This is a genomic window from Roseibium album (assembly GCF_965233825.1).
GTDB lineage: Bacteria > Pseudomonadota > Alphaproteobacteria > Rhizobiales > Stappiaceae > Roseibium > Roseibium album.
Genome location: NZ_OZ247583.1, coordinates 5,207,971 through 5,263,683, shown reverse-complemented (window position 1 = coordinate 5,263,683; position 55,713 = coordinate 5,207,971). Strand labels below are relative to the sequence as shown.

The window sequence follows — 55,713 nt, the reverse complement described above, 5'->3', positions numbered from 1 at the left end:
TTTTTCGGTACCATTCGGTTCCAAACTGAACAGAGCTGCCCACCCCGTGCCGGTGAAATGAACATATGGTTAGGAACCAATCGGTACAAAACACAAGCGCGTGAGGTTCTGGTGAGCCTTTCGTGAAGAGGTGCCGAGGACAAAGAATGGCAAGACCACGTGAATTCGACCCTGAAGAAGCGATGGACAAGGCCATGGGCCTTTTCTGGGATGTTGGTTATGAGGAAGCGTCACTGACAGAACTTCTTGCCGCGATGGAAATCACCAAAGGATCCTTTTACAAGGCCTTTCAGGACAAACAGTCGGTCTATCTGGCATCGCTCGACCGATACAACAGCAAGGTCATCAGCGGAACAGTGTCCTATCTGGGCGATAGCGGACAGGGAACCGGCCGGGAAAGGATACTCGGCCTGTTCGCCATGGTTGCGGATGCGGTGAAAAGGGACGGTGACCGGCTCGGCTGTTTTCTCTGTAACGCACTGATTGACAAGGCAGCCGAAGGAGGCGAGGCCGAAAGCAAGCTGCAAGCCATGGTTCACCGGCTGGAAAACGCTTTCTTCCAGGCAGTGACAGATGACGGGTCCGCTGGTGAGAAAGAGGCGCGAGAAACGGCGCGTGGCATCCTGTCCGCCTATTTCGGTCTCAGGGTTCTCGGACGTGCCGGTCTTTCCAGTGAGATGGCAATGGATTGCATCCGGCAGGTGGAGTGGCTCCTCTACCGGGTGAAGACGTGAACGCGCTTCACGAACGGACCCTCCCGACCTGAAGAAGAAAGGTTTGACCGGTCTGCGCACAAACTGCCCCTTGGAGCCAACCGGATGGATCAGCGCAGCCGGACGGATACTCGTCGCTCACCAGGAGAAGGTGACAACTGGAAGAGCTTACTGTTTCTCCGGGCAACGCGACAGCCGACACAGGTGTCTGAATCCCCGCGTTGACAAACTGCAATCGCGATAGACCGGCCAGGGCCTGCCTAATCACCGAGAGTGACGTCTCCGACGAGTTTCGTAATGCGCCGATTTCCCGGGAGCGCTTCCGTTATGGCAGTGCCGGCACCGGAAAGATCCTGATACCTGCCGGATCCGCTCAGGATTTGCCAGGTATTGCCGTTCGGTTCGGTATCGAAGCGCAGTATGAACGTATCCTCGCCATCGCCATGCATGCAGATGCCGTTTCCCGCAAGTCCCTTAGAGCCCCAAAATCCTGCGCCGTGGCATTCGACGGCCATTGATTCAATAGGCCCTTCGGTCACTTGGCTGACCCCTTGGAATTTTACCATCCAGTAGCCTGAGGACTCGTCAACAGGCCACAATTGGGTCTCGGTGACGTATGTGTTCGTTGCTTCGAACTTTTCTGCTGCTGATGCCGCCATTGGGACCAGAGCAAAAACAAAGGCAATGAGTTTCTTCATGATATCGATCTCCGCATGCTCGCCCGGTTTACCAGTGAACCGAACTTCAACGCAGACAAGATCCCGGTTTCCCGCCGCCTTCGTCCTGAATATTCGTTTTCAGCTTCCTGAAATCACCTGAAATCCGCTATGACTGGTTGAGTATTTCCACATTTCCGGGGACGCATGGACGATTCTCAGCGCTCATTCCTGATGCTCGGGTCTGTGCGATTTGACCGCGGGGCGCGCCGTTTGATTGATGCGCAAGGCCAGGACCTGCCGCTGAGACCTCAGTCTCTGGCGGTCCTGGGTGTCCTTGCCAACAACAAAGGCGAGACAGTATCCAAAAATGATTTAATCGCGTCAGCCTGGGGTGCGACACATGTTACAGACGACAGCCTGATCCAGTGTATTGCCGATATCCGCCGAGCGATCGGGGACGAAGGCCACTCAATCATTCAAACGGTACCGCGTGTCGGATACAAACTGGTGCCAACACAACCGGAGCCTGAAACCGCATCTCGCGTGAATTCACGTTGGCTTCTGCCAGCCGCCGCCCTCGCGGTGCTGGTCGTGATAGCGCTTGTCGCGACATGGATGGCGCTGTTACGACCCTCTGGGATGCCTTCACGCCCGTCGATTGCGGTCTTGCCGTTTGAGCATATCAGTGATGACCAATCTCAGGCCTTTTTTACGGATGGAGTGTCGAAGTCGATCACGACAAGCCTGTCCAGATTCGAAGGGCTTTTTGTTGTCTCCAGCTATTCGGCCTTCCAGTACCGTTCCAGCAAAAAGATACTGAAAGAAATCGCGAGCGACCTCGGCGTGCGCTATCTGCTCACCGGGGATGTGCAACCAGTCCAGGAACAGCTGTTGATCACGGCACAACTTACAGACACCACGGATGGCAAGGTGGTCTGGGCTGAGGAATACACCTTGTCGCGCTCGAATGTGCTGGCGGTGCAGAATGAATTGAGTTCGCGTATTGCCACGACGCTTGTCCAACGGGTCGAATTGGCCACATCGCAATGGGCCAGGTCTGTGACACCTGAGGACTTGACGGCATACGAGCTGGTATTGCGGTCCGAGCCACCGCCTGTTGATCGAGATGGGCTGAACGCGGCAAATGAATTACTTGATCGCGCCATTGCCCTGAGCCCGGATTTCACACTTGCCCATTCGCTTAAGGCAAAAAATGACTTGCTGCTGTGGCGGCATTCGCTTGCTGAAGACCTGGATGAGGCGTTGCGGCAGGCTCGAGCCTCTGCCGCCCGCGCGATCGCCCTGGATAATAGCAGCTACCAGGCCTACCATGCTTTGAGCCAGATCGATCTCTATGCGGATCAAGATCACACACAGGCCCTGGCCAATCTTGCGAAGGGGCTGGAGATCAACCCGAACGATGCTGACATGATGGTGCGCATGGCGACACTGCTTGGCTTCATGAACCGCGACAAGGAGGCGTTGGATTGGATCGAAAGGGCGGTGCGTCAAAACCCGTACCATCCGGTTTGGTATCACTGGAACGCGGCCTTTGTCCTTGAAGTTGCCGGTGAACACGAAAAGGCAATCGTGGCGAGCAAGAAGGCTCTGGCGGTTTATCAGACCAGCGCGTCGATCCGGCGTATCCTGATCGCTGCACATGGTCATTTGGGCCAATGGGAAGAGGCGCAACGGTACGCTGATGAAATACTGAAGGAATTCCCGGACTTCAGGCTGTCTTCACACATGCGAAACTCACCCTTCATGGATCCGGTGGAGAAATCGGAATATTGGGAGCTGTTTCGAAAAGCGGGTTTGCCAGATTAGAAGTCCGGCCCACCCGGGTCTGACTTTCTCACAGAAAATGCAGCGTCCCGAAACTGGACTCTGACAGGTAAATGCGGGCGGCCTGGCTTCCGGGTGGTGAAATTCACCAGTCAGTCTGCCAAGACTGCAGCGCCGTTGCCTCGAAATTGGAGCGACAATCACCTTCAAGAAACCGGTTTTGTTTTGGCTACCGGATGAGGGCTTACTGCAACCTTCTTGCGGTCTCCTTCAGCAGCCTGACGGCAGCTTCCTCAATAACCGGATAAGCAGGCCTCGTATCTCTCTTGCCCCTGGGAAGCGACGGTACATGCACGAATATGCTCGGAATGGCGGACCCGATGGAGTCCCACAGCGTTGCGTTGCAAAGATAGGTCCCGGCATCCCTCGACAATTCGGCAGGGGCACCGGCGGCACGGGCCGCATCGCGAAGGGCGCGGGCAGGCAAGGTGGACGATCTGGCCCACTCGCTTTCATTCATGAGCTCTGGCCTGCACGGAGACTGACCTGCCGCATCAGGCCGCACGCGTGTCGCACGATTGACTGCGCGGGTTTCGATATTCATGGTTCGGCGCGTTCCGTCGACACCGAAATGCACGATGGCGTCCGGTCCGATGTCATTGCGCAATTCCGCAGTGACTTGGTGCCGTGCCGCCCAGGTTGTCGGCAGGACGTGAAAGACGAACTCGACACCGGCCTGATGTCCTCCAAGTCTCAGGGGAAGACGCTTCATAAGACGTTGGGTCGGATTGACCGGAGCACCTGGAAACGGTGAAAAACCGGTCACAAGAACCGTCTTGCGGGCGTTCTTCATTCTTTCAGTCCCATGAGTTCTGCCAGTTCATCGACCGCCAATGAAACAGCCGTTGTTCCGTCCCGCACGCACTCTTCCAGGACATTCAGACGCTCGGCGGTTTTCTGGTTGGTTCTGAGTGCTGCCGTCATGCGTTGCTGCAACAGATCCCACATCCAGGCGACTTGCTGACGGCTGCGTTTTTCTTGCCATTCACCGCTGGCCTGCATGCGTTCCCTGTAGAGCCCGGTCTGTGCCCACAGCGTATCAAGACCCTCGTTCGAGAGGCCCGAGATCGTGATGACCGGAGGAATCCAGTTTGGCGATTTCGGCGCCAGAATGTGGAGAGCCGCCCGGTAGTCGGAGGCGGCAGAGCGCGCGCGCAGGGCACCATCTCCGTCCGCCTTGTTGACAGCGATCATGTCGGCAATTTCCAGAACACCCTTCTTGATGCCCTGCAGTTCGTCGCCGGCGCCGGGCAGCATCAAGACCAGAAAGAAATCGACCATGTCGGCGACCGTCGTTTCCGACTGGCCGATACCCACCGTTTCCACCAGGATGACATCGAAGCCGGCCGCCTCGCACAGGAGCATGGTCTCGCGTGTTTTCGCGGCAACGCCGCCAAGAGTTCCGGCGGACGGTGAGGGGCGGATATAGGCGCCCGGGTCGGTCGCGAGCCGTGCCATTCGGGTCTTGTCGCCAAGGATCGAGCCGCCTGTGCGCGTCGACGAGGGGTCGACTGCCAGGACAGCCACCTTGTGCCCGGCGGCCGTCAGGTTGGAGCCTAGCGTGTCGATGGTCGTCGACTTGCCGACGCCCGGTACACCCGTGATGCCGATCCGAAACGCCTTTCCCGTCAACGGCAGCAGGTCCTGAATGAGCTGGTGCGCCAGGTGACGATGCTCGGCCCTTTTCGATTCCACCAATGTGATCGCACGCGCCAACGCGGCGCGTTTGCCCGATTTCAGCTCCTCGGCGAGCAATTGAGGATCAAGTGTTCTTGGCTGTGCAGTCATGTCAAAGGCTTAAACCAGGATTCGGCAAAGGTCACGGTGCCTTTTGGGTCAAGGGCGGCTGAGCACTGAAAGTGCCGACATCGGCAGGTTTACTCCGCGCGGACCGGTCTCCTCCGATTTGAACAATTTCCTCGATGTTTTGAAATGGAGTTCCAGGCCGAATGAGACCATGTCGCGTTTACGCGAAACAGTGTGGTGTCTCAATTGTTGAGGACGTTCCGAAGCAAGGTTTACGAGGCGACCGGAAGCCGGTAGATGGTGGCATGCAAGGGCGCCGTTCGACTGTGGGACCACTTTCAGCGAACCGAATAATCCGGAGCTAGATTGCGATGGAACGTAAAAACAAGGGGTGAGCGATGTTTGGTTTCGGGCGATATGTCAAGGAACGCTTCCGCGCGCATCTCAAGTCGCTTTTCGGGACTCCGGAAGAATTGTCCTACTCACCAAGCAAGCTTGACAGGAAAGTACTCAAGTACATTTCCCACGATGGTGGCTACTTTATTGAATTGGGTGCCAATGACGGCGTTTCTCAATCCAACACCATGTTGCTTGAAGAAAAGTATGGATGGCGCGGATTGTTGATTGAAGCGATACCGCACAAGTATTTTGAATGCAGAAAAAACAGGTCGGAAACAAATGATTTCTGTTTTGCGGCAGTCGTGGATGAAAATTTCTCGGGCAAATTTGTGGAACTGAGCTACGGCAACCTCATGACTATTCCCGAAACAAGTCATTTGAACAAACAGGACCACATTGCCGTGGGTTCACGGTTCCTCAGAAAGGGAGAGGAAACCATCGTTTTCGGCGCGCCGGCCCGCACGCTGACAAGCATCCTGGACGAGGTGGGTGCTCCCGGTTTGATCAACCTGTTTTCATTGGATGTGGAAGGCGGCGAACTGTCTGTACTCAAAGGTATAGATTTTGACAGGTATTCTTTTGAGTATATTCTGATTGAAACCTTCGATTTTGAGGAAATCAAAAGCTTCCTGCAAATCCATGATTATGAATACATAGAGAAATTTACCGATCACGACTACCTGTTTGGCTTGAAAAACAGGTCTCAAACGAATTGATTGCTTCAGTTTTCCTTGGCTGAATTTGACAGATGGCGAATGGTTCGATTCTCGAACTCAGCAATCTGTTCCCGTACTGAATTTAGCTCTTCGGCGTCCAGAGAATACGTTGAAGCTCAGCATTGCGCAGCTCCTTGGATGGGGGCAGGCGGTCGAAAGGCCCCTGGTAGCCGGGAATGGCATAAACGAGTTCGACATTCGGATGGCCGGTCGAGTCGCAGATTGCCATGCCGCGCCAAAGGTTCTTGCCGGCCCGGCATTTGGAGCGGTTTGTACCGATATCTGAAAACGTCATACCGATGCGTTCTCCGTTGGGACCCTGAAGGTGATGGGTCACGCCGTGAACGGATCTGATCTTGCCGTTTTGCCCCTTGAACACCTGCAGGACCTGGAAGCCGTCCGTGTTGAAGGCCGCGAGCGCCCATTCGGTCTTGTTTTCAACTGCCGTCTGAATACCTTCGGTGGTAAAGCCGGGCAGTGCGGATTCGATCGCCTTCGAACCGTAACGGGTCTGGGGCGTGATGCCACCGACATTGTCCTCGGTAATCTGAACGAGGGTGACGTTAGAAGTCTGGACCAGTCGACCCGTAGTCCCATCGAAGTCAGCTGAAGGTGAACAGGCTGATACGGCAATGGCGGCCATAACCGGTATGGCATTCAAAAAACGAAGACACATAGACAAGACACACATAAATTATTGAAGGCCGTGCTTTGCGCACGGTGCTTACAAGGGTTTAACGACTCAGGATTTTTTTGCAATTGCAAAGCCCGGTGCTGTGGAAAGTCGGCACCGGACCTTGAGGATCGTCAACAATGGCTCAGGTTTCGTCCTTCTTGATCCACTTTGGTGTGCTTGGAGGTTCGTAGCCCTTGAACAGGTCGATCAACGCTTCCGGCGTATCGGCGATCTGGACCATGTCGCGCATCACCTTTTTCGTGAATTGCTCGCCAGTCTGGTGGTCGAGAAATGCGATCAGGTGATCGTAATAGCCTTCGATATTCAGGAAGCCGCAAGGTTTTTGATGATAGCCGAGTTGTCCCCAGGTCCAGACCTCGAAAATCTCCTCAAGAGTTCCCGCGCCGCCGGGCAAGGCGATGAAACTGTCGGAAAGATCGGCCATCAAGGCCTTGCGCTCATGCATTGAGCCGACGAGGTGGAGCTCGTCGAGGCCTTCGTGACCGATTTCCTTGTTCTGCAAGGCCTTGGGCAGTACACCGACGACTTCACCACCTGCCGCAAGCGCGGCGTCGGCAACAGTACCCATCAATCCGACCTTGGCACCACCATAGACGAGCCGATAGCCGTTTTCGGCGATAACGCGACCGGTGTCCCTGGCCGCGTCGGCATAAATATCGCGCGCGCCGAAACTGGAACCACAAAAGACGCAGATGGATTTCATGTGTATTTCCTGTAAAAAACCATTGGGAGCGCGGGAGTGACCGGTCTCTAGTTCTTCGACAATTCATCCAGGACCCGCGCCCAGGAGCGAATGCCCTTGTGGAAGCTGGTCAGGTTGTATTTTTCGTTCGGCGAATGGATCTGGTCGTCTTCCAGCCCGTATCCGATCATCAGCGTGTCCATGCCAAGCATGCGCTTGAAATCACCAACGATTGGAATGGAGCCGCCCATTCCGGTAAGTGCAGCGTCCTTGCCCCACTCTTTCTTCAAGGCGATTTCGCCTTTCTCCAGAGCAGGCATCTTGAAGTCGAGCCTGAGGGCAGGGCTGCCTTCCTTGGCAATGAAATCGACCGAACAATCCGCGGGCACCTTGGAGCGGACATAGTCGCGGAAAGATGCCTGGATCTTGTCCGGATCCTGATCGCCAACGAGGCGGAATGTGAACTTGGCATGGGCTTGTGCGGGAATGACGGTTTTTGATCCTGCGCCCTGGTAGCCACCCCACATTCCGTTGACTTCGACAGTCGGGCGGGACCAGAGGTGTTCCAGCGGCTTGCGATCGTTTTCGCCGCGTGGGAATTTCAGGCCTACTTCTCCGAGAAACTCCTCGACGGAAAATCCGAGTCCATCCCACATGTTGCTGACATCTTCCGGCAGCTCAATCACACCGTCATAAAAACCCGGCAGCGTGACTTTTCCATTGTCGTCGTGAAGACCTGCGATAATCGCCGCGACGATGTGATTCGGGTTTTGAGCGGAACCGCCATACATGCCCGAATGAAGATCACGGCTTGCTGCCTTTACAATGATCTCATCTCCCACCATACCGCGCAGCATCACGGCAATGGCAGGCGTTTCTGCGTCCCACATGCCGGTATCGCAAACAAGTGCGAGATCGCAGGAGAGTTCCTCCTTGTGTGATTTGAGAAACGGTTCCAGGGAAGGAGAACCGGATTCTTCCTCACCCTCGAACAGGATCGTGACGTCAATCGGCAGATCTCCGGTCTCTTCGATATAGGCACGCGCGGCTTCGACAAATGTCATCAACTGCCCCTTGTCGTCCGAAGAGCCCCGGGCAACGATGACCTTGCTGCCATCTTCACGGGTCTTGATTTTCGGCTCGAACGGGTCCTGCTCCCAGAGTTCCAGCGGATCGACGGGCTGAACATCGTAATGGCCGTAAAACAATACGTGAGGTCCGGGTTTTCCCGACTTGCGGTGACCCACAACCATTGGATGACCTGCGGTATCCCTCACGGACGCTTCAAATCCGATCGAATTCAGCTCGAGGGCGAGCCAATCGGCTGCTTCACGGCACGGGGCGGCGAATTCGGGGTCGGTGGAAATGCTCTTGATCTTGAGAAGATCGAACAGGCGGTCGAGGCTGGATTCGAAGTTGGACTCAATGCGCGCCAAGACCTTGTCGATGGAACTCATGACGGATCCTTGAATTTGGAACAGATAGGTGAGGCCGGAACATAATTGGCCTGTCAGAATGCCCTAACAGGCCACAAGCGTGCGCGAAGCGCAATCGGTTTCAACCGTTTTTTGGAAGAAGCGTTTGAGAGGCGGGGAGTTGACCGCGGGCCGTCACGATGACTTCGGCACGGGTCGGTCCAATCAAGTTTTCAAGCCGCTCGGAAAGTTCGGATTGAAATTCGTCGATCTCCATTGCGAGAACAGGCTTTTCAGGGTCGATATAAACGGCAGCATAGTGCATGCGCCCGGCCTGCAGTACGGCTGCCCGTTGAAGCCGGAAGCCCTTTTCGCGCGCGAGATCGCGTGCCGCGCGCAAGACCTTGGCGTATGTGTCACCCGGCGCGCTGACCCCGGCCAGGTCCGCGAGTGTCTTGCGGAACGTTGCCATTGGTTGCCAGATAATCGCCAGTATCAAAACAAGCACGATGACCGCGTCTCCGATCGGTACATATGGACCGAGTGGCGTGTCTTCCAGAAAGGGCAGTGACAGAAGTGCAGCGCCCGCGCCAACACTGAGCGCACCGTCTATCATCGCGGCTTTGGATTCGGTTTTCAAAAGAGCGCTGCGCTTGCCTGTCGCTTTGTAGGCGCGGTGGTAATTGAATGCCAGCGCGAGGCAGATAATCACAATTCCGACCGAGTAGAAAACGATCGGTCCGAATACCAGTTCTGGTACCTCTCCGCCGGTGAAGAAAGTCCAGATCTTGAGGCCTGATACAACCGCTGCAAACACCAGAATACCAACAAGAATGAGGCTTCTGAAGGTGACGTAGAGTACTTCGTCGAAATCGTGGCCCCATGGGCGGCTGCGGGTTGGCGGCAATCCGACCCGGGCTCCGATGCGCGCGGCAGCAATGGCGGAAACGAAATTGACCGCTGAATAAAGCCCATCCACCATCATGGCGTCGGATCTTGAGAGCCAGGCTGTCAGGACACCGGCAAATGCCATGAACAGATTTGCCCACTTGCCGACGGTCAGGGCGTTGCGTTCGGTGTCCCGGTTGTCGGCCATGCGTCTCAGTTTCCGCGTTTCAGGGATCCCATCAGACCACGAACAAGCGCACGGCCCAAGGAGCTTCCGAGGCTTCTGGCAGCCGACTTCAGTCCAGCTTCCAGAACCGTATCCCGCTGGCTTCTGCGTCGCGAGCGTCTGTCGATGCTGTCTTTCTTCGGACGGTCGTCGCGGCCGAAATCCGGCAATTCAAAGCCGGACCGGGAGCGTCGGGGCTCGCCATGTTTGCGGGCGTGCTTTTCTTCCTTGTCGCGGCTGCGCTGCTCCTGGCGCTGCTCTTCCTCAGCGCGGCTCATCAGGATTTCATAGGCTGATTTTCTGTCCTTGGCCCGCTCGTAGACGCCGAACACCGCGCTTGATTGGATAAGGCTGCGCCGCTCCGCCTGGGTGATCGGCCCAAGCCGGGAAGATGGGGGACGGATCAGTGTCCGTTGCACGATCGAAGGAATTCCCTTTCCTTCAAGTGTCGAGACCAGGGCTTCACCGACGCCCAGTTCGGTTATGACGCGTTCGGTGTTGAGATCGGGGTTCGGCCTGAATGTTTCCGCCGCCGCTCTCACCGCTTTCTGATCGCGCGGCGTAAACGCGCGCAGTGCGTGCTGGATCCGGTTGCCGAGCTGCGCCAGAACAGTCTCGGGAATGTCGAGCGGGTTCTGGGTCACGAAGTAAACACCGACGCCCTTGGAACGGATCAGGCGCACGACCTGCTCAACTTTTTCGACAAGAGCTTTTGGCGCACCACTGAACAGCAGATGGGCTTCGTCAAAGAAGAAGACCAGTTTGGGTTTTTCCGGGTCACCGATTTCGGGCAGTTCCTCGAAGAGTTCCGACAGAAGCCACAAGAGAAAGACAGCGTAGAGCCTGGGCGATGTCATCAGCTTGTTTGCAGCGAGAACGTTGACGACACCGCGGCCATCCGGCCCGACCCGGATGAAGTCCCGGATATCAAGCGCCGGTTCGCCGAAGAAATTCTCGCCTCCCTGCCGCTCCAGAACGAGCAACCGGCGCTGGATTGCTCCAATCGATGCCTTGGAGACATTTCCATAGAGGGTAGACAATTCGGACGCACGTTCGGCCACATGAGCCAGCATGGCGCGCAGGTCCTTCAGATCAAGCAGCAACAGCCCTTCGTCGTCGGCCAGTTCGAAGAGGACGTTCAGAACGCCTTCCTGGGTATCGTTCAGCTCCAGAAGACGCGACAGAAGCAACGGTCCGATTTCAGAGACAGTGGTCCGGATCGGGTGTCCCTGTTCGCCGAGCAAATCCCAGAACACGGCGGGAAACGCCTCATAAGTGTAGGACTCCGAGATGCCGATGTCCCTGGCTCGTTTTTCAAGAAAGTCCTTGGATACCCCTTTTGCGGCGAGCCCTGACAGATCTCCCTTGATGTCGGCGCAGAACACCGGCACGCCAGCTTTTGAGAATCCTTCGGCGAGTATCTGAAGCGAAACGGTTTTACCGGTGCCGGTGGCGCCCGCGATCAAGCCGTGCCGGTTGGCAAGTTTCAGCGCCAGTGTTTCGTCCTTGGCGCTGGCGCCAATGTAAATGCTGTTCTTTGCCGTCACGGTATCCCCCGAATCCTTCACACTTTCCACAAATCTAGCAAAGGCCCTGAAAAAAAGCGCGCCCGTGATGCAGTGTCCGGTCGACGTCGATCGGCAATTGCATATATAGAAACGCCGGGCAGCGTGTCCGAACCTGGACCACAAGAATTCATCGCAAGCTGGAGAACAGTATGGAAGAGCTCGTCAGCCGTGTAATGTCGGCAGCCGGAATTGACAAAGACCTGGCGACAAACGCAGTCGGCATCATTCTGAATTTCCTCAATAAAGAGGGCCCCGAAGACAAGATGAAGCTCATATTTGACGCCTTGCCGGGCGCGGCGGAACTTGTGGCGGGCCGCCAGGAAACAGGATCGGGCGGTGGTCTGATGGGTGGTCTGGGCAACATGATGGGAGGCAAGATGGGCGCCATGGCAGCGCTCAGCGAGTTGAACGGTGCAGGCCTCGACATGGGCGGAATTCAAAGTGTTGTGAAAGAACTGGTTTCCTATGCTAAGGAAAAAGCAGGGGACGACGTTGTGGATGAAGTTATTTCACAAATTCCGGGGTTGAGCCAAGTCGTCTAACTGCCCCAGGGTTCGACCGCCGGTCTTATAGGGAGTTCAGTGCGCATGTCTTATTCGATCGATGAAATCGAGGGCATCGGCCCGACTTACGCAGCGAAACTGAGTGAATTGGGCATCAAGACGACGGAAGCATATCTTGAACGCGCAAAGGACCCGAGCGGACGCAAGGCGCTGGAAAAGGATACCGGAATCGACGGCAAGCGAATCCTGAAGTGGGCCAACATGGCCGATCTGATGCGGATCAGCGGTGTCGGTGAGGAATATTCCGAGCTGCTCGAAGCGGCTGGAGTCGATACCGTGAAGGAATTGAAACACCGCAATGCGGCCAACCTGGCCACCAAGATGAGCGAAGTGAACGAGGAAAAGAAACTTGTTCGTCAGGTTCCGAGTGAAAGCCAGGTGACGAAATGGGTCGAGCAGGCAAAAGAGCTGCCGGCGATGATGACCTACTGATCAGAAACGGCAAAGACCCGAATAGTGAAAGGCGCGTCAATGACGCGCCTTTTTGTAATTCATCGCGGTATGCCGCCTGCCGACGTTATGTTGTTCACATCGAGCAAGCGAAGCAATCAGACGCTGATCTGTCCGTATCGCAGCGCTTCGACAACCGTATGGGTCTTGTTCGACGCGTTCAGTTTCACGCTGGCATTTTGAAGATGGGCGTGGACGGTTCTTTGCGAAATATCCAGCACGTCGGCGATTTCGCCTGCTGTCTTGCCGTAGGCGGTCAATTCGAGAACCCTGCGTTCGCGGTTTGAGAGCGCGCCGGGCCGCTGGCCTGAAATGACGCCGAGTTCACGAAGCCGGGAGAACGCGGCAGCCGACAGAACTTCCAGATTTGCCAGATCGTACTTGTTCACCTGCAGTGACGGACCGCTTGCGAAAACGAACGCCTGGAACGGATAAAGTTCTGTTACCGGAACCACGACGATCTGACTGCCTTCACCTGCCGAGGCGAGGAGGTCGGAATGTTCCATGTCGCCGGCACTGATCGTCCAGACCCGGGCCCGGTTCGATCCGAGGCCAAGCATCAGGGCGCTGTCATTTGCCGATAATGACGTGCTTTCGATGCCGTCATTGCGCTGATCGGGCCAACGAAACCGCTGGACAAGGTTGTCAATCGGCCGGTTCGGCATCGGAAGGCCGGTGATCAGAATATGTGTCGCCCCCATGCGGCGTAGATTGGATTCCAGTATATCGAGAACATGGTGGGCTGCATTTGCCTCTGAGATAGCTCTCAGCTTGCTCTTCAATTCCGTTTGATCAAGCATTGTGCACATCCTTGGCGACTAAATTTGCCGCGCGCTTGCGATCGCAATGGAATTATCCACTCACGCCGCTGATGGGTTAAGTTCTGACTTTGTCCCGCCCGTTTTGGATAAAGATCAAAGCCCGGTGCCGCACATTTTTGTTGGGGGGGTATATTTCCCCATGCGTCGGCCTGATAACGCTACAATACAATTGATGATCGTACCAATAGGGAAAACTGGCAAAGTTTGCGAATTGCGCCAATAAATTGACAATATGCCTACATTTTTGCCGCTGCAGACCTGTTTTGCGTATTGTTTTTTTGTCTGGAGCTGAAATTGGCAATGCGCACAATTTGCGCTTTTGGTTCGATGGCAACGAATCATCACGGTTCATCGCGATCGCATGCGCGGCGATGTGAGGGTTTGCCGCAAGTCAAACATCCGATTTTCAGACCTAACCCTTTATGCTGAGTTGCCAAGCTTCCCGGGCGAGGACTAAAACTTGGCTCAAGGGAGACTATTGCAATGACGCTGAGTTTTACCGGACCGGATAGCTTCTACTCTGTCGACGAAGAGACGTGGTGGGCGTCCGTGGACAAGGCCTTGAAGGGCATGCCGAGACAGAAGCTTTTTGCTTCAACCGACGATGATCTCGAAATTGCGCCACTTTACGCGCGCCGCAGTGATACGCCTGTGCGCGATCTGCGGTCCGGTGCAGGAAACTGGACGGTCACTCAACGCGTGGATCTTCCGGATCCCGGCAAGGCCAACAAACAGATCCTGGAAGACCTTGAAGGAGGGGCGGACGGCATCGAGCTGGTTTTGGCTCGCGCAAATGCCGGTGGTGGCATCCGGGCATCAGATTTGAAGGATCTGGACAAGCTGCTCGGAGGTGTGCAGCTTGACCTGATCCGAACCAGGGTCAACGCCGGGCAGGGGAGTTGTGACGCAATTGCCCTTTTGTCCGCTTACATCGAAAAAACCGGCACCGATCCGGCATCCGTGGAGATTTCGTCGGCATTCGACCCGTTCACATCGGGTGCTCGTGATCTGTCGGTTTCCTTTGACGCCGATGCCGCGTTGCTGCAGACGGCTGACCTCGCCAACGCAGCTTCCAAACTCGAGAGCCGCCTTCGGTCGCTGAATTCAGACGGTCAGGCCTGGCACAACGCAGGAGCAACTCCGGCGCAGGAGCTCGGCCTCGTTCTGGCTTCGGCAACTGCGCAGCTGAGGTTGCTGGAGCAGACAACGGTCCCGCCGGAGCGTTGGTCGGATCAAATGTCCCTGACGCTGGTCGCAGATGCGGATCAGTTCGGGACAATTGCGAAGGCACGCGCCATCCGGGCGCTCTGGTCGTGTGTTCTGGAGGGGGCAGGGCTACCGCAAACGGCTGTGCAGCTGCACATGTCGAGTTCCTATAGAATGCTCACGGCACGCGATCCTTGGGTGAATCTTCTCAGAAACACCGTAGCCACCTTTGCCGCCGGAATAGGTGGCGCTGACAGCGTTTGCGTGTTGCCGCACACGCTGGCTGTTGGTCTGCCGGACGGTCTCGCACGGCGGCTTGCCCGGAACACACAGGCAATTCTTCTGGAAGAAAGCAATCTTGCGAAAGTCATCGACCCGGCAGCAGGCTCAGGCGCGATCGAGGACAGGACGGAAAAACTGTGTGCGGCAGCTTGGGGGTTCTTTCAGGAAATCGAAGCAAGCGGTGGACTTGCCGAGGCGTTGCATCGAGGACTTGTGCAGAAGCGAATAGCTTCATCAAAATCCGTATTGAGCAGAAACGTTGCGCGCAGAAAACGTCCCATCACCGGTGTGAGCGAATTTCCCAACCTTTCCGAAGCTCCCGTGCCTGTTCTTGAAGATGTTTCTGTCCACCACTGCGAAAAGAATGTTGCGTCCTTGTCCGAACTGCCGGAGGCCGGTACCGGTGCGCGAACGCTTGCTCTTAAAGCGGCAGCCCTGGCGGGCCTGTCCTTGCCCGGTTTGCTGGATCAGTCCGACCTTGAAACGTCCGGGCCTGGCGAAGCGCGTCTGGCCGAGCCGTTCGAGCAACTCCGGCTTGTAGCAGACCGATTTGAAGACAAGACCTCCAAAGCACCTGTCGTTTTCCTGGCAAGCCTCGGTGCGCTTGCGCAATTCACCGCCAGGGCGACATGGACGGCAAATGCTTTTGCTGCCGGTGGAATATCAACGGTCGCACCGGCAGAATACGCGTCTCAAGATGACATGATCGCCGCATTCAAGGACAGCGGCGCTTCCCTGGCCTGCCTTGTCTCATCTGACGGTATTTACGAAACCGAAGCGGGGCCGGCAGCGATGGCCCTTAAGGGCGCCGGTGCAAATCATGTTTATCTGGCCGGTCGTCCAGGGGAACGCGAATCTGAACTGAAGAATGCCGGAGTTGATGCATTTCTATTTGCAGGTTGCGACCTTCTTGAGCTGCTGAAGGACGCACACGCCCGGCTGGCCGGGGCTGCTGGCGTCGAAAACTCAGATCTGGAGGTTCGATCATGAGCAGGATCCCGAACTACTCGGAAAAGCCGTTCCAGAATGTCCTGGGGGAAGCTGACGCACAGTCGAAAGACAGTTGGCTGACACCCGAAGATATCCAGGTACCTCCGGTCTACCGCGCTGGGGATCTGGACGGGCTCACCCATCTCGATACCTGGCCCGGATTGCCGCCGTTCCTGCGCGGACCCTATCCGACCATGTATGTCCAGCAGCCATGGACCGTCCGTCAGTATGCGGGGTTCTCGACGGCCGAGGATTCCAACGCCTTCTACCGGCGCAATCTCGCGGCGGGACAAAAGGGCCTCTCTGTTGCCTTCGACCTGGCCACGCACCGTGGTTACGACAGTGATCACCCGCGTGTTGCCGGCGATGTCGGCATGGCCGGAGTGGCAATCGATTCAATCTACGACATGCGCACGCTCTTTTCCGGTATTCCGCTGGACAAGATGAGCGTGTCGATGACCATGAACGGCGCGGTTCTGCCTGTTCTGGCGCTCTATATCGTGGCTGCGGAAGAACAGGGTGTCGCGCAAAAGGACCTGTCCGGAACCATCCAGAACGACATTCTGAAGGAGTTCATGGTCCGCAACACCTATATCTATCCGCCGCAGCACTCGATGCGGATCATTTCCGATATCTTCAAGTTCACGTCGCAGAACATGCCGCGGTTCAATTCCATCTCGATTTCCGGCTATCACATGCAGGAAGCTGGCGCGACTGCCGATCTGGAGCTCGCCTACACCATCGCCGACGGCATCGAGTATGCCCGTGCCGGGGTCGCGGCCGGTATGGATATCGACCAGTTCGCACCACGCCTGTCGTTCTTCTGGGCGATCGGCATGAATTTCTTCATGGAAGTGGCCAAGCTGCGTGCGGCACGGCTGATCTGGGCTACGCTCATGCAGGAGAACTTCCAGCCGAAGAATCCCAAGTCCCTGTCCCTTCGAACCCATTCCCAGACCTCCGGCTGGTCGTTGACCGCGCAGGACGTTTTCAACAATGTCATCAGGACCTGCATCGAGGCGATGGCAGCGACGCAGGGGCACACGCAGTCCCTGCATACCAACGCGCTCGATGAGGCGCTGGCCCTGCCGACCGATTTTTCCGCCCGGATTGCACGCAATACCCAGCTGTTCCTTCAACAGGAGAGCGGCACCACCCAGGTCATCGATCCGTGGGGCGGGTCCTACTACGTCGAAAAACTGACGTCGGACCTGGCTGAAAAGGCCATGTCCCATATCCGCGAAGTCGAGGAACTCGGCGGTATGGCCAAGGCCATTGAGAAAGGCATTCCCAAACTCAGGATCGAGGAGGCGGCTGCCAAGACCCAGGCGCGGATTGACAGCGGCAACCAGACCGTTGTCGGTGTCAACAAATACAAGCCGGAGAGCGAAGAGGCGATCGACGTCCTGAAAGTCGATAACGCCCAGGTACGTGCCGCGCAGATCGACAAGCTGAACCGTTTGAGGCAAGAGCGAAACGAGAACGAAACACAGGCCGCGCTGGACGCCCTGACAAATTGCGCCCAGACTGGAGACGGGAATCTCCTGGACCTGTCGGTCAAGGCGGCGCGCGCCATGGCGACTGTCGGCGAGATCTCGCTTGCCATGGAAAAGGTATTCGACCGGCACAAGGCAGAAATCAAGTCGATTGCCGGGGTTTACAAACGAGAGGCGGGAGCCATGTCCGGCACAATGGAGAAGGTTCAGAAGCTGGTCGAGGCGTTTGAAGACAACGACGGCCGTCGACCGCGAATTCTTGTTGCCAAGATGGGTCAGGACGGTCATGACCGGGGCCAGAAGGTGATCGCGTCAGCCTTTGCCGATCTCGGCTTCGACGTCGATATCGGCCCACTGTTCCAGACACCGGAAGAGGCTGCCCGTCAGGCGGTCGAAAACGATGTTCACGTGGTCGGCGTTTCCTCATTGGCCGCAGGGCACCTGACCCTTGTTCCGGCGCTGAAGAAAGCACTTGCTGACGAGGGACGGGAGGACATCATGATTGTCGTCGGCGGTGTCGTTCCACCGCAGGACTACGACGAGCTCTACCGGTCAGGTGCTTCGGCGATCTTTCCGCCGGGAACGGTCATCGCCGAGGCAGCCGTCGGTCTGATCGGCAAGTTGAACGCGCAGTTGGGATATGGGCCGGCGGAGGCGGCAGAGTAATTCGGCCTGAGGAAATTCGCATTTTGAAACAGTGATGCTTCCTTGGGCTGTCTTCAGGTTTCCGGTTTCTCATAGATCAGGATATCGCCCGGCTGGCAGTCCAGCACTTCGCAGATCTTTTCGAGCGTGTCGAACCGGACACCCTTGACCTTGCCGGATTTCAAAAGGGAGACATTCTGCTCTGTGATACCGATGCGTTCCGCGAGTTCCTTGGACCGCATTTTCCGGCGGGCGAGCATGACATCCAATTCGATAATGATGGGCATGATGGGTTCCCGGTGCACCGTTGCTATATTATTTGTCTGTTTTCTTCTGCAAGCAGAGCGGCTTCGCTCATGATCCATCCGAACAGGAGCAGGAGAACCCCGAGACTCATGCTAAATATTTCACCGCCATCAACAGTTACGTCAATAATCCTTTCGCCTGCCGGATAGTCCAGGGTGACAATAAGCGAAGCGAGCGGATCACTGGCAAATTCGAATAGTGCGCAACATATCAGCCATGTTCCAAGCGAAACCACGGTTTTGAGCGGCCGTGCGGAAAAGAACTCCAAGGCCTGAAACTGCAAACAAAGACTACGCAGGGTCAAAAGCGCACCGAACGACAAGGTGAACATGCACAGGGCGACAATCGTCAGGGCACTGCGCTGGACGAGAGAAAGGTCAGCAAAGGCGCGTTCCGAATCTCCGATCGATATTGTTTGTTCGCCGGTGAGCGCGGCCACCTGGGGAAACAGAACGGAAAGCACAAGCAGTGCCGTGAGGATAATCAATACCGGAACACAGGCTGAAACGGCCCATTTCATGAGCCGGGCACCAAGCTGAATGCGCCGGAGGCGCCTGGATCTGGTTGATGTCACATGGTGGATCATCTGATGGTTCTCCTGCATCGCATCAGACAAATTGGCGGTTTTCGTCCGCAATAAGCGCCGCTTCACGCAGTATCCAGCCAAACAGGAGCATGAGCGCTCCAAAAATGAAACAGAAGATTTCTGCGCCATCCAGAGTGACTTCCACCGAACGTTCGCCAGGCGGCAAATCATAGGTCACAATTACCGAACCAATCGGATCGCTGATCAGATCGAAAGCTGCGAACACGATCAGCCAGACGCCAATCGATATGACATTGGCCAGCGTTTTCGGCGAAAAGAATTCCATCATCTGGAAACGCTTGAAGACCTGCCTGATGTTCCAGATTGACAATGCAAGCAGCGAGAGCGCGATGCAGAACAGCACTGCGACACCGATCCGCTGAATATGCGGAATTTCATCAATCGGCCGCTCAATATCCGCAACGTCGATCGTCTCTTCCGGGGAAATCAGAAGATCAAACGGCACGATGATTTCGACGAGAACGAGCCCGCCGAACAGCACCATGAAGGCAAGGATCACCGTTACGGTCCATTTCATGAATGCCGACAATCTTCGGATTCTCGTCAGTCGCTTTTCACGCTCTGCCCATTCAAGGTCGCTCATTGATCGCTCCGATTGGTATTCCAGCACGACGTGTCTATAGCGCCAGTCACTGAAATGCAAATATTTTGATATTGCTATTGACAAAAAAATTAATGCAGACATTTTTAAAATTATCGTTTTACAATAATAAATGAATGTTGTAACTCGAGCGAAAGTTCAAAAACTCAAGTGAGATCAACAATGGTAAGTTCTTTTGCTAATTATGATATATTCTCTTCTCCCCGATCCGGGCGCGCCAAGGTCTTGAGGAGGTTGCGGTGCCATTGGCTCCTTGAACCGGCAATACTCTGCGCTGTTTTGGCCGTGTTGGTTTCCGGGGCGCAGGCTGCCGACCTGGGGGACTACCAGGAACCTGGTTTCGAACCGCCAGCAGCGCCAAGCTCGATCTGGACAGGCCCCTATCTGGGTTTCGAGACCGGGGCTTCCCAAACGGTTACCGACGTCACGGCTGGCGGAAAATCCAAGGATCTTTCGCGGGTCGATGCAGCATTTGGCCTGTTCGGCGGCTACAACTGGCAAGTCTCCCGCATCGTACTGGGCGTCGAAGGCGGTGCCACCTATCTCGGCGGGCGGGAAAAGGGAACCCATCCAACACTGGGAACCGTTGAAACCGGTGCGAAATGGACTGCAAGCGCCAAGGCCAGGGCGGGTATTCCGCTCGGCAACTTCATGCCATATCTGAGCGCCGGTCTGGCTGCCACCGAACACAGCCTCAAGGCGAACGGCAAGGAACGGACTTCCGTCTCGGTCGGACCGGTCATCGGGGGTGGGTTGGAGGTTGCCTTCAGGGACAACTGGCGTCTGCGTGCCGATTACACGCTGACGGGTATCATCGACGACAAGGCGAACTACGGCGGCACAAGTGTTGAAAGAGCGTCGGGCAACCAACGCTTCATGATCGGCGTTTCAAGGGCATTCTAGCTATTCCGGATTGGAATGGAACGACATTGCCTCGGCTGCACTTCCGGACAGGGAAAGGCAGCCGTTTTTCCTTTCAAGACACTGCGACCCGGCTGTTAGCCGTACACCAGGATTGGTATCCGGTTGATCAGGTCGTGGCACAGCTTGCTGCGCGCAAGTCCGGCGACGTGCAATGCCGGGAAGGGCAGGGTGGACGTTAAAAAATGGTCATCGATACATCGGCTTCACCCGACCGCTCAGAAAGAATAGTGCCTTTCCCAGGCACGGTGCCTCGAAGTCTGGATGCGCGTTGGCAAGGTCGGGAACACCACACCAGAGCCCCGGATCGTCAGGATTATCGAGACCGAAAGAAAAAACCGTCAACCCAGAGCGGCAAGGCCCGTCAGGTCGGCAAGCACGGCTTTCGGTGCAAGGTCCGCATATTCGTCAGGCATACCCATCCTGTTCATCCAGACGGTACGGAAGCCAAACGCGGTTGCTCCTGCAATGTCCCAACGGTTCGAGGACTGAAATGAAACTTCTTCCGGATAAATTCGGAATTGAGTGGTGACCATTTCATAGACCTGCGGGTCGGTCTTGAAGGTCCTGAGATCGTCTACTGAAAAGATCTCGTCAAACAAATCCGTCAGTCCGGCAGCCTTTGCGGCAGCTTCCAGCATTGCGGGTGAACCGTTGGAGAGGATTGCGATCTTTGCGCCTGTTGCCTTCAGGTCCGTCAGGACCTGTGGCACTTCGGGATAGCAATCAAGTTCCCAATAGGCGTTCAGGAGATCGTCGCGCAGGGATTTGTCAGCGGAAGGGACAAGGGCGAATGCCGTATCCAGGCCCTGCTGGGTTAGTTCCCAGAAGTCCTTGTATTGACCCATCAGGGCGCGAACCCAAGAGTATTCAAGCTGTTTTTCACGCCAGATTGAAGAAAATCGCTGCGCATCGGGACCCAGCTTTGCCGCATGCTTGCGAACCGCAGCATGGACATCAAACAGGGTGCCGTAAGCATCAAACACGAACGCGGCATGCGCCATGACGGGAATTCCTTCGTCGGGGTTTCGGGACTGCGGAAGAAAACCGTGCAGCCACCGAAACGTCAAGCGCCGAGGGGTGCGACAAAAGTCGTATCTTTCGGACTATTGTGCCGGAGGCAAGGTAACGGCGCCGTCCGCTTCGATTTTCCAGAAGGGATTGTGAGCGATTTCAAGCAGGTGTCCGCCAGGAACCCCAACGTAGGACGAGTACCCGCCCCAGAAAGCCTTCTCCGGATGCTTGACCGGGTCTGCGCCCGCAGATACGGCCTTTTGAAAGATGGCATCCACTTCCTGTTCGGACCGTGCATTCCAGGCGAGCGTGATTGCTCCGGTCGTGTCTTTCGTGACATCTCGCCCGATTTCCTTTTCCAGCGCTTCACGGCTGTAGAGTGCGAACACGCCGCCAATTACCTGGAAAAAGACGACATCGGGCGACGGTGCGGCATTGACTTTCCAGCCAAGCCCTTCCTCGAAGAAACGACGAGCCTGAGCCACGTCGGGTACGGCAAGGGTTGTCATTGAAATGCGCTGTTCCATCGTTCGGTCCTCACTCATGAAAGGAACATATAGTGAACAAAATTGATTTCCTGTCAATTCCATTTCGCCTTGCGTCGAGCAGGCCGGCTGAAGTGTGACGCCCGGGAACGTTTCAAACAAACACGATGAGGCATTTTTTTTGGTGACAAGATTTTTTCAAATTCTGAAACAAGTCGAACAGAATTATCCCTGTCACCGTCAGATACCGAAAGAAAGGCGGCAACTTTCTCATTCCATCGGGTAAGCTGTTGACCTGGGCTGGTCACCGGTGTTGTGTCTTCGGCTGAAATGCCGATCCAAATACGCAAAGGGAAAAGCAATGAGCGGATTGAGTGATACGTGGACCTGGATCGATGGCACCTGGCACGAGGGCAATCCGCCGATCATGGGACCACGTACGCATGCGTCCTGGCTTGGCTCGAGTGTTTTTGACGGCGGACGTTTTTTTGAAGGAGTTATGCCGGACATCGATCTTCATTGTCAGCGTGTGAACGATTCTGCCGTCGCGCTGGGGATGAAACCCACCATGAAGGTCGGGGAAATGATCGAGCTGACGCGAGAGGGTTGCGCAAGGTTCGGCACCGATCAGCATATTTATGTCAAGCCCATGTACTGGGTCGAGGCCGATGGCCACGGGGTCATTACCGGCGACCCGGAAAGCACCCGGTTCTGCCTCTGCCTTTTCGATGCTCCGATGGCGCCGAAAGATGCGGCCATGAGCATTACTTTGTCGCCCTTCCGCCGCCCGACAATGGAATGCATGCCGGTGAATGCCAAGGCAGGTTGCCTTTATCCGAACAATGCAAGGGCGATGCTGGAGGCCAAGGGGCGCGGTTTCGACAATGCGGTCGTGCGCGACATGTTGGGGAACGTTGCCGAACTGACGTCCGCCAATGTCTTTCTGGCCAAGGACGGCAAGGTTCACACTCCTGCGCCCAACGGTACGTTTCTGGACGGCATCACGCGGCAGCGCATCATTCAGCTGCTGCGCTCATCCGGCTACGAGGTGTTCGAGCGCACAATGCATTATGACGAGTTTCTGGACGCGGACGAAATATTCTCGACCGGTAACTACAGCAAGGTAACTCCGGTAAAACGCATCGAGCAACGTGATCTGCAACCTGGCCCAGTAGCAGCGAAGGCCCGCGAACTCTACTGGGACTTTTCCCACGCCTGAGAACGTCCGCGCTACTCGCGAACAACGAGGGCCGCGGCTACCAGCAGCGCTGCCGCGGCGACGAGCGAGGGGGCCTCGAATGACCCTGTCACGGCATGAAGTTTGCCGGCCAGCCATGGCCCGATGACCTGACCAAGGCCGAATGCAGCCGTCAATATTGCGAGCATCTGACGTTCGGCGGCCGGGCCACCGGAGCTTGCCTGTCTGCGACCTTCAATGAGGCCGAGAGCTGTTATTCCCATGAATGTTCCGCCAAGCAGCGCGGATCCCAGGAGAAACAGAAACGGTTCAGCGCTGACAACGGTCAGGGCGACGCCACATGATTCCAGGACACATGCCAGCGCAAAGGCCTTTCGGCCTCCGGTTCTTGCCGAAACCTTGTTCCAGAACAGGATCGAAGGCGCGGCGAAGAGGCCGACAGTGAGCCAGACAAACGGTTCGCTCGACTGAAGGGCCGGTTCCGAGCGTGCAATAGCGGAAACGAATGTCGCGGTGATCACATAACCGAAACCGAACAAGCCGTAGGCGGCGATGAGCCGCAACAGACTGCTTGTCAGAAAGTTTGTCCTTGTTTCCGCTTTGCGAGTATCGATTTGGGTGGATGAACTTCTGTCGGTGGGGGCAGGGACGAGACGTGCAGCTGCTGCAAAGAAAAGGAGCGTTGCAATTCCGCTGGCAATCCAGAGCAGCCTCCAGTCCGCGGAGTAGGAGGCTACACCTGCAACAAGTATCGCGGAAAACGCGATGCCGCAGCCAACTCCGGCAAAGTGAAGAGCGGACAAGTCCCCGCGTCCCGCCGCGTTCAATCGCTCCAGGATGAGTGTCGTTGAAAACACGAGAACAAAGGCACTTGCAATGCCGCTGACGAAGCGGAGGACCAGAAAAGCGGCAAGCGCGGTGGTCAAGGCCATTGCAAGGCTTGTCAACGCGCTGACCAGAAGGCCACCCAGAAACCAGTGTCTTGGATTGCCTGGCAATGATCTTGCCGCACCCGCAAGAGCACCTGTGAGGTAGCCGAGAAAATTGGCGGATGCAATCAGGCCGGCATCGTCAGCTGGCAGTTGCAGTCCATCCTGCATAAAAGGAAGGATCGGTGTGTAGACAAAACGCCCGATTCCCATTGCTGCAGCCAGCGAAAGCAAGCCACCAAAAGCGAGGGGTACAAATGAACGGTCTGGTGTCGACATTTGGTCACTGGAAATCATTGGTGGAAAGGTGAAACGGACGGGGCCTGCAGACCGGGCCGCAGACATGCAATGATGCTACAGATACGGGAGCAGATAGACAAACACCGCTAAGACCAACTGATCAAGTCTCCGCAACATTCATCCAATCAAAGGTGTCGCCTCCGACGGAGCGAGACTTTTGGCCTGGACAGGTTTGGATTGTTTCTGTCTTTGAGCCTCTCACCGTCCGGACCTGCAGCTCACAAACAATTCTTGTCAAAAGCGAATTGAGCGCAGTTCATTGTGATCGGGATCTCGGGAAGGCAGCGCGAAGACGGTAAAACGGCACCTGGCCGAGACCGGTGACAACGCGCAAACCTTGAATTCAATGTGACCGGTATTGTTGTTCCAATGAAAAACAAACAATCCGGAACTCAGAATATGCCCTGTGCAACGATCATCAGAATTCCAGCACCGACAATGTAGCCGGCATCGATGGCCAAGGCAGGCGTCGACTTCCCGCAAAACGCACCGTTTGAAACGGTCAGCAGCGCGGCAGCCAGAATGGCCAGGATTGCGGTGATGAGGGCGTCAATTGTCGCAGTGACACCGACCACGGTGGCCAGCAGCAAAAGACCCAGTATCTGCAGCACCATTGCGCCCATTGGCGGTCTGCTGTCCGACTTGAGTTCAACACCGGAGCCTTCGGCCCACACCCTGGCAAACAGCAGGGGTGAATATACGAGCCAGCCGAACAAAAACGCCGCTATCGTGCCGACCACAACTGCGATCCAATTCACATTGTCAAATTCCATACTCGCCTCCCGCTTAGGACAGTGCCATCTGGCCGGTCGAACGATCCAGTCGCCTGTGAAGTAACGCGCACACCTTCATTCAACCGTATGGATGAATTATCAGCTTGCCGTTTAACAGTCAACTAATTGGTTTAGTTTGTGGCCCAAACGACCGTGCCTGGAGGCATGAATCCTTGACGTGACAAAAAAATAAGGAAAAAATTGTTTTATTTTCGAATTCCGAACTTGCCGATCTGGCTGGGGAATCCTATTTTGCGGCACGAAGCGGCTCGAAGGACCTCGTGTCCGGTCCGCCGGTCCCCGACTAAACCTGAGGAGTTTGTCATGTCTTTCGAATTGCCTGACCTGCCGTATGCATATGATGCCCTGGCACCTTACATGTCTTCCGAAACCCTGGAGTTTCACCACGACAAGCACCATCAGGCCTATGTCACAAAGGGCAACGAACTGCTCGCAGGCAGCGGACTTGAAGGCAAGTCTCTTGAGGAGATTGTCAAAGCAAGCTTCGGCAGCAATGCTCCGCTCTTCAACAACGCCGGGCAGCACTACAACCACATCCATTTCTGGAAATGGATGAAAAAGAATGGCGGCGGCACATCCTTGCCGGGTGCAATTGCTTCGGCAATCGACAGCGACCTTGGCGGATACGACAAGTTCCGCGCCGATTTCATCGCCGCCGGAATGGGCCAGTTCGGTTCAGGCTGGGCATGGCTCGCTGTCAAGGATGGCAAACTGGCAATCATGAAGACACCGAACGGCGAGAACCCGCTTGTTCATGGTGCGGTACCGGTTCTCGGCTGTGATGTGTGGGAGCATTCCTATTACATCGACTACAGGAACGCCCGCCCGAAATATCTGGAAGCGTTCGTCGACAACATGGTGAACTGGGACTATGTCCTGGAGCTTTATGAAGCTGCGACCAAGTAAGCCGGTCCTCTCATCATGAGTTGAAACCCCGGTCCCGTCAGGGCCGGGGTTTTTCGTTTCCAGGGGACTTCGGGCACACATTGTTACAATTTACAGGCGACATCACGGGAGCGTGATTTTATTCCGGAGCAATTCTTGGCTGTACTCCAACTCCTGCGCACCGTATCGGCGGTGTTTTGATCGAGAGGGAGAGGATCATGCGCATCGTAAGGAATGTTGCGGCCATTTTCATGTTGGCCGGTTTGGGATTTACAGGGTCTGTTCAGGCTGCTGATGATCCAATCGCAACGCGGCAAGCCATCATGTCATCTGTCGGCGCGGCAGCCGGCCTTGGTGGCGGCATGATGAAAGGCGAAGTCACGTTTTCGCCGGTTGCGGGGAAAGCCGCAATTGCCGCAATGAACGCCGCTGCTGCGTCTTTCGGCGACTTTTTCCCTGAAGGATCGGACCAGGGTGATACCGGCGCGTTGCCGGCCATCTGGGAAAACGCCGATGGCTTTGCTGCCGAACTTGCAAAATTCTCGGCTGCTGCCGGCAAGGCGATGGAAGCATCCGGCAAGGACGGTCCGGCGGATCTTGACGCGTTCAAGGCGGCGATGGGCCCCGTGTTCGGCACTTGCAAATCGTGCCACGAGACTTACCGTAAGAAGAACTGACCGGCGCATTACCGATATGCCGGTTTAGGCGGTTCCGGAGAGGTCCATGAAAAAGGCATTGATAGTCCTTGTCGTGCTCGCTGTCATTGCAGCGGGTGCCGGATGGGGCCTCTCCGCACCTACGCGGATGACCGAACAGCAGGCAGCTGCGCTGAAGACAGGTGACCCGGTGAAGGGGGAACTCGTATTCTGGGCTGGCGGTTGCGCTTCGTGTCATGCGGCAAAGGATGCAAAGGGCGAAGATCTGCTCAATCTTGGTGGCGGATTGCGGCTGGAAACTCCATTCGGTGTCTTCGTTGCACCGAACATCTCTTCCAGTGAGGCCGATGGCATCGGTGCCTGGTCCTTGACGGATTTCGCCAATGCCATGACACACGGAACATCGCCGGATGGGGCAAACTATTACCCGGCGTTTCCCTATTCGTCATATGCGCGGATGTCGGTCGAAGACCTTGGCGACCTTTACGCGTTTTTCAATACGCTGCCCTCGGTCGAGGGCAAGGCCCCGGGGCATGAACTCGGGTTCCCGTTCAACATTCGCCGCGGTCTTGGTCTCTGGAAACGCCTCTTTCTGAATCCGGAGCCTGTGATAGCTGCACCGGTTTCCGGCAACGAGGTTGATCAGGCGCTGTGGGACAGGGGGCGATATCTGGTGGAAGGTCCCGGACACTGCGGGGAGTGCCACACAGCACGTGATATTGCCGGCGGGCTGATTCTCTCGCATTGGCTCGGCGGTGCACCGGCACCGACAGGTGAAGGCCGGATACCCGACATTACACCTGTTGAAGGTAAGTTCGGCAGTTGGAGCGCGGCGGACATTGCTTACTATCTGGAGAGCGGGTTCACGCCGGAATATGATTCTGTCGGTGGGGAGATGGTCAAGGTCCAGGAAAACATGGCCCGGCTTCCTGCAAGTGACCGGGAAGCGATTGCGGCTTATCTCAAGGCGATTCCGGTCGTCGCTCCGACAGCAAATTGACAGCTGAATTGTCCCGGATTATCGAGGTCCGATGACATTCGATAATAGCGTCACCATCACATCTGTTGAAACGGGTCCAGACCTTGAGGCTGTAAAGGTCCTGTTCCGGGCCTATGTCGACTGGCTGGACATCGACTTGTCCTATCAGGGTTTCGAAGAAGAGCTTGCGGGGATGCCGGGCAAGTATGCACCGCCGAAGGGTGCGCTCTTTGTCGCGAAGGATTCGGGGAGCAATGTCTTGGGATGCGTCGGTCTAAGAGCCTTCGATGAAGATGGCAGATGCGAGATGAAGCGGCTTTACGTTTTGCCGGCCGGTCGCGGCAAGGGTGTCGGCGCAACTCTCGTTTCCCAAATTCTGGAAACCGCGGTTGAAGCCGGCTATCGCGAGATGCTGCTCGATACGCTGCCGACGATGACCGGTGCGATAAAGCTCTACAAAGCTGCCGGCTTCGAGGAAATACCCGCCTATTACAAGACGCCGATCCGCGAGACTGTGTTCTTTCGAAAAGCCCTCTAGGGTCTGAAAGGCTTGCGACTGGCGGCTGCTGTCAACGACAGGACGCCGTTCGCTGCCTCATAGTCCGAAGATGGCCTCCATTTCGACACGCAAATCCGGAGAAAACAGGCCTGCGACCATCACCAGCGAACTGGCAGGCACGTTTTTGCCATATGCTTCCGTTAGGGCATGGCGAATGCCGGGAATGTCGGATGGATCGGTAACAAACACGGTGACCTTGACAAGGTCCGAGAGTGTTTTGCCGTACTGCCCTGCGAGAAAACTCAGCTGCGAAAGAGTTGCGTGCGTCTGCTCCTCTGCCGATGCTGCCTGAGCCTGCGTTCCAAACGCGGTGAAACCAGACGTGAAGATTGTGTTTTCATGACGAACCGCGTGTGTATAGGGACCGACGGGCATTCCCAGGTCTTCGAAGTTTTGGCGTGAAATGGTCATTGATGCTCCAAGGTATCAGGGCAGGTACTTTGCGAAGATGCCGGTAATTTTCTGAACGACCGGGCTGAGAAAGAAGGCGGCAATGGCTGCGGCCGGCCACGCCAGACGAAATGCCTCCATCCATTGGCCCAGGAAGGCGTCGCTCCAGCCAAGATTGAGAAAAGTCACCCAGCAGGACATCACGAAAGACAGGCCGAACGACATGAAAAAAGTGGAAATCAGCCTGTGTTTCATGGCTGTCTCAGCTTGAAATCGCACCTGAGGTCTCGCCGATTTCGGTGAGTTCCTCGATATAGTTCACCTCGGTCAGGTCCTGCGCGAGATAGGCTTTCGTGTGATCAGCCTCGAAATGATCGGCAAGCGCCTGTTTGTCCGTCCAGCATTCCCAGAGCGTGAATTTTCCAGACTCCTTTAGGTTCTGGCGAATTTCAAAAAAAATGCAGCCGGGTTCACTCCGGGTCTGTTCCGTCAGGAGGCGAAGGCCTTGTTCTGCCTTGTCGAGATTCGCACCGTCCTTGAGTTCGATTCCGGCGCTGATGAAATATCCAGGCATTGATCTCTCCTTGCTTGTGGGATCATGGGAGATCTATTGATTTCTATTTCATCAATCTATATCAAAAATAGAGAGTTTAAATTCCGAAAATGAAATCATGCTGGACGATATCTCACTGTTTGTTCACATTGCCCAGTGCCGGAGCCTTTCAGCTGCAGCAGGCAGGCTGAACGTTCCGGCTGCCACGGTCACCCGGCGGTTGAAGCGGCTTGAAGAAACGCTTGGCGTCAGGCTGGTGCACAGATCAGCCCGAAAGTTTACCCTGACATCGGAAGGCGAAGCCTATTACCGGTCGCTTGCCGAGCTGATGTTTCAGGCTGAAAACACGCTGGAAGGCCTGAATGCGGATCTGCACAAAATTCGCGGGCCCTTGCGTGTCGCCGCACCGACAAATGCCTCCATAGGCATATTGTCACCGATGTGGTCGGATTTCGTGAAACAACATCCCGAAATCAGGCTTTCTCTCGGCCTGAGCAACGATAACCGGGATCTCAGGGAGAACCGGTTCGATCTGGCGCTTCGTTTCGGCGCGCAATCGGATCCGGCACTTTACCAGAAGCGGATCGGCAGCGTTGCCACCATGATGGTGGCCGCGCCGAAGTATCTGACGGAAAATGGAGAGCCGAAGGAGCTGGACGATTTACGCCACCACAAGCTGATCTGGGTCTCGTCGCTTCCGCACTGGCAGCTAAGGAATACCGGAACGGCCTCGGAGGAAACGATTTACCTCAACGCGGATATAGCCGTTGACGACATAACGTTGGCACGACAATTCGTTGCCGATGGTCACGGGATTGCGCTATTGCCGGTCACCGAAACGTCTTCCGCAATCGATGCCGGTCGTCTCCGGATCGTACTGCCAAAATGGACCGGACAGTTGCGCAATGCCTATCTGGTCTGGCCGACCGGACGATTGTTGAGTGCGCGCGCAAAATGCCTTTGCGATCACATCGAAGCTTTCATGGCCGCACGCAAGGTGCTGCAGGGCGGTGTTCCGCTCTGAAAACGCCCTAGGCTGTATGGGGGTTGCACCTGATGAAGCGTGGAACATCGATATAGGACCGCATGACCGAGAGCCAGGCCTGACACTCCTGTTGTGTTTTGAAGCAGCCGGCCTGAGAGATCTGGTATCTATTGCTGAAATCGTAAACGACGCCACTTGCAATTCCCTTCCAGCCGGTCCCGGAAAAGTTGCGGCAGTCGTACTGGGTATTCTGCGTATAGGGCAGGTTCTGCCGGGTCTTGTTGAATGTCGGTGCAAACAGGAGATCGGAAGGGGTTTGAAACTGCTGTTGGCAGGCTGCAAGGCCGATGGCTGCGACGGCGACAAGGAAACTCCGGCACGTTGCCTTGAACCTGCGGGAAACTTGCGTGCGCGTGCGGAATTGGCGATCCATCGAATGCTCCAGCGAATGTTTCTCTTTTGGGCGCATGGCGCATCAAGAGACTGTTTTGCAATGCAAATCACTTGAGCGGAAGAGCGCGGCAAAATCAAGACACGAACAGCGGAACCTCCTCCGTTCGGGCAGACGGAGGAGGCATTTTCCGGTTTCGTTGAGATCGATCGTTTTCGAGAGGCTGACGGCCCTCATCAGGAAAACGGGTCGACATTTGGCAGGTTGAAATCGAACGGGTCGTTCAGGCCCTGGTCCGCGTCGTCCCAGGCCTGGTAATGTCCCTCTTCCCGGAGTTTCAGGAGAACGGCCTCAATCTGGTCGTTTACGGAACCGAACGCATCCCACGCATCGCCCATGTTTGCGGCGAAACGGGCGATTTCGTCGTTGAAGCCCTGCGGCAGCTGGTCGAAACTGATCTGATCGAGATCGGAGAACAGGAACATCGTTTCGTCTTCGAACAGGAACTCGCGACCAATTCCGTTCATGTCGATGATTTCACCTTCGAACATGACCGAAATCGTCATTTCGTAAAATCCGAAATCATTTCTCTGAATATCGATCATGTATTCAAACGCCATGGAGAATTCTTCGATTCCGTAGTCGTGAGCTTGTCCCGCGACCTCGAGCATCTGTTCGTATCCGAAGGACGTCAGAAGCGGATTGCCGTCCGCGTCGAACGCCTCTGTCTGGATCGAAGTGAAGACCTCGGCGTTCAATTCGACATACAGTTCCCTGAACTGGTTGTCGTAAAAGCTGCCCTCGAACCGGTAGGCGAGGCCACTCTGGTATTCGACCGCGACCTCTTGTCCGTTGAAGGTCATGGTCTTGATCTCGGTCGTGCGCTCCTCGCTCAGCGCCATGATATCGAGCCTCCCGGCATCCGACCGGAACGTATAGCCCGCCATGTCGAGCGCGAAATTCACCTGCTGATGGCCGGCGCCACCGGCAGATTCAACCGCGGATCCGATAGAGCCCTGCGGCCCCTCGATTAGATCCCCGGTTGGAAGATTGTCCTTGCCCTCCAGGTCATAGGGGTCAAGGTCCAGGAAAGGCGGTTCGTATGCCGATGGTCCGTTTTCCGAATTCGCCGATGGTGCATTCTGTGTTCCCGGTTCATTGACCGGAGCGCCTGGCGGACCGCTCTTAGTCACATCCACGGCGTTTGCCGCCAGGTCGATGAGTTTTTGATCCAGCAGTTCGTCAAAATTGGTAAAGTTCGTATTCGTAAATCTGGTATGTGTATTCATAATGGCTCCTCTCCGAAAATATATGACGTTATGCGGGTTTTATTTGAAATAAACCTGCTAATCGAAAATTGGTGGGAGGAAAACTGTCTTCAACTAAAATGTTTTTCATTAAAAAACAGAAATAATTCGGTTTTCGTATTAATCGAAGGTGAGGTGTGTTTTGAAATATTAGAAAAAATTCCGCTAATTTTTTTGGTTACCGGAATACTTGAGCGGATTCTTGACGGTTGAAGTCAAAAGGAAAAAGCCGGCGTCCAGGACGCCGGCCTCAGGAATTCGACAGGTTTGATAGATCAGTTGACGTTGATCCAACGCAGCACCAGAAAATTGTCGGCACGCTGGGTCAGGTCGACATTGGACTTCGAACCCCAAAGAAGCGGCTGGATATGGAGCGGAACATAGACCACGTCGTCGCGGATGATCTTTGCCACTTCATCCAGCATGGCCTGACGTTTATCAGCGTCAATTTCCTTCTGGATCTGAGGAAGAAGTTCATCGACGCGGGCGTTTGAATACTGCCCGAAATTCCAGCTGCCGAGCTTTTTCTCGTCATTCTTGGTGGTAACAAGAAAGCGGACCGGGTGTTCGGCATCGAACGTGCCAGGGGACCAGCCAAGCAGGTACATGTCGAAGTTCCCCGCACGCAGTTCGGGCCAGTAGCTGCGTACCGGCATTGCGTTTAGATCCGCCTTCATGCCGGCTTGTGTCAGCATGGCGGCCATTGCCTTGCAAAGTGCCTCATCGTTGATATAGCGGTCATTCGGACACTTCAGCCCGAAGGAAAATCCATCCGGATATCCCGCTTCCGCCAGAAGTGCCCTGGCGCCGTCGGGATCATAGCCGATGCGGTCGGTCGCCGCATCGCTATGGCCTTTCATCTGAGGGCTGACAAGCTGAGTCGCAACTTCGGCGTTGCCGCGCATGATCTTGTCGACCAGGGCTTCGGCGTTGATCGCCTTCTGCACGGCTTCGCGAACCTTCACGTCCTGGAAGGGGTTCTTGTCCGTGGTCTCGTCAGAATATTTGAGGGCGTCGTGATTGTGACCGAAACCGAGCACGATTACCCGGGCCTCGATGCCCTGGTGCAAGGTCAGTCCGTCCTGGTTTTCAATGCGACCGACATCCTGGACCGGCACCGGATTGATCAGGTCGACCTGGCCGCTCAACAGACCGGCGACCGCTGTTGCCGGATTGGCAATCGGCAGGAAGGTCGCCTTGGTCAGATTATGCTCCGGTTCATCCCACCAGCCTTCAAACGGTTCCAGAACGGTCTGCACACCAGGTTCGCGGGACGCAAGCATGAAGGGGCCGGTACCGTTGGTATTCAGCGTCGCGTATGTCTCCTCGTCCTTGGCCGGGCGCACTGCATTGTTTGCTTCAGCCCATCCCTTGTCCAGGATCATGAAGTTGGCGATGGAGTCGGGAAAAATCGGGTTGGGTGCATGGGTGAGGAAATCGACCGTGTAGTCATCAACGATCTTGACCTCCTTGACCGGTGCGAACCACGAACTTGTATCGGCCGCTTCCGAAGAGGCGCGTTCATAAGAAAAGAGCACGTCTTCCGCAGTCAGGTCCGAACCGTCATGGAATTTGACACCTTCGCGCAAATGGAAACGCCAGCCGTCTCCGCCAAGCGGCTCCCAGCTTTCCGCGAGAGATCCTTCGATCTGCATGTTCTTGTCACGGCGGACAAGGCCTTCGTAGACATTGTTCAGAAAGCCGAGGACCGGCGCGGAGTTGACCGCATGGGGATCCATGGTTTGCGGGTCGGTTGGAGAGGACCAGCGCAATTCGGCAGCGCTTGCAAGCGAGACAGTTGAGAGCAGGGCGGCGGCAAGTGTAATACTGGCAGCGTATGAAGAACCCCGGCGCAATGACTTGGTCATGACATCCCCTTTGCGTGTCGTTGTAACGTTATATTGAAAACAACCTAAGCTATTTCGCCGCAAAAGAAATACCGGACCTGATTGCAGGTCCGGTCCGGGTCTCAAAAAAATGTGATGCCTGAGGAGAGCCTAGGCCTTGCCGGTCACCATCAGTGCAAAGGCCTGAACCAACGCGACTTCCTTCAACCTGTCAAAGCGCCCGGAAGCGCCTCCGTGGCCAGCCTCCATGTTGGTTTTCAGCATCAAAAGGCTGTCGCCGGACTTGACGGCACGGAGCTTGGCGACCCATTTCGCCGGTTCCCAGTAGGTGACCCGAGGATCGGTGAGGCCTGCGACCGCCAGAATTGCGGGATAGTTCTTCGCGCCGACATTGTCATAAGGCGAATAGGACGCAATGTACTCGTATGCGGTCTTGTCCGTGATCGGATTGCCCCATTCCGGCCATTCAGGCGGCGTCAGGGGAAGAGTGTCGTCCAACATGGTTTCGAGCACGTCGACAAACGGCACTTCGGCAATGATGCCACCGAACTTATCAGGTGCCATGTTTGAAACTGCGCCCATCAGCATGCCGCCCGCGGAGCCACCCTGTGCCACAATGCGGTCGTGTACGGTGAATTTCTCCGCAACGAGATGATCTGCTGCCGCGATAAAGTCGGTAAAGGTGTTTTTCTTGGTCTCGCGTCTGCCGTCCTTGTACCAGCGAAAACCCTTGTCCTTGCCGCCGCGGATATGAGCGATCGCATAGACGAAACCGCGATCCACCAGGGACAGCGAATTTGTGTTGAAACTGGCCGGAATGGTGATGCCGTACGAGCCATAGCCGTAGAGCAGCAGTGGCGCTGATCCGTCGAGCTTCGTATCCTTGTGGTAAAGGATCGACACGGGCACCGTTTCGCCGTCAGCAGCCGGGGCCATGAGCCTGCGCGTGACGTAGTCGGACGCATCGTGGCCAGAGGGAACTTCCTGTTCCTTGCGAAGGAGGCGCTCACGGGTTTGCACGTCGTAATCGAAGGTTTGTGACGGTGTCGTCATGGACGAATAACTGAAGCGGATCACCGTTGTGTCGAATTCATAGCCGCCGCCGAGACCCAAAGAATAGGCCTCTTCATCAAACTCCACCGAATGCTCGATGTTGTCTGCCAGCCTGCGGATGACGATGCGCGGCAGACCGTCTTCGCGTTCCAGCCGCGTCATGAAGGTCTTGTAGACGCAGTGCGACAGGATCAGGCACCCGGGCTTGTGCTGGACGAGATCCGACCAGAATTCCCGACCCGGTGTTGCCTTGGGCGCGGTGACGATCTTGAAGTCTTCCGCGTCTCCCAGGTTGGTCAGGATGTAGAGCGTGTCACCGTGATCTTCGACCGAGTATTCAACACCGGTATCGCGCGGCGCAATCAAAACCGGAGGGAGCTCGGGCTGGTCGGCAGGGATCATCCAGACCTCGGAGGTCTCGTGATCATGGATGTCAATCAGGATCGTGTCGCCGGACTGGGTCTTGCCGACCCCCATGAAGAAACCTGCATCCTCTTCTTCGTGAACCAGCACATCGCCTGCAGGATCGGTTCCGATTTCGTGGCGGAAGAGTTTTGACGGTCTGTGGTTGTCGTCAAGCCGGACATAAAACACAAATCTGCCGTCGGTGGAAAACACACCACCGCCACCGGTGTCGGCGATGCTGTAGTCCAGATCCTTTCCAGATGCCACGTCGCGGATCTGGAGAGAGTAGTATTCCGAACCCTTGTCGTCATAGGCCCAGGCAAGCAACTTGTGGTCTGGAGACTGGCTAGCGCCGCCGATCCTGAAATACGCCTTACCGTCTGCTTCCTTGTCGCCATGCAAAAGTATTGTTTCTTCACCGCCATCGCGCGGTGTGCGAAAGAAAATCGGTTGCTGACCGCCGGTTTCGAACTTCATGCCATAAGCGAATTTGCCGTCGGGGGCAGGGACGGAGCTGTCGTCTTCCTTGATCCGGCCCCGCATTTCGGCAAAGAGCTTTTCCTGAAGCTCCCTGGTCGGTTCCATGATGGCGTCCTGATAGGCGTTTTCCGCCTCCAGATAGGCACGGATATCGGGATCCAGTACGGAAGGATCGCGCATCACCTCCTGCCAATTGTCCGCACGCAGCCAACCATAGTCGTCCTGCCGGGAGATGCCGTGGGTCTGATGGGTTTGAGGGCGCGCCTGCGCGCGCGGGGAGAAAGCATCCTGTTTCATGGCAAAGGAGGTAGGATTTTTGGGATTTGTTGGCAAGTGACATTGTGTTCAGAAATGTCGAAGATTTGCAGAGCGAGGCTTTCAGTTGGCGCGCTGATCCAGCTCCTGCTACGGTGAAACATTATCTCGGGTTAGTTGGTGACAAAGGAGAGTTGCATGTACCGGATGGTCCTCAACGTCGCCGCCGCAGCGATGACATGTTTTTCAGTTGCGCACGCAGAAACAATGCCCTTGTCAGAAAATCTGATCGGTCTCACCAGTCCGGAGGGACAAACACTTCTCCTGGGGTCGGAAGCGAGTAACGACTACTTCCCTCTAAGCATCCATTTCACGACACAGGATAATCCGGCTTATTGCGGGCCGGCTACGATTGCCATGGTGCTTAATGCGTTGAACGTACCGCGTCCGGCTTCCAAGATGACACTCGGGCTTGGCATGTTCGACCAGGAGAACATTTTCACACCAGCCGCCACCGCCGTGAAACCGGCTGCTTCGATCGTGAATCCGCCATACGGGATGACGCTTGACGAGCTCGGCGGTATTTTTGCCGCACATGATCTCGTCGTTGACGTGGTTCATGCGTCCGATTCCGATCTGGATACGTTTCGCAAGACCGCGGTCTCCCAGCTTCGGGACAATGACAAGTTCATTCTTGTGAATTACCTGCGAAAGTCCATCGGCCAGGAATCCGGCGGCCATATCTCGCCACTCGGCGCCTATGATGAAGACAGCGACCGTTTCCTCATCCTGGACGTGTCACGGTACAAGTACCCTCCGGTCTGGGTCGAGGCAGCAACGCTGTTTGATGCAATGAATACGGTCGACGCCGACAATGACGGCAATACCCGGGGATATGTCAGCGTTGGTCACTGAACGGAGCAATCAGGGCTTCAACTTGATCGCCGGCTCTGTAACTGCCACCTGTGCGGGCAGCTGGTACGGCAGGTGGCTTCCGAAGCGTCGAGTGGCATATCGCGAGTAATACCGGAATGACGCGACACGATTGCAACTTGCGCAGTTTTACGACTCAGTCCTGCTTCCACGTTTGCGCCAGCTATCGATACCGTACCGGATAGCGGAGAAAGCAGCGACGATAAGAAACTGCGTTAGCTGCCATCCGGACGGCAAATCCCACTGGCGGGGTATCGTGAACGGCAAGATCTGTGATGCCAATAGGACAAAAAAACTGGCGGCAGCAAGAAGCCAAATCCATTTCTCCGGAAGCATCAAAACAAGTACACCAACGAAGACGCAGAATGCTATCGTCATCCCGAAAATCCGATTCTTATAAATATTTCAGCAGCATGACCTTGAATTCTTCTGCAGCTCACTTGATGCCTGCTTTTAATCGAGATCTTTTCAGGAGACAACTTTGGGTGCGAGATATCTGTCGGAACGCTCGGTTCGTTGAATTTCAGGGCAGCGTCCCCTCAATGAGTCAGATTTCCGATAGCAAGCCGTACAAGCCGCGTGTTGCTGCATTTTAGATCGATATCCGGGGAGCAGACGTTCGAATTTGCCGGCTGCCATCCCAAAGTCATGGGATACCTCCGAGCGCGGTATTTTGCCACTTTGGCGCGATGTTTACACCGCTCAAATACAAGATTCACGAAATCGCACCTGATCTGCAATTCTGGGGTTACGAAGGCGGAAATGTGTTGGCCGCAATCGCCGGTGCCGGTGGTTTTTTTGCGTTTTACGAAGGGCTTCGCTCTGTAAGCGAAATCCCAGCCGACAATCTTTGGTCTACAGTTGCGACCGCCTTTTCCACCTATCCCGATATCATTGTGACCGCGGGTCTGGCGGTTATCGTTCTTCTGACGATATTCCTGGGAAGATTTTTGAGGGCTCCAGACAGTGGGCAGGCTAAAATCTGGATTGACAGAACGTCATCTCTGGCCGGGATCGGACTGGTTCTTGGTGCGCTCTATTTCGGAGCCAGCTGGATCACATTCACAGCGGTCAGTTTTGTTTCCGCGTCTGCATTATTACGATTGTGCCGCACCAGTCCGGTGTTTTTGAAACTCGGCGGACTGATGCTGGCAGCGGGCGGTTTCGGCCTTGCCGGCTATGGATTGAGCACCGTGCAAGACACCCAATCGGCCCTGTTGCCGGGATTGACCGTGCTCACAGGTATTTACGTGTTTTTCGCGAGCCTCATGACGTATCAGGGCGGGATTTACGAATGCAATGCCATTCAGGAAGAGCTCGGAGGCGCGCCTTCTTCAAATGATCCCTTTCGGACGGACGGGCTGCTCGCGCGATTGCTGGTTTCCCGGCTGGATCGGCCGATCGGCGTTTTGGTAAAGCGCATCGCCCTGCCATCCGTATTTTGGGTGTCGAGAAATACCAAGTCGACGGCGCCATTTTTGACATCCATGTGGACACGGTTGCCGTGGAGAGTGTTGACCGGCATTGCCGCAGTTGCGACTGGTACGACGGTCGGTGTTCTATTCGGGGTCGCAAACATGCTTTGGGCGGTTGGCGATGTCGCAATCGGCTCTCTGGATTGGAAGCTAGCAGAGACCTGATACATTTGACGGGGTGACAAAATGTCTTGAAAATCTTACGCTGCGTGAAGCGGAGTGTCTGTGTGAGGCAGCATTCGCTGATTTGTGATCTTATTGCTTGTTCGAATGCATTTTAAAACAACAAACTAAATCGCCTGTGATGACTGCATTTAAGTGATTGTCAGGCGAAATCTTAAAAAAATATATGACGACCCTCCTAGTTCTTCATTCAATTTGTTTGGAGAAATATTTTCGTGAATATTGAAATCTATAAAGAAAACACTCTTTGCATTGTTCGTCCGACCGGGCGCATTGATCTGGTTACTTTGGAAGACTTTGAAGCAACCCTTTTGGACCTGATGGAAACCTCTTCGACAAGCTTGCTGATCGATATGGGCAGAGTCACATTTCTTGCGGGTGCCGGACTGGGGGTTCTTCTTGCGATCGCGATGCGATTGCGCCGTCAAGCCGGCCAGTTGGGAGTGTTCGGTCTATCGGGACGGGTGCAGGAAGTATTCGAGTTGTCCGGATTTGTTTCCGTCCTCGATATTCATCCGGACGAAGTCAGCGCACGCGGAGAAGTCCGCTGATGTCGACCCAAGCGATGATCGCCGCGACCATGTTTGCGGGACTGGGTCTGTTTTTCTTCGCGATGCATTTTCTTTGCGTCAATCTCAAACGCCTGGCCGATCAGAAACTGAAACAGCGAATCGCAAGGCTGACGTCATCAGCTCCTGCGGGGCTCTCTGTCGGTGCAATCCTGATCGTCCTGACACAAAGCGGAACTGCTGCAGTGTTCCTGCTCGTCGGCCTGTTGCGTGCCGGCATGCTGACGTTGAAACAGGTGCAACCTGTCATCCTGGGGCTCAATTTGGGAGCCGGCCTGATCGTCCTGTTTCTGACAATGGATATTCGGATTGCCGTCCTGCTGCTGATCGGGGCCACCGGGGTTCTCTACGCTTTCGGCCCGCGGCACAAAGAACAGATCACAGGTGCTGCGATCGGTGTCGGTTTGCTGTTTCTCGGTCTGCAGATCATGCGGGATGCCGCTTCGCAGCTTGAAACACAGGCTTGGTTTGTTCATTTCGTTGAATCGATTGCCGGAGTGCCGCTGCTGGCATTTTTTGCCGGCATTGTTCTGACGCTGTTTGCGCAATCATCGATTGCCGTTTCTGCAGTCATGATTGTTTTCCTGCAATCCGGTCTTCTGGGTCTGCAGGACGGGATCATGTTTGTCTATGGTGCCAATGTCGGTGGCTCTATTTTGATGATGTTGTTGTCAATCAACTTGTCGGGCGTGCAAAGACAGGTAGCTCTTTACAAGTTCGGATTGAACATAGGTTCTGCGCTGATACTTGTGCCGCTGTTCTACCTGGAGACCATGACCGGATTGCCATTGGTCATTTTCCTTGTTTCAAGTCTGAGCGACAATCCGGGGACGCAGGCGGCTTTGGCATATGTCCTGTTCAACGTGTTGCCCGTGCTGGTTCTCTTGTTGCTGCTCAACCAGAGTGCCGATCTGCTCAGGAGGATCAGTCCGCAAACCCGGGTCGAAGTCGGCGCCATGCCAAAACACCTGGTTCCGCCGTTCCCTGAACCGGCATGCATTGCGCAACGGCTTGTCGAACTGGAGTTGATCCGGTTGCTTCAACTGATCGCCGACGGATTTGACTGCTTGCGTGTTGGACGAAAATCCGGAGATCTGCATGAAAACCTGGAGGCAACCGCAGCACTTCACAAGATTATCGAGGAAGCCGTCAACGATATCGCGGCAAGACGAACGCTTTTGCCTGAAGACCATGAGCGGATCGATATGCTGGTACGCATCCTCTATACGGTCGGGGCTATGCGCGACACCCTAAAGGACCTTGGGTCCGAAATTGCCTATCTGCGCAGACAACGACCAGAGCTGACGTTTTCGGACTCCGCGATCGAGGGACTGGACGCCATACTCAGCGTGCTGATCTCGATCGCGCATGACCGGGATGCGGATACTCTTGAAATTCTTGCACGGCTGACCTCCAAAAGGGGCAACGGCATCAACGCGATCAAGGTCGCTTATCTTCAGGACGAAAATCTTCTGAAGATGCGGGACCGCGGCCGTTTGCTGAACGCGATGAATCTATGTGAGCGATTGATCTGGCTATTTGGCGAGACGGGCAGGGCATATGGACGAGTGGGCCGCAGCCAGGTTGAAGTTCTTTCCTGCGTTTTCGAGACGCAGGCCGGACTCAAACGGCAGCGCGCATAGAGACAGACGGGCTCAATGCAGCGAGATCGGCATGGTAAAGGAAACGACGGTACCGTCACTCGTGGAGACGATGTCGAGGCTTCCGTCAAGTTCGCTGGCGCGCCTGCGGATGTTCTTCAGACCGTGCCCGTTGTTTGCTGCGTGCTGAAAACCGCGGCCGTCGTCCTCAATGTTGATCTTCAGCATCTGCCTGGGCTCGGCCTGTAGTGAAAACCGGACCTTAACCTTGCTGGCGCCGGAGTGTTTGACTGCATTGGTCGTGGCCTCCTGCAGGATGCGCAGTATGTTGAGTGCGTGCGAAGGGTTGAGACCCTCTATTGCCGGAATATCAATCATCTGCCAGTCGAGTTCTATGTCGTGTAGCGCCAGTTGTTGTTCTGCGCGCTCCCGAAAAGTTCCAAGCATCCCGGATATGTCGTTTTCCACATCGAGAGATCCGATCAGCATCCTCAGTTCCTCAAGCGCCGCCTGTGCCGAGGTCTCGATCTGATCGGGATTGGATTCGCCCATTCTGCTCATCGCGATGATCGACATCAGTTGACCTCCAAGACCATCATGAACGTCGCGCATTATCCGCCGGCGTTCATCGTGCAATGCCTGCTTTCCCTCAAGAATCTGGCGCTGTGAGAAAGTTTCCCGAAGCTGGTTTTCCTTGTCCGCAATTCGCTCCTCCAGCGTGCTGACGAGATCGTCGACATGGTTCATCGAATGGATGAGACGCTGGAAGAAAATGACACTCAAGGAGGGCAGAATAAGGATGTAGACAATCCGGAAATGCAGGAAATTGCTGTCCGGTGTCACATTGGCAATGATCAGGGTGTCGTGAACGACGAGACCACAGGAGCAAAGCGCGGCAATGAGAAGAAGCGCGCATTCCCAACTGCGCTGCCATATGGCTGCACGCACGAGTACAAAGATCGTCCAGCAAACGATCACCAGCGAAAACGGCACAACGATAAACCTGTCGAGATAATCGAAAACAGGAGAAGGCAGGACAAGGAAGCCAATGGTTGAAAGCGCCGGAAGAACAAAGAGATACCAGGCCGGGAAGGGCAGTTTCCGGTTTGCGAGACTGATGTTGAACAGCAAACCTATAACGGTAAGCCAGAAATTCACCACATAGCCGAGAAGTGCGATTGCGTGCGAGATATCGACAGAGCTGGGCAGATAGATCGGAATGCCGTGAAGACTGCTGAAAAGCAGCAATATTGCGCAATAAAGTGCGGCTGGTTCGTGTTTGCGACTGATCCAGAGTATCAACAACAGCAGTGCCAGCAGCAATTGCCAGAATACGATCAACTCCGGCAGGCGAACGGCGCGCAGATAGTGCCATTCAAAGCTGTTGCGCAAAAGGCTCGACGGACCAATATAGACGTCGCTCAAAAAGCCCACCAGTTTGCCGCCCGGGGTCATGTCGATTTCGAGCTGGTTGATACCCGGTTTCAATGTTCCGCCGGAAAAGAGAGCAAAATACGGAATACTTTGATCGGGGATCAGGTCTCCACTCAAAAGCCCTCCGGTTGAAAGCTCCGTACCGTTGACCCGTACCGTAATCTGACCGGAGTAGTTGGGGACATAGACACCCCAGCGTCCGTCCCCGGTCCGGTATCTGAATTCGGAACGATAGACGCCTGCTTCGGCGGGACGTTCGGGATGAGAACGCCAGTTGTCCGGTAGCGCGACCTCGGTCTGTTGATCCTGAGCAGCGCCTTGCTGAAAAGTCATTGTCGTCAGCGGCGCGACACCTTGTGGCAGAGGAAGCATTTCGAAGGCGAGCACGAGCGTGATCACGATGGTGCCGAGCGCCCACAGGAAAAGCACGACAGGATGCTGCCAGACGGTCTTGTTGTTCGCTGAAGTGTTCAAGAGATGTTGATCAATCCACGCTGAATGGCTTCGAAAACAGCTTCGCCACGAGAATTGACTTCAAGCTTCCGATAAATGTTCTTGATGTGCGTCGGTACCGTGTTGCTTGAAATGCCGAGTTTCTCCGCAACATCCTTGTACGTGAAACCCTTGGCAATGCCCCAAAGTATATCCATCTCCCGTTTGGTCAGGAGTTCATCGGACTGATTGTCCTTTTCGGTCCCTTGTACGATTTGAATAATGAAACGCGCGACCGATGTGGAGATTGGCGACTTACCGGCGACAAGTTGTTTGACGGACTGTGCGATATCGAGGGGGCGGGAATCCTTCAAAAGGAAACCGGACGCACCGCTTGCAATGGCTGTTACGACGCTTTGTTCGTCACCCAGAACGGAAATGACCATAATTTCCATTTCAGGGTGCGTTTTTCTGGCTTGCCGAATCAGATCGAAGCCGTGGCCGTCTGGCAGTTTCAGGTCCGTGATCAACACATCCGCTGGAATGGTGTCGATGGCTTTGGAACCTTCGGCATAACTGGCGCAGGCTGCACGAACCGTAAAATCACCCTCTGACCCGATGCTCGTCTGCAAGGACTGCAACATGACCGGATCGTCTTCCACGAGAATGATATCGACCTCACGGTCAGTCATTTCAGCACCTGCAAAACACACGTTGAGCTATTGGAACATGATTATCAAAACCGGCGCCATCCCATATTGAGAGGATAGCGTAAGATCTCAATTCTCACCTATTCTGCAATCGGGCGTTGAGCAGCCGCCCTCGATACTGAAACCTGGACCTTGAACAGCTGAAGAAACACTCAGCTGTTCAGGGTCATTTTTTTGAGCATATTTAGTTTTTGCGTGTTGTTCAATCTGCCAGGAAACGTCATGACAACCCCTTAATGCATCACGAACGTGACTGCAGCATTGCCAATTCCTCGCGCCGTTGTCCTTGCGTCAAATGAATTGGCCGTTCCATTACTTTGCGCGAATGACAGACAGCGTTGGCCTGATGCAATCCGTTGGACCGTTTGCCGCCCGGTGTCTCGATTGACGGTTCGGAAAGACGCTGATCTTCATTGCGACCCAGCTTTTGGTTTTCCGGTCCGCAGGTATGAAAACCGCGTTCCGGACCTTGCAGGAGATCATTTCACCGGCGCGGGTTTCAGCTTTTGCGAGCGCGCGACGCCACGAATGACCAGGAGCGCACGCCAATAGTTGAAGACCCCGCCCAGCAGGAAAAGGATGCTGCCGGTCAGATACAAAAACGCCAGATAAGAAAAAAGTTCACGCGCATCGGATTTGCTTTCAATCGTCCAGAGATAAGGCACAGACGCAACGGCAAACAGCACCGATCCGGTCACAAAGGACAAGGCTGTCAGGTTCATCAATTGAAGCTTGATCAGAGATCCGGCAGTGATGATTTGCAGGACATTCACAACCGCACCGACCACAAACAGGAGACTGCCGACAACAAAACAGTACGCGCCCGCCTCGGTGGCATCATACCGTTTCAGGAAACAGACACTTCCGACAATGAAAAGGATCGTTCCAGTGACGTATGTGAGTGCAGCCAGGGTTTCCAGTCTGTCCCAGACAGAGGGTTCACCTTCACGGTGGCGACCCGCGTTGAAAACTTCCAGAAGGTCGTGTCCTGTGACTACGAGATAGAGCACGGAACCCGCGATGAAGGACCAGGCGCCGATATCTGCGTATTTCGCGAAGGCTGGAAAAAACAGTACGCTGCCGATGATGAAAATCACCCCGCCGATCTTGTAGAGCGCGGCGTTGAGACTTTCCCAGACAAGGTCCTTGCGTACGGTTTCGTGCTTGGCCAGCAGATCGAAATTTCTGGGCCTGTTGAGAAATAGATGCGGCATCGCGAAAAGCTATCAGCTGTTGACCGGGTCTGTATATGTTTGTTGTCCCAGGGGCCTTCAATGTGTCTGCAAGACAGGCGAACCTACTTGTAGACCACAGTGTTGGTCGCATTCTCAAGGCGAAGCGTTGACGCAGCCTTGCTGTCTGCATTCACGAAGAGGATAGCGTCAGCAGCGTCGATTTCGTCGATCGGCAACTTGTTTGGCTGAACATCGTCCAGCAGAATTTTCGCCGCCAATTCCGCTGCTGCCTCTCCTCGCTCACGATACTCTGTACCAAAGGCGAGCGTTATTCCTTCGTCGATATAGGCCGTTGACGATCCGATGCTGACGAGGTCGTCCGGAATGATCTCCTTGAGGATCCCGGAATGTGCGATGAACGACGATGAAGCGGTGACGTAAAGCGCGTCGACGCCTTCAAGCTGCGGGATCAGAGATGAAAGCTGAAGATCGGTTTCGTCCGCATCCGGTGCAAAGCGAAGCCGCTTGGGAGTGATGCCGAGTTTTTCTGCTGCAATCGTGAGGTGGTCGGCCTCTGAGACAGCGTTGTTTTCCCGCGGATCAAACAGGATCGCCATGGTTTGGACAGGGTGAATTTTTCGAAACAACTCCAGGTTCACGTCCGGTGACAGGGACATCTTGGCACCGGTCATGCCGGGGGGCGGGCAATCCAGGGACCCGACCAGTCCGACACCGACCGGGTCGGCCACGATATTGAACACACGGGGCACATTTGCGATGTCGAAATTATTGACTGTCTGCGTGACGGTCGTTCCGAAGGTGTAGATCAGGTCCCGTGTTTTCAGAACGTCGAGATTTTCCCGTAAAAACCCGGCCAGTTCTGTCTGGTCACGGTTTGCGTCAAAGTGATCAATGTCGGCATCGATGCCAAGTTCGCCCAGTTTTTCGACGAACCCTTCTTCGGCAGGCGTGAGGCCACGCCAAGTGATCATCAATATGGATTTGGTGTCATCGGCTGCCTCACCGAATACCGGGGTAAGAACCACTGCAACCAAGATCATACAACTAGTAATCAGGTTTTTCATCTTCGGGTGGCGGTCTCTCTTTTATGCAATCAATTTGGAAGTTTGCCCGGTGAGTAGAAGATTATTCGGATTATGCTTGGTATCAATGCCCATTTTCTTTTTCTTTGGCGCTATAAATTTCAAGGGGAAGGACTGGATACCGCATATACTGTCTTGAATTGAACGCAACCAATGTTCGCGAGCTCGCGCATTCACACTTTTTCACCGGCGATGATCCGGTCATGCATGAGGTGCTGGACTATCGTCTGGGCGGCTGGTCGAAACCATTCCTGTCTTGAGGTCCTGACATTTGATTGTGGCTCCACATGATCGAGAAGTCTTGTTCCAACGAAGCCCGCTCAATCCCTCCCGGCTACATCTGCACGGCACTGTTGGTTCTTTGGACTCTTGTCGAGTTGGACCGCGGCAACAAGGTAACAGAAACGGTTCAAACCAGCTGAAATTGCCATATGTCGCTGCCTGGAAGACACAGGTCGGTTTGTCGATTGACAGCTTCCTCAATTTCAGCCAATCAATGGTCTTATGGTTCTCGTATCCGGAGCCGGATCGGGATTAAAAGGGAACACGGTGCGGCGTAGCCAAAAGGCACCAAGTCCGTGACTGCCCCCGCAACTGTGAGCGGTGAGCAAACCTGAAAGCGCCACTGGGGAGACCCCGGGAAGGATCAGGCAAGCCATGACCCGCAAGTCAGGAGACCTGCCATTTCATCACAAACTTCAACCCGGACGGGGTGTTCCGGAGGAGCGGATGGCATGGCAAAACAGCGATCGCTGACAGAGTTAGACCTTCGGTTCCTGCAAGCCCCGTGTAATCGCGGAGGGCGAAATGAACCGGACCAGAAACGAAAATGCTGATTTCATACCCGTTTTTCTAGCCAAGGCCGGTGCTTTGGGCGAACGCGCAGCCAGAGCCATGTGCCCCAATGGCTGCAGATTTCCGCTTGCATCGAAAAGTGAACGTAATGTAATAACATTACATAAGTTGCGACATAGCCTTTTAAATGAGGTGCAGATTCCGGATCGGCGGTCTGATCATGAACAATCGGGCAGCTCGGATTCGGGCGGTGACAAACACGTGGAAACGTCGGGGATGGCAGATGAGTCGTGAATCGCACAAGATATTCGTCTGTACGTCCTGCAGGCACAATGGCAGCGACTTTCGGCCGGGTTTTGAACTGATCGCCAAGCTGCGGGAGGCCTTGACCTGCGCCTTACCGGTTGCCGGAAACGACTTTGAAGTTTCAGGTATCGCGTGCATGGCAGGATGCTCACGGCCCTGCACGGTTGCCTACAGAGCCAATGAAAAGGCGACTTATCTTTTCGGTGACATCGATCCGGAGACGGATATTGATGATCTGGTTGCCTTTGCCCGGCAGTACAGGGTTCTGGCGAATGGCTGGTGCAACTCTGCGGACCGTCCCGGCAAACTCCGGCGATCGGCACTCGCGCGCATACCGGCCGCAATGAGCGTGACCGAAGCAGATACGGCAACCGTTTCATGAGTGGCGCGGCCCTTTCGGCCAGGCAGGCCGGATGGCGCGCGGGGCAGGGCAATACCATCCTGCATCCCGTCAGTTTCGATCTCGCCGCAGGCCAGGTTCTGGGACTGGCCGGTGCCAACGGTGCGGGCAAATCCACGCTTCTGCGTCTACTTTATCGTTTTCACAGGCCGAGTACCGGTGCGATCTTTCTCGACGGTCAGGATATCTGGAAAATGTCCGCGAGATCGACCGCCAAGAAAGTTGCTGCCGTCCTGCAGGAGCAGCCCACTGATTTTGCATTGACCGTCCGGGAGATCGTCGCACTGGGCCGCCGTCCGCACGGGACGGGGTTTGCCGGAAATGGCAGCGACGACTTCGAAATTACCGAAGGTGCCCTGGACCGGATGGGATTGCTGCCGCTCGCCGCGCGATCCTTCGGAACGCTTTCCGGTGGCGAGCGCCAGCGGGTGATGGTTGCCCGTGCACTTGCCCAGGAGCCCGAATTGCTCATTCTGGATGAGCCGACCAACCACCTGGACATTCGCCACCAGCTGGAAATCGTTGCGCTGATATCCAGCCTCAACATCACTATCGTCACAAGCCTGCACGATCTGAACCTTGCCGGCCGCGTCTGCGACCGCGTCCTGTTGCTGCACAAAGGGGCGGCGGTCGCGTTCGGAGAACCGGAAGACGTTCTGACACCGGACCACATCGAAAAAGCCTATTCCGTGCAGGCGCGACTGGAACAACTTGCGCCGAGCGAACAAGCACATCTTACCTTTCATCTTTAAGTACCGGAGAATTCCATGAAACGTTTGGCAATCGGCCTCGCGACCACCGTTTTTGCAGGATCTGCGCTGGCACAGACCACGGTAAAAAGCTGCGATCGAGAAGTGACATTCGACGCTCCGCCAATGGCGGCCGTTTCCAATGATGTCAACCTCACCGAAATGATGCTCGTTCTCGGCCTCCGCGATCATATGGTTGGCTATACCGGCATTTCAGGATGGAAAACGCTCGATGAGGAAATGCGTGACGGCGTATTGGAACTACCGGAACTTTCCGCAAAGTATCCAACCAAGGAAGTCCTGATTGGCGCTGATGCGGACTTCTACTTCGCCGGCTGGAACTACGGCATGAAGGTCGGTGGAGAGGTGACCCCGGAAACGCTCGAGCCCTTCGGCATTCAGGTCTACGAACTGACCGAATCGTGCATCCACATCGGTGAAAAACCGAAAGTGTCGATGGCGGATATGTATAATGACCTGATCAATCTGGGTAAGATCTTCGGTGTCGAAGATCAGGCACATGATCTGGTCGCCGGTTACAAGGCCGAACTCGATAGCTATAAATCTTCTTTAAGACCCGGCGATAAGCCTCTGAAAATATTTGTCTATGATAGTGGTGAAGATAGACCGTTCACCGCAGGGCGTTATGCCATGCCAACGGCACTCATTGAAGCTGCGGGGGGTGTCAATGTACTTGACGATTTCGAAAAGAGCTGGGCCAAGATCGACTGGGAAACCGTGGTCGAAAAGGACCCGGAATTCATCGTTATCGTAAACTACGGAAACGTGACGGCTGAGCAGAAGAGAGATTTCATGATGCAGAATCCTGCATTGGCTGAAATCGACGCCGTCAGGAACGACCGGTTCGTTACGCTCGAATATGTCGAGGCGACACCTGGTCCGCGCAACATCAAAGCTATCAAGAAACTGGCAGAAGCCTTCTGGGGAGAGTAAACCTTGTTGCAGCGACCGACCGCGGAAATATCGAGGGACAGCGTGCAGAAAAGCAGTTCGCCGCCATCAAGCTGGGGGTTCGGCCTCATGCTGATGACCGGCGGGCTTGTGCTGATCATTTCCGTGGTCGTGGCCGTCTCGGTGGGGGCCATTTCGGTCCCGGCCAGTACGGTGTTCGGGGTCGTTGCCAACAAACTGTTGCCCGGCGCCGTCGAAATCGACTGGTCCAGGGGAAGAGAGGCAATTGTCTGGGACATCCGGCTTCCGCGCACATTGCTGGCCGGTTTTGTCGGTGCAGGCCTTGCTATTGTGGGTGCCGCGCTGCAATCGGTCACCCGTAATCCGCTCGCGGACCCGCACCTGCTCGGTATTTCGTCCGGAGGTGCGGCAGGGGCGATCCTGGCTCTTTTGCACACGGGACTGTTCCTGGGGCTGCTGACGGTTCCTCTAATGGCATTCGCGGGCGCGCTCGTCGCAACGCTCATCGTGCTCGGGGTTACGCATTTTGCCTCCGCAACAAGCGCCGACAGACTGGTTCTGGCAGGTGTCGCTGTTTCCTTCATCATCATGTCCCTGGCAAACATCATGATTTTCATGGGAGATCCGCGCGCGACACATACGGTTGTGTTCTGGATGCTGGGCGGACTTGGGCTGGCGCAGTGGAACCACCTGTTGTTTCCTCTCGGCATACTCGTGCTGACTGTCCCCTATCTTCTGGCGAAGGCGGCAGACCTCAATGCGATGACCATCGGAGACGAAACCGCGTCCACGCTCGGCATCCCCGTGGCGCGGTTCCGGCTGGTCGTGTTCGTGGTCGGCGCCTTGATCACCGGCGTGATGGTTGCCTTTTCGGGCATCATCGGATTCGTCGGGCTCATGATCCCGCATATCGCGCGGTTTCTTGTGGGGGGAAGCTACAGGCGTGTTCTGCCTGCCAGCCTGCTTTTGGGGGCGATATTCCTCATCTGGGCCGATATCCTGGCACGGACGCTCATGTCACCGGAAGACATGCCGATCGGCATCGTGACCGGCCTGATCGGCGGAGTGTTCTTCATATTCCTGTTGCGATCGCGGGCCGGGAGCGGCGGCCGCTGAACAGGATGAAGACCATGATCGCCATGTTGAGGAAATTCCAGGCGATACCATTGAGGAATGCTGCCTGGTAGGAACCGGTCAGGTCATAGATCAGACCGGACATCCAGCCACCCAGGGCCATGCCGAGGATCGTTGACATCATGACAAGTCCGACACGCTGCCCGGCTTCGCGCGCGGGCAGATATTCCCGCACAATGACCGCATAGCTGGGAACGATGCCGCCCTGCGACAGGCCAAAGATCAGCGACACAAGGTAAAGCGACGCGAGCCCGTTGAATGGAATGTAGAGGAAGAGAGCGGCGCATTGCAGGACCGACCCGATCAGAAGTGTCCACACGCCACCGATTTTGTCGGCGAGATATCCCGACAAAAGGCGACTGACGACACCGGCCCCTGTCATCAGGGCAATCATGTCGGCGCCAGGCGCAATTCCGTATCCAAGGTCCACGCAATAGGCGACGATATGCACTTGCGGCATGGACATTGCCACGCAGCAACCAAGACCGGCGACCACAAGGAGGAATTGCAGCGCAGTCGGAGAGAGACCGCTCGGCTGACCGCCGAAAGTGTTGCCGGAGGGCAGGGCGCTCAGGGCGGACGCGGGTGGCGGGCGGCGCAAGGCCAGCGCGAGCGGGACCATCAGCACCACACAAAGCGCACCGATCAACAGGTAGGTTTCTCGCCAGTCGTTGCTGACAAGGCTCCATTTAATGAAGGACGGCCAGAGAACCCCCGCAAGATAGTTGCCGCTTGCCGCGCAGGCTACCGCAAGTCCCCTGCGTTTCAGGAACCAGTGCGAGACGTCGGCCACGAGCGGGCCAAACGTTGCCGCTGTTCCGAGGCCGATCAATACGCCCTGGGCCACCGTAAACAGCAGGATATTCGGAGAAACGGCGGCAAGTGCAAAACCCGCTCCCAAAAACAGAGCAGACGCGATGACGGGTGGGACGATGCCGAACCTGTCGACAAATCGCCCGAGAATATAGTTTCCAACGGCAAAACCGACCATTGTTGCCGTGTAGGGAAGCGACGCACCGGCCCGGTCAACACCGAAATCCGTCTGAACGTCCGGAAGCACAATCACGACCACCCACATTCCGGCACCGCCTACGGTGCTCAAAAGAATTGAGATCGCGAGACGGAACCAGGCATAGGGCCCGTCTTGAACGTAAGGATCTGACACGGGTTGACCGGACATCTTTGGCTTTCAAACTGGGTATAGCCACCTGCGTATCAGGTTCGATGAAACCGGGCCAACAAATATCCTTGAAGTGATTGAGCAATTTCCTGAATGAATGGCCGGAGACATCAGCATGTCTCCGGCACTGCTGCAACAAATTCAGATAAACTCACCGTTTAGGCGGACGACAGCAACTCGGCGACAAACGTTGAAACAGGTTTGGTCGGGCGTCTTATCAAGGCGCGAAGCGCCGTTGAAGCATTGTAAAGTTCTCCGGAAGCTGCTCCCCGGTCCGCATCGGAAATCGCCCTGGCAAACGCCTCCGGCAAGCCTGCACCCATGAGAACGCCGGCGTAGTCGTCCTCGGTCAGGTTTTGAAAAGGTATGTTCCGGCCGGTCTGTCTTGAAATTTCCGCTGCAAGCTCCGACAGGCTGATGGACTGATCTCCGGCAAGTTCCATCACCCGCGTCGACAGGTCGGCACCCGAAACAACGCGTGCGGCCGCCTCGGCGTAGTCTTCGCGTCCTGCAACAGAAATTCTGCCGTCTCCACTTGCACCGACAACAGCACCGTGCTGAAGCGCCGCTGCAACGGTGCCCGCATAGTTTTCAAGATACCATCCGTTCCGGAGAACCGCATGGGCGATACCGCTTTTTGACAGAATACTCTCGGTGTCGATGTGCTCGGCGGCGAGAACGAGGCTGGAGTTGGGTACATTCAGCAAGCTCGTATAGGTGATGAAACTCACACCTGCTGACTTCGCGGCCTCGATAACTGCAGCATGTTGGGCGACCCGATGGCCGATCTCCGAGCCGGAAATCAGAAGCAGACGTGTGACACCTGCAAGACCTTCGGCAAGGCCGGAAGGATCGTTGTAGTCGAAACGCGACACACTGATCTGGCTGCTGACGAGATCCTGCGCTTTGTCCGGCGAGCGGACCAATGCCCGGACGGGTTCATGGGTGAGGCTCGAAAGATGTTTCAGGACAAGGCGTCCGAGTTGGCCACTGGCACCCGTGACTGCAATCATTGAATGTCTCCTGGATTTCTGACTGAGGATCAATCGGATGCAGCCCATGTAGACTCAAAACTTACTTTTTGTTAGTACGTACAAAAAGGTTAGTTTTGAGATTGCAGGTTCCATGAAGGAAAAAAGTCTGACGAAGCTGGAGAACATGGACGTATCGGTGCCGGATAGGACGAACAGCGACGGGCAGGCATTGTCGGAAATGTTGCGGCGAGGGGAGTTGTTCAATCAGAATTGTCCTTCCCGGGAGATCCTGAAACATCTCACCAGCCGCTGGGGTGTGCTGGTGCTGATCGCGCTGCTGGATCGTGATCACCGGTTTTCGGACCTCAGACGCAAGGTCGGGGGCGTCAGTGAAAAGATGTTGGCACAAACACTCCAGACGCTGGAAGCAGATGGTTTCGTGAACCGCTTTTCGCATCCGGTCGTGCCGCCGCACGTTGACTACAGCCTGACGCCGATCGGGCGTGAAGTTGCCTTGAAAGTGAGAGATTTTGCCGACTGGATCGAAGTGAATATCACGCGCATCCTGTCATCAAGATCGGTGAGTGGAGCCGCATCGGAATAGGGCCGGGGTTTCCTGACCGGCCCGTTTATCCAGGTCGGCAGACCTGCGCGGATTTACGATTTTCAAGTTCAAGACGCAGGCACGCCTTTTCAGGCAATGCGCCGGGCGTGGTTCGTTTTATTGCTGCTGGAAACGCGACACGGTGCAACTCTCTGACCTTGCCGTCCTGAATCCCGATCACACGCAGCGTTCGGCGGTCATTGGAAGGCACCGCTATGTCAGTTCGTCCGTCTCCGTCAAAGTCGAGATCACCGGAAAGACCTTGCTCGCGGGCGCCGATTTGGTGATTTGAAAATCCGTTTATCGAAACGATCGGGACCAGGTCTGTACCACGCCACTCCACGAAATAAAGCGTTCCACCGATATGCGGTGTTTCAACGTAGGCGATCTGGGGTTTCCCGCGTCCGGCGTAGTCCGCGATTCCAGCAATATTGAGCCATCTGTTGGAGCGACCGATCGGCGCTGTTGCTGCCAGTTCCACCAGTTTACCGTCCCGCAGCCCATAAACTGCAACGCTTCCGCCAGTCGACAGAAAAGAACGGATCGTGATCACCTCGAACTTTCCATCCTGATCCAGATCCACAATTCTGGGGGTTCTGTCTTCGAACACCTGGCTATCGGGCAAGACAAGTTCGTAGGTACCACCGTTCCGGACCGTGACATGAAGCGAACCTGCTTCGATCGCATCTCCCAGAATGCCGTGCCGGTACCTTCGGGTGGGCGAGCCATACCACGCGGCAACAGCGTCTGGCTCGCCGTTCCGGTAGATGGCGTAGTTTCCGTCCGGCAAGCCGTTTGCAGGTTTTGCACTGCCCGTTGTCCAGACGGCCTGGGGAAGAGGCGAAGCGTTTGCAGGACCTGGCTGCAGTAACAACGCGACGGCAAGCAGTACAGAAAGGCTAACGAGTTTTTCCAAGACCATCTCCTATTCAGCGGCATTCAGGTTGGTGGGCTGGTCTCCGGCCGAAAGCAGACAGGTTTCGGTAGCCGCGTCCATCGGCACCATGAGTTCGATGGTCATTCCCTCGACAACGGCGTCCTGAACGGATGCGAGCTGTCCGATCATGGAGGTCACCTGGAGCCGGACCCCGTCAGGCCCGAGCAGCTCAACAGGCACGAAAACCGGCACATCTTCGCGAAATGTCTCATCAAGCCCATCAAGCAGGCCGCTTGCGTGAGCCTCTTCCAGAAGGGTGGCGAGTCCGGGGTCGTCGGCCGCCTCCCTGTAGAGGCGAGCGGCGAAAACCGGCGCAGCTGCATTCCAGTTGAGTATCCTTTCCCGGAAGGCAGGCGACAGAAAAACCCGGAAAAGGTTCGCAGGCTCGTTCTGTTCTCCCGTAATGCCGGCCAGAAACAGTTTGCCGGGACCATTGACCCTCAGAATCGTCCAGCGTTTGTCCAACACGAAGGCGGGAAAGGGCCAGTTCGCCAAAAGCCGGTTCTCGATCAGGTTCAGCGCATCCTGAACATCGCGGGAGTCTTCGGCACGGCATTTGTAAGGACTTGCGTATCCTGCAGTCTCGTAAAGGACGTGACCACGGCTGACTGGCAGGGCAAGCTCCCGCTCAATGCGCTGGATCATGAACCTGCTCGGCTGCGCACGTCCGGTTTCCAGGAACGAGACGTGCCGTTGGGTCGACCCGATGCGGCCTGCCAAGTCGGCCTGACTCAGGCTGCGCTCGCTGCGGAGCGATTTCAAAGACTTTCCGAATGCAGTGCCATACACGTTCATCTTTGGGTCCAAAAGCTGTCTCTATTCCCTGCAGGGGAATTGCCGCAGGTTCAGAAAAATCTAGGCTCCAGCCGACGTTCATTCAACACACGAACGCTGGAGTACGCGATGACGACATGGATCCTTGCAGTTCTGGTGCTGTATTTTGGCCAGATCTATTTCACCGCCTTGATGTATCTGCCATCGGCAGGGCTAGTGCGCCTCGCCGGTGGGCGGGATGTCTTGCCGGAGAAAGGCAGATTGGCGCTGCGAGCCGACAAGGCTCTCGTCAACATGAAGGAAAACCTGCCGTTTTTTCTCGTGCCGGCGGTTCTGTCTTTTGTCTTGCCGAATGTGAACCTCGGTCTGGCGCTGATCGGGGCGCAGCTGTTTTTCTGGGGGCGGCTCGCTTATGCGCCGCTTTATGTATCGGGAATTCCAGGGCCACGTTCCATCGCCTACGGGGTCGCACTGATTGGCAACCTCATGATGGTCTGGGCACTCTTCGGCGGTTGATTGGACAAGACACCATGTGTCGCGCTGTCCCTGGACGGCCTGACCGGAACTGCCGGTCAGGTTGAATTCAGGTGTCTTCGCCAGACTTTGATGGGCGGCTTCCGCCGTGAACGAAGGTCATGGCATGTCCGTTAAGACAATATCGCAGTCCGGTCGGCTTTGGACCATCGGGAAACACATGCCCCAGATGGGCATCGCACTGACGACAGCGGATCTCTGTCCGGGTCATGCCGTGTGACTTGTCTTCCAGTTCCCGGATTGACTCGGGATGAACCGATTGAAAAAAACTGGGCCAACCGCATCCGGCATCGAACTTGGTGTCCGACATGAAAAGCGGCGCTTCGCAACACACGCAGTCATATCTCCCGACGAGCTTGTTGTCCCAATGGGGGCCCGTGAAGGGACGTTCTGTCCCGGATTGGCGTGTCACATAGAACTGCTCAGCCGTCAGCTGATTCATCCACTCGGCGGTGGTCTTTCTCACCTTGGGCGCTTCGTCTTCCGTGTGGGTGATGTCGTCGCTCATTGTGAAGTTCCTGGTTTCAATTTTCATGTGAAGAGATAGGACATTGCAGTCAAACGGCAATAAGGCGTGGATCAACAGTGCGTTAGCGGGACAGGGTGCGCATGACGGTTTTGACCCTGTTCCCGCCCTCCTGACGTGCCTGGAAAACACAATCTTCGGCTGCGGACAGAATGACTTCCGGACTTTCCGATATGCCGGTTTGTTCTGCCACGACACATGCGGCGCCAACGGATGCGGTGACGATACCGTTTCCCGCAGTGTTGGCAGGGTTCGGTATGGCGAGATCCTGGATGGCTATGTGAATGTACGCGCTGATGGTTTCCGCACCCATCTCGTGGGTTCTGGGCAGAAGAAGCGAGAATT

At 55.6% G+C, this 55,713-nt stretch carries 57 protein-coding genes and 1 riboswitch (1 of these 58 only partly in view); of the genes, 24 read left to right on the top strand and 33 right to left on the bottom strand.

Annotated features, from left to right (window positions below):
- Window positions 1-146: 146 nt before the first annotated feature.
- Window positions 147-734, top strand: coding sequence for a TetR/AcrR family transcriptional regulator (locus ACO6TI_RS24175; protein ID WP_422383522.1), 588 nt, complete (start codon window positions 147-149; stop codon window positions 732-734).
- Between the two features lie 239 nt (window positions 735-973).
- Here the strand turns inward: ACO6TI_RS24175 and ACO6TI_RS24170 are convergent, their stop codons facing one another.
- Window positions 974-1,411, bottom strand: coding sequence for a hypothetical protein (locus ACO6TI_RS24170; RefSeq protein WP_197000303.1), 438 nt, complete (start codon window positions 1,409-1,411; stop codon window positions 974-976).
- Between the two features lie 165 nt (window positions 1,412-1,576).
- On the opposite strand from ACO6TI_RS24170, the gene ACO6TI_RS24165 reads away from it, so the two are divergent.
- The gene (locus ACO6TI_RS24165; RefSeq protein WP_422383521.1) at window positions 1,577-3,199 is read left to right on the top strand and encodes a winged helix-turn-helix domain-containing protein; all 1,623 of its coding nucleotides are present in this window, start codon (window positions 1,577-1,579) and stop codon (window positions 3,197-3,199) included.
- A 202-nt stretch (window positions 3,200-3,401) separates the two neighbouring features.
- On the opposite strand, the gene ACO6TI_RS24160 is transcribed toward ACO6TI_RS24165, so the two are convergent.
- Together ACO6TI_RS24160 and meaB are read right to left on the bottom strand one after the other, a co-directional pair.
- Complete coding sequence (locus ACO6TI_RS24160; RefSeq protein WP_104702032.1) at window positions 3,402-4,010, bottom strand: peptidase C15; 609 nt, start codon at window positions 4,008-4,010, stop codon at window positions 3,402-3,404.
- A complete protein-coding gene (gene meaB, locus ACO6TI_RS24155) occupies window positions 4,007-5,005 on the bottom strand; it encodes a methylmalonyl Co-A mutase-associated GTPase MeaB (protein WP_108873932.1) in 999 nt (332 codons plus the stop codon). The genes ACO6TI_RS24160 and meaB overlap by 4 nt, the downstream gene beginning before the upstream one ends.
- Before the next feature lie 356 nt (window positions 5,006-5,361).
- On the opposite strand from meaB, the gene ACO6TI_RS24150 reads away from it, so the two are divergent.
- Window positions 5,362-6,078 carry an FkbM family methyltransferase gene (locus ACO6TI_RS24150; RefSeq protein WP_196900632.1) on the top strand — a complete coding sequence of 239 codons (717 nt, stop codon included), beginning with the start codon at window positions 5,362-5,364 and terminating at the stop codon, window positions 6,076-6,078.
- Window positions 6,079-6,160: 82 nt separating this feature from the next.
- Here the strand turns inward: ACO6TI_RS24150 and ACO6TI_RS24145 are convergent, their stop codons facing one another.
- From ACO6TI_RS24145 to ACO6TI_RS24125, 5 genes are all read right to left on the bottom strand, one after another.
- Entirely contained in the window at window positions 6,161-6,754 is a 594-nt protein-coding gene (locus ACO6TI_RS24145) for a DUF1131 family protein (protein WP_104702029.1), read from the bottom strand.
- 142 nt (window positions 6,755-6,896) lie between these two features.
- Complete coding sequence (locus ACO6TI_RS24140) at window positions 6,897-7,478, bottom strand: TIGR00730 family Rossman fold protein (protein WP_104702028.1); 582 nt, start codon at window positions 7,476-7,478, stop codon at window positions 6,897-6,899.
- A 47-nt stretch (window positions 7,479-7,525) separates the two neighbouring features.
- Window positions 7,526-8,914 carry a dipeptidase gene (locus ACO6TI_RS24135; RefSeq protein WP_422383520.1) on the bottom strand — a complete coding sequence of 463 codons (1,389 nt, stop codon included), beginning with the start codon at window positions 8,912-8,914 and terminating at the stop codon, window positions 7,526-7,528.
- Window positions 8,915-9,014: 100 nt separating this feature from the next.
- Entirely contained in the window at window positions 9,015-9,968 is a 954-nt protein-coding gene (locus ACO6TI_RS24130; protein WP_055116266.1) for a cation transporter, read from the bottom strand.
- Between the two features lie 5 nt (window positions 9,969-9,973).
- Window positions 9,974-11,533 (bottom strand): helicase HerA-like domain-containing protein, encoded by a 1,560-nt coding sequence (locus tag ACO6TI_RS24125; RefSeq protein WP_055116912.1) that lies wholly within the window; start codon window positions 11,531-11,533, stop codon window positions 9,974-9,976.
- Between the two features lie 89 nt (window positions 11,534-11,622).
- Between ACO6TI_RS24125 and ACO6TI_RS24120 the strand changes: the two genes are divergently transcribed.
- Both ACO6TI_RS24120 and ACO6TI_RS24115 read left to right on the top strand, forming a co-directional pair.
- Entirely contained in the window at window positions 11,623-12,096 is a 474-nt protein-coding gene (locus ACO6TI_RS24120) for a DUF2780 domain-containing protein (RefSeq protein ID WP_321207123.1), read from the top strand.
- A gap of 45 nt (window positions 12,097-12,141) precedes the next feature.
- Window positions 12,142-12,549 (top strand): DUF4332 domain-containing protein, encoded by a 408-nt coding sequence (locus ACO6TI_RS24115; protein WP_029061543.1) that lies wholly within the window; start codon window positions 12,142-12,144, stop codon window positions 12,547-12,549.
- 116 nt (window positions 12,550-12,665) lie between these two features.
- Here ACO6TI_RS24115 and ACO6TI_RS24110 read toward each other — a convergent pair whose 3' ends face one another.
- Complete coding sequence (locus ACO6TI_RS24110; RefSeq protein ID WP_029061544.1) at window positions 12,666-13,367, bottom strand: helix-turn-helix domain-containing protein; 702 nt, start codon at window positions 13,365-13,367, stop codon at window positions 12,666-12,668.
- Between the two features lie 504 nt (window positions 13,368-13,871).
- Between ACO6TI_RS24110 and ACO6TI_RS24105 the strand changes: the two genes are divergently transcribed.
- Together ACO6TI_RS24105 and scpA are read left to right on the top strand one after the other, a co-directional pair.
- Window positions 13,872-15,866, top strand: a complete 1,995-nt coding sequence (locus ACO6TI_RS24105) for a methylmalonyl-CoA mutase family protein (RefSeq protein ID WP_422383519.1) — start codon at window positions 13,872-13,874, stop codon at window positions 15,864-15,866.
- Window positions 15,863-18,028: a methylmalonyl-CoA mutase gene (gene scpA / locus ACO6TI_RS24100; protein WP_422383518.1), complete on the top strand. Its 2,166-nt coding sequence runs from the start codon at window positions 15,863-15,865 to the stop codon at window positions 18,026-18,028. The genes ACO6TI_RS24105 and scpA overlap by 4 nt, the downstream gene beginning before the upstream one ends.
- 53 nt (window positions 18,029-18,081) lie before the next feature.
- Here scpA and ACO6TI_RS24095 read toward each other — a convergent pair whose 3' ends face one another.
- The 3 genes from ACO6TI_RS24095 to ACO6TI_RS24085 are packed head-to-tail and all read right to left on the bottom strand — an operon-like array spanning window position 18,082 to window position 19,503.
- Entirely contained in the window at window positions 18,082-18,294 is a 213-nt protein-coding gene (locus tag ACO6TI_RS24095; protein WP_029061548.1) for a helix-turn-helix domain-containing protein, read from the bottom strand.
- A 23-nt stretch (window positions 18,295-18,317) separates the two neighbouring features.
- Window positions 18,318-18,899 (bottom strand): DUF2975 domain-containing protein, encoded by a 582-nt coding sequence (locus ACO6TI_RS24090; RefSeq protein ID WP_409858303.1) that lies wholly within the window; start codon window positions 18,897-18,899, stop codon window positions 18,318-18,320.
- A 22-nt stretch (window positions 18,900-18,921) separates the two neighbouring features.
- Window positions 18,922-19,503 carry a DUF2975 domain-containing protein gene (locus ACO6TI_RS24085; protein ID WP_055116910.1) on the bottom strand — a complete coding sequence of 194 codons (582 nt, stop codon included), beginning with the start codon at window positions 19,501-19,503 and terminating at the stop codon, window positions 18,922-18,924.
- Between the two features lie 303 nt (window positions 19,504-19,806).
- Between ACO6TI_RS24085 and ACO6TI_RS24080 the strand changes: the two genes are divergently transcribed.
- Window positions 19,807-20,424 (top strand): outer membrane protein, encoded by a 618-nt coding sequence (locus tag ACO6TI_RS24080; RefSeq protein ID WP_208992703.1) that lies wholly within the window; start codon window positions 19,807-19,809, stop codon window positions 20,422-20,424.
- A gap of 359 nt (window positions 20,425-20,783) precedes the next feature.
- On the opposite strand, the gene ACO6TI_RS24075 is transcribed toward ACO6TI_RS24080, so the two are convergent.
- Window positions 20,784-21,446, bottom strand: a complete 663-nt coding sequence (locus ACO6TI_RS24075) for a haloacid dehalogenase type II (RefSeq protein ID WP_055116907.1) — start codon at window positions 21,444-21,446, stop codon at window positions 20,784-20,786.
- Window positions 21,447-21,548: 102 nt separating this feature from the next.
- Window positions 21,549-21,983, bottom strand: coding sequence for a VOC family protein (locus ACO6TI_RS24070; RefSeq protein WP_055116905.1), 435 nt, complete (start codon window positions 21,981-21,983; stop codon window positions 21,549-21,551).
- A 319-nt stretch (window positions 21,984-22,302) separates the two neighbouring features.
- Between ACO6TI_RS24070 and ACO6TI_RS24065 the strand changes: the two genes are divergently transcribed.
- On the top strand, window positions 22,303-23,160 hold the full coding sequence (locus ACO6TI_RS24065; protein ID WP_055116254.1) for a branched-chain amino acid aminotransferase: 858 nt from the start codon (window positions 22,303-22,305) through the stop codon (window positions 23,158-23,160).
- An 11-nt stretch (window positions 23,161-23,171) separates the two neighbouring features.
- Here the strand turns inward: ACO6TI_RS24065 and ACO6TI_RS24060 are convergent, their stop codons facing one another.
- Complete coding sequence (locus ACO6TI_RS24060; RefSeq protein ID WP_209013246.1) at window positions 23,172-24,347, bottom strand: YbfB/YjiJ family MFS transporter; 1,176 nt, start codon at window positions 24,345-24,347, stop codon at window positions 23,172-23,174.
- Between the two features lie 413 nt (window positions 24,348-24,760).
- The gene (locus ACO6TI_RS24055; RefSeq protein ID WP_196876808.1) at window positions 24,761-25,141 is read right to left on the bottom strand and encodes a DUF1761 domain-containing protein; all 381 of its coding nucleotides are present in this window, start codon (window positions 25,139-25,141) and stop codon (window positions 24,761-24,763) included.
- Window positions 25,142-25,465: 324 nt separating this feature from the next.
- Here ACO6TI_RS24055 and ACO6TI_RS24050 point away from each other — a divergent pair, with 324 nt between their 5' ends.
- The 4 genes from ACO6TI_RS24050 to ACO6TI_RS24035 all read left to right on the top strand — a co-directional run bounded on the left by ACO6TI_RS24050 (window position 25,466) and on the right by ACO6TI_RS24035 (window position 28,220).
- Window positions 25,466-26,068, top strand: a complete 603-nt coding sequence (locus tag ACO6TI_RS24050) for a superoxide dismutase (RefSeq protein ID WP_055116253.1) — start codon at window positions 25,466-25,468, stop codon at window positions 26,066-26,068.
- A gap of 197 nt (window positions 26,069-26,265) precedes the next feature.
- Window positions 26,266-26,724, top strand: a complete 459-nt coding sequence (locus ACO6TI_RS24045) for a c-type cytochrome (protein ID WP_104702021.1) — start codon at window positions 26,266-26,268, stop codon at window positions 26,722-26,724.
- 46 nt (window positions 26,725-26,770) lie between these two features.
- Complete coding sequence (locus ACO6TI_RS24040) at window positions 26,771-27,703, top strand: c-type cytochrome (RefSeq protein ID WP_104702020.1); 933 nt, start codon at window positions 26,771-26,773, stop codon at window positions 27,701-27,703.
- 31 nt (window positions 27,704-27,734) lie between these two features.
- Complete coding sequence (locus tag ACO6TI_RS24035) at window positions 27,735-28,220, top strand: GNAT family N-acetyltransferase (RefSeq protein ID WP_196900626.1); 486 nt, start codon at window positions 27,735-27,737, stop codon at window positions 28,218-28,220.
- Between the two features lie 57 nt (window positions 28,221-28,277).
- On the opposite strand, the gene ACO6TI_RS24030 is transcribed toward ACO6TI_RS24035, so the two are convergent.
- From ACO6TI_RS24030 to ACO6TI_RS24020, 3 genes are read right to left on the bottom strand one after another with little or no spacing between them, the layout of a single operon-like run.
- Window positions 28,278-28,652, bottom strand: coding sequence for a RidA family protein (locus ACO6TI_RS24030; RefSeq protein WP_055116246.1), 375 nt, complete (start codon window positions 28,650-28,652; stop codon window positions 28,278-28,280).
- A 15-nt stretch (window positions 28,653-28,667) separates the two neighbouring features.
- On the bottom strand, window positions 28,668-28,886 hold the full coding sequence (locus ACO6TI_RS24025) for a DUF2798 domain-containing protein (RefSeq protein WP_055116245.1): 219 nt from the start codon (window positions 28,884-28,886) through the stop codon (window positions 28,668-28,670).
- Window positions 28,887-28,893: 7 nt separating this feature from the next.
- A complete protein-coding gene (locus ACO6TI_RS24020) occupies window positions 28,894-29,205 on the bottom strand; it encodes a putative quinol monooxygenase (protein ID WP_422383517.1) in 312 nt (103 codons plus the stop codon).
- 97 nt (window positions 29,206-29,302) lie between these two features.
- Here ACO6TI_RS24020 and ACO6TI_RS24015 point away from each other — a divergent pair, with 97 nt between their 5' ends.
- Window positions 29,303-30,208: a LysR family transcriptional regulator gene (locus ACO6TI_RS24015; RefSeq protein ID WP_348315100.1), complete on the top strand. Its 906-nt coding sequence runs from the start codon at window positions 29,303-29,305 to the stop codon at window positions 30,206-30,208.
- 7 nt (window positions 30,209-30,215) lie between these two features.
- On the opposite strand, the gene ACO6TI_RS24010 is transcribed toward ACO6TI_RS24015, so the two are convergent.
- The 4 genes from ACO6TI_RS24010 to ACO6TI_RS23995 form a co-directional block, all read right to left on the bottom strand.
- On the bottom strand, window positions 30,216-30,602 hold the full coding sequence (locus ACO6TI_RS24010) for a hypothetical protein (RefSeq protein WP_144435999.1): 387 nt from the start codon (window positions 30,600-30,602) through the stop codon (window positions 30,216-30,218).
- A 194-nt stretch (window positions 30,603-30,796) separates the two neighbouring features.
- Window positions 30,797-31,849 (bottom strand): hypothetical protein, encoded by a 1,053-nt coding sequence (locus ACO6TI_RS24005; protein WP_422383516.1) that lies wholly within the window; start codon window positions 31,847-31,849, stop codon window positions 30,797-30,799.
- A 293-nt stretch (window positions 31,850-32,142) separates the two neighbouring features.
- Window positions 32,143-33,735, bottom strand: a complete 1,593-nt coding sequence (locus ACO6TI_RS24000) for an ABC transporter substrate-binding protein (protein ID WP_422383515.1) — start codon at window positions 33,733-33,735, stop codon at window positions 32,143-32,145.
- A 129-nt stretch (window positions 33,736-33,864) separates the two neighbouring features.
- The gene (locus ACO6TI_RS23995) at window positions 33,865-35,949 is read right to left on the bottom strand and encodes a S9 family peptidase (RefSeq protein WP_422383514.1); all 2,085 of its coding nucleotides are present in this window, start codon (window positions 35,947-35,949) and stop codon (window positions 33,865-33,867) included.
- Window positions 35,950-36,105: 156 nt separating this feature from the next.
- On the opposite strand from ACO6TI_RS23995, the gene ACO6TI_RS23990 reads away from it, so the two are divergent.
- The 4 genes from ACO6TI_RS23990 (at window position 36,106) to ACO6TI_RS23975 (ending at window position 40,710) form a co-directional block, all read left to right on the top strand.
- Entirely contained in the window at window positions 36,106-36,822 is a 717-nt protein-coding gene (locus tag ACO6TI_RS23990) for a phytochelatin synthase family protein (RefSeq protein ID WP_422383513.1), read from the top strand.
- Window positions 36,823-37,529: 707 nt separating this feature from the next.
- Window positions 37,530-38,480, top strand: a complete 951-nt coding sequence (locus ACO6TI_RS23985; protein WP_104702011.1) for a hypothetical protein — start codon at window positions 37,530-37,532, stop codon at window positions 38,478-38,480.
- Between the two features lie 233 nt (window positions 38,481-38,713).
- Window positions 38,714-39,049, top strand: coding sequence for an STAS domain-containing protein (locus tag ACO6TI_RS23980; RefSeq protein ID WP_055116225.1), 336 nt, complete (start codon window positions 38,714-38,716; stop codon window positions 39,047-39,049).
- Complete coding sequence (locus ACO6TI_RS23975; protein WP_422383512.1) at window positions 39,049-40,710, top strand: Na/Pi cotransporter family protein; 1,662 nt, start codon at window positions 39,049-39,051, stop codon at window positions 40,708-40,710. Before ACO6TI_RS23980 ends, ACO6TI_RS23975 begins: the two co-directional genes overlap by 1 nt.
- 12 nt (window positions 40,711-40,722) lie before the next feature.
- On the opposite strand, the gene ACO6TI_RS23970 is transcribed toward ACO6TI_RS23975, so the two are convergent.
- The 4 genes from ACO6TI_RS23970 to ACO6TI_RS23955 all read right to left on the bottom strand — a co-directional run bounded on the left by ACO6TI_RS23970 (window position 40,723) and on the right by ACO6TI_RS23955 (window position 45,480).
- Window positions 40,723-42,576 carry an ATP-binding protein gene (locus ACO6TI_RS23970; RefSeq protein WP_422383511.1) on the bottom strand — a complete coding sequence of 618 codons (1,854 nt, stop codon included), beginning with the start codon at window positions 42,574-42,576 and terminating at the stop codon, window positions 40,723-40,725.
- Window positions 42,573-43,226 carry a response regulator transcription factor gene (locus ACO6TI_RS23965; protein ID WP_350185642.1) on the bottom strand — a complete coding sequence of 218 codons (654 nt, stop codon included), beginning with the start codon at window positions 43,224-43,226 and terminating at the stop codon, window positions 42,573-42,575. The genes ACO6TI_RS23970 and ACO6TI_RS23965 overlap by 4 nt, the downstream gene beginning before the upstream one ends.
- A gap of 497 nt (window positions 43,227-43,723) precedes the next feature.
- Window positions 43,724-44,458: a YrhK family protein gene (locus ACO6TI_RS23960; protein ID WP_422383510.1), complete on the bottom strand. Its 735-nt coding sequence runs from the start codon at window positions 44,456-44,458 to the stop codon at window positions 43,724-43,726.
- An 83-nt stretch (window positions 44,459-44,541) separates the two neighbouring features.
- The gene (locus ACO6TI_RS23955; protein WP_422383509.1) at window positions 44,542-45,480 is read right to left on the bottom strand and encodes an ABC transporter substrate binding protein; all 939 of its coding nucleotides are present in this window, start codon (window positions 45,478-45,480) and stop codon (window positions 44,542-44,544) included.
- 530 nt (window positions 45,481-46,010) lie between these two features.
- Window positions 46,011-46,222, top strand: a riboswitch (cobalamin riboswitch).
- 378 nt (window positions 46,223-46,600) lie between these two features.
- On the opposite strand from ACO6TI_RS23955, the gene ACO6TI_RS23950 reads away from it, so the two are divergent.
- From ACO6TI_RS23950 to ACO6TI_RS23935, 4 genes are all read left to right on the top strand, one after another.
- Window positions 46,601-47,005 (top strand): DUF1636 family protein, encoded by a 405-nt coding sequence (locus ACO6TI_RS23950; RefSeq protein WP_422383508.1) that lies wholly within the window; start codon window positions 46,601-46,603, stop codon window positions 47,003-47,005.
- Entirely contained in the window at window positions 47,002-47,775 is a 774-nt protein-coding gene (locus ACO6TI_RS23945) for an ABC transporter ATP-binding protein (RefSeq protein WP_104702004.1), read from the top strand. Before ACO6TI_RS23950 ends, ACO6TI_RS23945 begins: the two co-directional genes overlap by 4 nt.
- Before the next feature lie 15 nt (window positions 47,776-47,790).
- On the top strand, window positions 47,791-48,726 hold the full coding sequence (locus tag ACO6TI_RS23940; RefSeq protein ID WP_422383507.1) for an ABC transporter substrate-binding protein: 936 nt from the start codon (window positions 47,791-47,793) through the stop codon (window positions 48,724-48,726).
- An 87-nt stretch (window positions 48,727-48,813) separates the two neighbouring features.
- A complete protein-coding gene (locus tag ACO6TI_RS23935) occupies window positions 48,814-49,821 on the top strand; it encodes a FecCD family ABC transporter permease (RefSeq protein WP_104702002.1) in 1,008 nt (335 codons plus the stop codon).
- Here ACO6TI_RS23935 and ACO6TI_RS23930 read toward each other — a convergent pair.
- Both ACO6TI_RS23930 and ACO6TI_RS23925 read right to left on the bottom strand, forming a co-directional pair.
- Window positions 49,778-51,019, bottom strand: coding sequence for an MFS transporter (locus ACO6TI_RS23930; RefSeq protein WP_422383506.1), 1,242 nt, complete (start codon window positions 51,017-51,019; stop codon window positions 49,778-49,780). The genes ACO6TI_RS23935 and ACO6TI_RS23930 overlap by 44 nt on opposite strands.
- Before the next feature lie 158 nt (window positions 51,020-51,177).
- Window positions 51,178-52,032, bottom strand: coding sequence for an SDR family oxidoreductase (locus ACO6TI_RS23925; protein WP_422383505.1), 855 nt, complete (start codon window positions 52,030-52,032; stop codon window positions 51,178-51,180).
- A gap of 145 nt (window positions 52,033-52,177) precedes the next feature.
- Here ACO6TI_RS23925 and ACO6TI_RS23920 point away from each other — a divergent pair, with 145 nt between their 5' ends.
- Window positions 52,178-52,597: a winged helix-turn-helix transcriptional regulator gene (locus tag ACO6TI_RS23920; protein ID WP_055116896.1), complete on the top strand. Its 420-nt coding sequence runs from the start codon at window positions 52,178-52,180 to the stop codon at window positions 52,595-52,597.
- A gap of 25 nt (window positions 52,598-52,622) precedes the next feature.
- Here ACO6TI_RS23920 and ACO6TI_RS23915 read toward each other — a convergent pair whose 3' ends face one another.
- Together ACO6TI_RS23915 and ACO6TI_RS23910 are read right to left on the bottom strand one after the other, a co-directional pair.
- Complete coding sequence (locus ACO6TI_RS23915; protein ID WP_350185638.1) at window positions 52,623-53,513, bottom strand: hypothetical protein; 891 nt, start codon at window positions 53,511-53,513, stop codon at window positions 52,623-52,625.
- A 9-nt stretch (window positions 53,514-53,522) separates the two neighbouring features.
- Window positions 53,523-54,329: a helix-turn-helix domain-containing protein gene (locus ACO6TI_RS23910; RefSeq protein ID WP_422383504.1), complete on the bottom strand. Its 807-nt coding sequence runs from the start codon at window positions 54,327-54,329 to the stop codon at window positions 53,523-53,525.
- Window positions 54,330-54,437: 108 nt separating this feature from the next.
- On the opposite strand from ACO6TI_RS23910, the gene ACO6TI_RS23905 reads away from it, so the two are divergent.
- Entirely contained in the window at window positions 54,438-54,824 is a 387-nt protein-coding gene (locus ACO6TI_RS23905; RefSeq protein WP_282046171.1) for an MAPEG family protein, read from the top strand.
- A 67-nt stretch (window positions 54,825-54,891) separates the two neighbouring features.
- Here the strand turns inward: ACO6TI_RS23905 and msrB are convergent, their stop codons facing one another.
- Window positions 54,892-55,350, bottom strand: coding sequence for a peptide-methionine (R)-S-oxide reductase MsrB (msrB, locus tag ACO6TI_RS23900; protein WP_055116894.1), 459 nt, complete (start codon window positions 55,348-55,350; stop codon window positions 54,892-54,894).
- 82 nt (window positions 55,351-55,432) lie between these two features.
- On the bottom strand, window positions 55,433-55,713 hold the 3' end of the coding sequence (locus tag ACO6TI_RS23895) for a sensor domain-containing diguanylate cyclase (protein ID WP_422383503.1). Its footprint extends 697 nt past the window's final position; only the last 281 of its 978 coding nucleotides appear in the window; its start codon lies beyond the right edge, outside the window — the gene reads right to left on this strand; it ends in the stop codon at window positions 55,433-55,435.

Coding starts and splice junctions, on each gene's coding strand:
- ACO6TI_RS24025 (WP_055116245.1), bottom strand. CDS start 28,886: ATGAAACACAGGCTGATTTCCACTTTTTTCATGTCGTTCGGCCTGTCT.
- ACO6TI_RS24070 (WP_055116905.1), bottom strand. CDS start 21,983: ATGGAACAGCGCATTTCAATGACAACCCTTGCCGTACCCGACGTGGCT.
- ACO6TI_RS24015 (WP_348315100.1), top strand. CDS start 29,303: ATGCTGGACGATATCTCACTGTTTGTTCACATTGCCCAGTGCCGGAGC.
- ACO6TI_RS23985 (WP_104702011.1), top strand. CDS start 37,530: ATGTTTACACCGCTCAAATACAAGATTCACGAAATCGCACCTGATCTG.
- ACO6TI_RS24150 (WP_196900632.1), top strand. CDS start 5,362: ATGTTTGGTTTCGGGCGATATGTCAAGGAACGCTTCCGCGCGCATCTC.
- ACO6TI_RS24165 (WP_422383521.1), top strand. CDS start 1,577: ATGGACGATTCTCAGCGCTCATTCCTGATGCTCGGGTCTGTGCGATTT.
- ACO6TI_RS23910 (WP_422383504.1), bottom strand. CDS start 54,329: ATGAACGTGTATGGCACTGCATTCGGAAAGTCTTTGAAATCGCTCCGC.
- ACO6TI_RS24060 (WP_209013246.1), bottom strand. CDS start 24,347: ATGTCGACACCAGACCGTTCATTTGTACCCCTCGCTTTTGGTGGCTTG.
- ACO6TI_RS23925 (WP_422383505.1), bottom strand. CDS start 52,032: ATGATTGCAGTCACGGGTGCCAGTGGCCAACTCGGACGCCTTGTCCTG.
- ACO6TI_RS23975 (WP_422383512.1), top strand. CDS start 39,049: ATGTCGACCCAAGCGATGATCGCCGCGACCATGTTTGCGGGACTGGGT.
- meaB (WP_108873932.1), bottom strand. CDS start 5,005: ATGACTGCACAGCCAAGAACACTTGATCCTCAATTGCTCGCCGAGGAG.
- ACO6TI_RS24005 (WP_422383516.1), bottom strand. CDS start 31,849: ATGAATACACATACCAGATTTACGAATACGAACTTTACCAATTTTGAC.
- msrB (WP_055116894.1), bottom strand. CDS start 55,350: ATGAGCGACGACATCACCCACACGGAAGACGAAGCGCCCAAGGTGAGA.
- ACO6TI_RS24020 (WP_422383517.1), bottom strand. CDS start 29,205: ATGCCTGGATATTTCATCAGCGCCGGAATCGAACTCAAGGACGGTGCG.
- ACO6TI_RS23990 (WP_422383513.1), top strand. CDS start 36,106: ATGTACCGGATGGTCCTCAACGTCGCCGCCGCAGCGATGACATGTTTT.
- ACO6TI_RS24130 (WP_055116266.1), bottom strand. CDS start 9,968: ATGGCCGACAACCGGGACACCGAACGCAACGCCCTGACCGTCGGCAAG.
- ACO6TI_RS24030 (WP_055116246.1), bottom strand. CDS start 28,652: ATGACCATTTCACGCCAAAACTTCGAAGACCTGGGAATGCCCGTCGGT.
- ACO6TI_RS24035 (WP_196900626.1), top strand. CDS start 27,735: ATGACATTCGATAATAGCGTCACCATCACATCTGTTGAAACGGGTCCA.
- ACO6TI_RS23960 (WP_422383510.1), bottom strand. CDS start 44,458: ATGCCGCATCTATTTCTCAACAGGCCCAGAAATTTCGATCTGCTGGCC.
- ACO6TI_RS24000 (WP_422383515.1), bottom strand. CDS start 33,735: ATGACCAAGTCATTGCGCCGGGGTTCTTCATACGCTGCCAGTATTACA.
- scpA (WP_422383518.1), top strand. CDS start 15,863: ATGAGCAGGATCCCGAACTACTCGGAAAAGCCGTTCCAGAATGTCCTG.
- ACO6TI_RS23955 (WP_422383509.1), bottom strand. CDS start 45,480: ATGATCTTGGTTGCAGTGGTTCTTACCCCGGTATTCGGTGAGGCAGCC.
- ACO6TI_RS23940 (WP_422383507.1), top strand. CDS start 47,791: ATGAAACGTTTGGCAATCGGCCTCGCGACCACCGTTTTTGCAGGATCT.
- ACO6TI_RS24170 (WP_197000303.1), bottom strand. CDS start 1,411: ATGAAGAAACTCATTGCCTTTGTTTTTGCTCTGGTCCCAATGGCGGCA.
- ACO6TI_RS24065 (WP_055116254.1), top strand. CDS start 22,303: ATGAGCGGATTGAGTGATACGTGGACCTGGATCGATGGCACCTGGCAC.
- ACO6TI_RS24090 (WP_409858303.1), bottom strand. CDS start 18,899: ATGATCCACCATGTGACATCAACCAGATCCAGGCGCCTCCGGCGCATT.
- ACO6TI_RS24115 (WP_029061543.1), top strand. CDS start 12,142: ATGTCTTATTCGATCGATGAAATCGAGGGCATCGGCCCGACTTACGCA.
- ACO6TI_RS24160 (WP_104702032.1), bottom strand. CDS start 4,010: ATGAAGAACGCCCGCAAGACGGTTCTTGTGACCGGTTTTTCACCGTTT.
- ACO6TI_RS24175 (WP_422383522.1), top strand. CDS start 147: ATGGCAAGACCACGTGAATTCGACCCTGAAGAAGCGATGGACAAGGCC.
- ACO6TI_RS23965 (WP_350185642.1), bottom strand. CDS start 43,226: ATGACTGACCGTGAGGTCGATATCATTCTCGTGGAAGACGATCCGGTC.
- ACO6TI_RS23950 (WP_422383508.1), top strand. CDS start 46,601: ATGAGTCGTGAATCGCACAAGATATTCGTCTGTACGTCCTGCAGGCAC.
- ACO6TI_RS24045 (WP_104702021.1), top strand. CDS start 26,266: ATGCGCATCGTAAGGAATGTTGCGGCCATTTTCATGTTGGCCGGTTTG.
- ACO6TI_RS23945 (WP_104702004.1), top strand. CDS start 47,002: ATGAGTGGCGCGGCCCTTTCGGCCAGGCAGGCCGGATGGCGCGCGGGG.
- ACO6TI_RS24105 (WP_422383519.1), top strand. CDS start 13,872: ATGACGCTGAGTTTTACCGGACCGGATAGCTTCTACTCTGTCGACGAA.
- ACO6TI_RS24135 (WP_422383520.1), bottom strand. CDS start 8,914: ATGAGTTCCATCGACAAGGTCTTGGCGCGCATTGAGTCCAACTTCGAA.
- ACO6TI_RS24095 (WP_029061548.1), bottom strand. CDS start 18,294: ATGCCCATCATTATCGAATTGGATGTCATGCTCGCCCGCCGGAAAATG.
- ACO6TI_RS24055 (WP_196876808.1), bottom strand. CDS start 25,141: ATGGAATTTGACAATGTGAATTGGATCGCAGTTGTGGTCGGCACGATA.
- ACO6TI_RS24040 (WP_104702020.1), top strand. CDS start 26,771: ATGAAAAAGGCATTGATAGTCCTTGTCGTGCTCGCTGTCATTGCAGCG.
- ACO6TI_RS24140 (WP_104702028.1), bottom strand. CDS start 7,478: ATGAAATCCATCTGCGTCTTTTGTGGTTCCAGTTTCGGCGCGCGCGAT.
- ACO6TI_RS24050 (WP_055116253.1), top strand. CDS start 25,466: ATGTCTTTCGAATTGCCTGACCTGCCGTATGCATATGATGCCCTGGCA.
- ACO6TI_RS23905 (WP_282046171.1), top strand. CDS start 54,438: ATGACGACATGGATCCTTGCAGTTCTGGTGCTGTATTTTGGCCAGATC.
- ACO6TI_RS24010 (WP_144435999.1), bottom strand. CDS start 30,602: ATGGATCGCCAATTCCGCACGCGCACGCAAGTTTCCCGCAGGTTCAAG.
- ACO6TI_RS24145 (WP_104702029.1), bottom strand. CDS start 6,754: ATGTGTCTTCGTTTTTTGAATGCCATACCGGTTATGGCCGCCATTGCC.
- ACO6TI_RS23930 (WP_422383506.1), bottom strand. CDS start 51,019: ATGTCCGGTCAACCCGTGTCAGATCCTTACGTTCAAGACGGGCCCTAT.
- ACO6TI_RS23935 (WP_104702002.1), top strand. CDS start 48,814: ATGCTGATGACCGGCGGGCTTGTGCTGATCATTTCCGTGGTCGTGGCC.
- ACO6TI_RS24075 (WP_055116907.1), bottom strand. CDS start 21,446: ATGGCGCATGCCGCGTTCGTGTTTGATGCTTACGGCACCCTGTTTGAT.
- ACO6TI_RS23995 (WP_422383514.1), bottom strand. CDS start 35,949: ATGAAACAGGATGCTTTCTCCCCGCGCGCGCAGGCGCGCCCTCAAACC.
- ACO6TI_RS24085 (WP_055116910.1), bottom strand. CDS start 19,503: ATGAGCGACCTTGAATGGGCAGAGCGTGAAAAGCGACTGACGAGAATC.
- ACO6TI_RS24110 (WP_029061544.1), bottom strand. CDS start 13,367: ATGCTTGATCAAACGGAATTGAAGAGCAAGCTGAGAGCTATCTCAGAG.
- ACO6TI_RS23920 (WP_055116896.1), top strand. CDS start 52,178: ATGGACGTATCGGTGCCGGATAGGACGAACAGCGACGGGCAGGCATTG.